Source organism: Corynebacterium sp. c25Ua_89, from assembly GCF_047459735.1.
Classification (GTDB): domain Bacteria; phylum Actinomycetota; class Actinomycetes; order Mycobacteriales; family Mycobacteriaceae; genus Corynebacterium; species Corynebacterium simulans.
In genome coordinates this window covers 1-57,238 of record NZ_JASBOD010000005.1, presented here as the reverse complement: position 1 = coordinate 57,238, position 57,238 = coordinate 1, and the positions used below count along the sequence as shown (strand labels likewise).

The 57,238-nt window shown below is 58.5% G+C and carries 52 protein-coding genes and 1 pseudogene (1 of these 53 cut by a window edge); 30 read left to right on the top strand and 23 right to left on the bottom strand.

All coding sequences use genetic code 11. The features are described from left to right. The 6 genes from cas5e to QKB66_RS08580 all read right to left on the bottom strand — a co-directional run. Positions 1-14, bottom strand: the 5' portion of a protein-coding gene (cas5e, locus tag QKB66_RS08605; protein WP_414253118.1) for a type I-E CRISPR-associated protein Cas5/CasD. 691 nt of this gene lie to the left of the window's left edge; the window shows 14 of its 705 coding nt (coding positions 1-14); its start codon is at positions 12-14; its stop codon lies beyond the left edge, outside the window. Next, positions 7-1,071: a type I-E CRISPR-associated protein Cas7/Cse4/CasC gene (gene cas7e / locus QKB66_RS08600; RefSeq protein ID WP_414253117.1), complete on the bottom strand. Its 1,065-nt coding sequence runs from the start codon at positions 1,069-1,071 to the stop codon at positions 7-9. The genes cas5e and cas7e overlap by 8 nt, the downstream gene beginning before the upstream one ends. 27 nt (positions 1,072-1,098) lie before the next feature. Continuing rightward, positions 1,099-1,710: a type I-E CRISPR-associated protein Cse2/CasB gene (locus QKB66_RS08595; protein ID WP_086890521.1), complete on the bottom strand. Its 612-nt coding sequence runs from the start codon at positions 1,708-1,710 to the stop codon at positions 1,099-1,101. 15 nt (positions 1,711-1,725) lie between these two features. Further along, the gene (locus QKB66_RS08590) at positions 1,726-3,315 is read right to left on the bottom strand and encodes a type I-E CRISPR-associated protein Cse1/CasA (RefSeq protein ID WP_414253116.1); all 1,590 of its coding nucleotides are present in this window, start codon (positions 3,313-3,315) and stop codon (positions 1,726-1,728) included. Between the two features lie 488 nt (positions 3,316-3,803). Continuing rightward, on the bottom strand, positions 3,804-5,372 hold the full coding sequence (locus tag QKB66_RS08585) for an alkaline phosphatase (RefSeq protein WP_414253115.1): 1,569 nt from the start codon (positions 5,370-5,372) through the stop codon (positions 3,804-3,806). A 250-nt stretch (positions 5,373-5,622) separates the two neighbouring features. Then, on the bottom strand, positions 5,623-6,231 hold the full coding sequence (locus QKB66_RS08580; protein WP_339018902.1) for a CueP family metal-binding protein: 609 nt from the start codon (positions 6,229-6,231) through the stop codon (positions 5,623-5,625). A gap of 115 nt (positions 6,232-6,346) precedes the next feature. Here QKB66_RS08580 and QKB66_RS08575 point away from each other — a divergent pair, with 115 nt between their 5' ends. From QKB66_RS08575 to leuS, 8 genes and pseudogenes are all read left to right on the top strand, one after another. Next, on the top strand, positions 6,347-6,727 hold the full coding sequence (locus tag QKB66_RS08575; protein WP_096336375.1) for a zinc ribbon domain-containing protein YjdM: 381 nt from the start codon (positions 6,347-6,349) through the stop codon (positions 6,725-6,727). Positions 6,728-6,817: 90 nt separating this feature from the next. After that, complete coding sequence (locus tag QKB66_RS08570; RefSeq protein WP_414253114.1) at positions 6,818-8,392, top strand: type I restriction-modification system subunit M; 1,575 nt, start codon at positions 6,818-6,820, stop codon at positions 8,390-8,392. Between the two features lies 1 nt (position 8,393). Further along, positions 8,394-9,497 carry a restriction endonuclease subunit S gene (locus QKB66_RS08565; protein WP_414253113.1) on the top strand — a complete coding sequence of 368 codons (1,104 nt, stop codon included), beginning with the start codon at positions 8,394-8,396 and terminating at the stop codon, positions 9,495-9,497. 36 nt (positions 9,498-9,533) lie between these two features. After that, positions 9,534-10,438 (top strand): annotated as a pseudogene (locus QKB66_RS08560) (restriction endonuclease). A gap of 53 nt (positions 10,439-10,491) precedes the next feature. Further along, entirely contained in the window at positions 10,492-11,019 is a 528-nt protein-coding gene (locus QKB66_RS08555; RefSeq protein ID WP_414253112.1) for an excisionase family DNA-binding protein, read from the top strand. Continuing rightward, positions 11,012-11,584 carry a putative toxin-antitoxin system toxin component, PIN family gene (locus QKB66_RS08550; protein WP_414253111.1) on the top strand — a complete coding sequence of 191 codons (573 nt, stop codon included), beginning with the start codon at positions 11,012-11,014 and terminating at the stop codon, positions 11,582-11,584. The genes QKB66_RS08555 and QKB66_RS08550 overlap by 8 nt, the downstream gene beginning before the upstream one ends. Positions 11,585-11,735: 151 nt before the next feature. Beyond that, positions 11,736-15,452 (top strand): DEAD/DEAH box helicase family protein, encoded by a 3,717-nt coding sequence (locus QKB66_RS08545; RefSeq protein WP_414253110.1) that lies wholly within the window; start codon positions 11,736-11,738, stop codon positions 15,450-15,452. 83 nt (positions 15,453-15,535) lie between these two features. Further along, positions 15,536-18,391 carry a leucine--tRNA ligase gene (gene leuS, locus QKB66_RS08540; RefSeq protein ID WP_414253109.1) on the top strand — a complete coding sequence of 952 codons (2,856 nt, stop codon included), beginning with the start codon at positions 15,536-15,538 and terminating at the stop codon, positions 18,389-18,391. 11 nt (positions 18,392-18,402) lie between these two features. On the opposite strand, the gene QKB66_RS08535 is transcribed toward leuS, so the two are convergent. Then, positions 18,403-18,552 carry a hypothetical protein gene (locus QKB66_RS08535; protein WP_414253108.1) on the bottom strand — a complete coding sequence of 50 codons (150 nt, stop codon included), beginning with the start codon at positions 18,550-18,552 and terminating at the stop codon, positions 18,403-18,405. A 55-nt stretch (positions 18,553-18,607) separates the two neighbouring features. Here QKB66_RS08535 and QKB66_RS08530 point away from each other — a divergent pair, with 55 nt between their 5' ends. After that, positions 18,608-20,428 (top strand): hypothetical protein, encoded by a 1,821-nt coding sequence (locus tag QKB66_RS08530; protein WP_311518180.1) that lies wholly within the window; start codon positions 18,608-18,610, stop codon positions 20,426-20,428. Here QKB66_RS08530 and QKB66_RS08525 read toward each other — a convergent pair. The 3 genes from QKB66_RS08525 to QKB66_RS08515 form a co-directional block, all read right to left on the bottom strand. Beyond that, positions 20,425-21,030, bottom strand: coding sequence for a hypothetical protein (locus tag QKB66_RS08525; protein ID WP_311518181.1), 606 nt, complete (start codon positions 21,028-21,030; stop codon positions 20,425-20,427). The two genes, QKB66_RS08530 and QKB66_RS08525, sit on opposite strands and share 4 nt — an antisense overlap. A gap of 264 nt (positions 21,031-21,294) precedes the next feature. After that, positions 21,295-22,167 carry a hypothetical protein gene (locus QKB66_RS08520; RefSeq protein WP_414253107.1) on the bottom strand — a complete coding sequence of 291 codons (873 nt, stop codon included), beginning with the start codon at positions 22,165-22,167 and terminating at the stop codon, positions 21,295-21,297. Between the two features lie 59 nt (positions 22,168-22,226). Beyond that, entirely contained in the window at positions 22,227-23,195 is a 969-nt protein-coding gene (locus QKB66_RS08515) for an acryloyl-CoA reductase (protein WP_414253106.1), read from the bottom strand. Between the two features lie 87 nt (positions 23,196-23,282). Between QKB66_RS08515 and QKB66_RS08510 the strand changes: the two genes are divergently transcribed. Next, entirely contained in the window at positions 23,283-23,870 is a 588-nt protein-coding gene (locus QKB66_RS08510; protein ID WP_248092801.1) for a VanZ family protein, read from the top strand. A gap of 7 nt (positions 23,871-23,877) precedes the next feature. Here QKB66_RS08510 and QKB66_RS08505 read toward each other — a convergent pair whose 3' ends face one another. From QKB66_RS08505 to QKB66_RS08495, 3 genes are read right to left on the bottom strand one after another with little or no spacing between them, the layout of a single operon-like run. Further along, positions 23,878-24,876 (bottom strand): NAD(P)-binding domain-containing protein, encoded by a 999-nt coding sequence (locus QKB66_RS08505; RefSeq protein ID WP_414253105.1) that lies wholly within the window; start codon positions 24,874-24,876, stop codon positions 23,878-23,880. Next, positions 24,877-25,494, bottom strand: coding sequence for a response regulator (locus QKB66_RS08500; protein WP_049146724.1), 618 nt, complete (start codon positions 25,492-25,494; stop codon positions 24,877-24,879). Next, entirely contained in the window at positions 25,487-26,641 is a 1,155-nt protein-coding gene (locus QKB66_RS08495) for a sensor histidine kinase (RefSeq protein WP_246817166.1), read from the bottom strand. Before QKB66_RS08495 ends, QKB66_RS08500 begins: the two co-directional genes overlap by 8 nt. Before the next feature lie 121 nt (positions 26,642-26,762). Between QKB66_RS08495 and QKB66_RS08490 the strand changes: the two genes are divergently transcribed. From QKB66_RS08490 to QKB66_RS08480, 3 genes are read left to right on the top strand one after another with little or no spacing between them, the layout of a single operon-like run. Further along, a complete protein-coding gene (locus tag QKB66_RS08490) occupies positions 26,763-27,758 on the top strand; it encodes an ABC transporter permease (RefSeq protein WP_414253104.1) in 996 nt (331 codons plus the stop codon). Further along, positions 27,758-28,372, top strand: coding sequence for an ABC transporter ATP-binding protein (locus tag QKB66_RS08485; RefSeq protein ID WP_414253103.1), 615 nt, complete (start codon positions 27,758-27,760; stop codon positions 28,370-28,372). Before QKB66_RS08490 ends, QKB66_RS08485 begins: the two co-directional genes overlap by 1 nt. Positions 28,373-28,415: 43 nt before the next feature. After that, a complete protein-coding gene (locus tag QKB66_RS08480) occupies positions 28,416-29,216 on the top strand; it encodes a TIGR02206 family membrane protein (RefSeq protein ID WP_414253102.1) in 801 nt (266 codons plus the stop codon). On the opposite strand, the gene QKB66_RS08475 is transcribed toward QKB66_RS08480, so the two are convergent. Further along, complete coding sequence (locus tag QKB66_RS08475; protein ID WP_248092797.1) at positions 29,213-30,853, bottom strand: bifunctional ADP-dependent NAD(P)H-hydrate dehydratase/NAD(P)H-hydrate epimerase; 1,641 nt, start codon at positions 30,851-30,853, stop codon at positions 29,213-29,215. The genes QKB66_RS08480 and QKB66_RS08475 overlap by 4 nt on opposite strands. 21 nt (positions 30,854-30,874) lie before the next feature. Continuing rightward, positions 30,875-31,693 carry an Fpg/Nei family DNA glycosylase gene (locus QKB66_RS08470; protein ID WP_248092796.1) on the bottom strand — a complete coding sequence of 273 codons (819 nt, stop codon included), beginning with the start codon at positions 31,691-31,693 and terminating at the stop codon, positions 30,875-30,877. Between the two features lie 741 nt (positions 31,694-32,434). Between QKB66_RS08470 and QKB66_RS08465 the strand changes: the two genes are divergently transcribed. Both QKB66_RS08465 and QKB66_RS08460 read left to right on the top strand, forming a co-directional pair. Further along, positions 32,435-33,931: a DUF1846 domain-containing protein gene (locus QKB66_RS08465; RefSeq protein ID WP_070455814.1), complete on the top strand. Its 1,497-nt coding sequence runs from the start codon at positions 32,435-32,437 to the stop codon at positions 33,929-33,931. 58 nt (positions 33,932-33,989) lie between these two features. Continuing rightward, the gene (locus QKB66_RS08460) at positions 33,990-34,928 is read left to right on the top strand and encodes a rhodanese-related sulfurtransferase (RefSeq protein WP_096336357.1); all 939 of its coding nucleotides are present in this window, start codon (positions 33,990-33,992) and stop codon (positions 34,926-34,928) included. A 281-nt stretch (positions 34,929-35,209) separates the two neighbouring features. Here QKB66_RS08460 and QKB66_RS08455 read toward each other — a convergent pair whose 3' ends face one another. From QKB66_RS08455 to QKB66_RS08445, 3 genes are all read right to left on the bottom strand, one after another. Continuing rightward, entirely contained in the window at positions 35,210-35,686 is a 477-nt protein-coding gene (locus QKB66_RS08455; protein WP_414253101.1) for a hypothetical protein, read from the bottom strand. A gap of 24 nt (positions 35,687-35,710) precedes the next feature. Then, entirely contained in the window at positions 35,711-36,694 is a 984-nt protein-coding gene (locus tag QKB66_RS08450; RefSeq protein ID WP_414253100.1) for a universal stress protein, read from the bottom strand. Positions 36,695-36,849: 155 nt separating this feature from the next. Further along, positions 36,850-37,323: a MarR family winged helix-turn-helix transcriptional regulator gene (locus QKB66_RS08445; protein WP_070455818.1), complete on the bottom strand. Its 474-nt coding sequence runs from the start codon at positions 37,321-37,323 to the stop codon at positions 36,850-36,852. 183 nt (positions 37,324-37,506) lie between these two features. Between QKB66_RS08445 and QKB66_RS08440 the strand changes: the two genes are divergently transcribed. From QKB66_RS08440 to dnaB, 8 genes are all read left to right on the top strand, one after another. Further along, a complete protein-coding gene (locus tag QKB66_RS08440; protein ID WP_248092791.1) occupies positions 37,507-37,872 on the top strand; it encodes a DUF5318 family protein in 366 nt (121 codons plus the stop codon). 78 nt (positions 37,873-37,950) lie between these two features. Continuing rightward, a complete protein-coding gene (locus tag QKB66_RS08435; protein WP_414253099.1) occupies positions 37,951-40,203 on the top strand; it encodes a transglycosylase domain-containing protein in 2,253 nt (750 codons plus the stop codon). Between the two features lie 183 nt (positions 40,204-40,386). Next, positions 40,387-41,667, top strand: a complete 1,281-nt coding sequence (locus QKB66_RS08430; protein ID WP_399530867.1) for a glycosyltransferase family 87 protein — start codon at positions 40,387-40,389, stop codon at positions 41,665-41,667. Continuing rightward, the gene (locus tag QKB66_RS08425) at positions 41,667-41,855 is read left to right on the top strand and encodes a hypothetical protein (protein WP_248092788.1); all 189 of its coding nucleotides are present in this window, start codon (positions 41,667-41,669) and stop codon (positions 41,853-41,855) included. Before QKB66_RS08430 ends, QKB66_RS08425 begins: the two co-directional genes overlap by 1 nt. A gap of 200 nt (positions 41,856-42,055) precedes the next feature. Further along, on the top strand, positions 42,056-42,346 hold the full coding sequence (rpsF, locus tag QKB66_RS08420) for a 30S ribosomal protein S6 (RefSeq protein ID WP_179294269.1): 291 nt from the start codon (positions 42,056-42,058) through the stop codon (positions 42,344-42,346). Between the two features lie 55 nt (positions 42,347-42,401). Then, entirely contained in the window at positions 42,402-42,965 is a 564-nt protein-coding gene (locus tag QKB66_RS08415; protein WP_248092787.1) for a single-stranded DNA-binding protein, read from the top strand. 48 nt (positions 42,966-43,013) lie between these two features. Continuing rightward, positions 43,014-43,466, top strand: coding sequence for a 50S ribosomal protein L9 (rplI, locus tag QKB66_RS08410; RefSeq protein WP_062036695.1), 453 nt, complete (start codon positions 43,014-43,016; stop codon positions 43,464-43,466). 569 nt (positions 43,467-44,035) lie between these two features. Continuing rightward, positions 44,036-45,475, top strand: coding sequence for a replicative DNA helicase (dnaB, locus tag QKB66_RS08405; protein WP_248092786.1), 1,440 nt, complete (start codon positions 44,036-44,038; stop codon positions 45,473-45,475). A gap of 196 nt (positions 45,476-45,671) precedes the next feature. Here the strand turns inward: dnaB and QKB66_RS08400 are convergent, their stop codons facing one another. The 4 genes from QKB66_RS08400 to QKB66_RS08385 are packed head-to-tail and all read right to left on the bottom strand — an operon-like array spanning position 45,672 to position 50,146. Continuing rightward, complete coding sequence (locus QKB66_RS08400) at positions 45,672-46,250, bottom strand: VanZ family protein (protein WP_248092785.1); 579 nt, start codon at positions 46,248-46,250, stop codon at positions 45,672-45,674. Between the two features lie 2 nt (positions 46,251-46,252). Next, entirely contained in the window at positions 46,253-47,590 is a 1,338-nt protein-coding gene (locus QKB66_RS08395; RefSeq protein WP_248092784.1) for an MFS transporter, read from the bottom strand. A 45-nt stretch (positions 47,591-47,635) separates the two neighbouring features. Continuing rightward, complete coding sequence (locus QKB66_RS08390; RefSeq protein WP_414253098.1) at positions 47,636-49,900, bottom strand: heavy metal translocating P-type ATPase; 2,265 nt, start codon at positions 49,898-49,900, stop codon at positions 47,636-47,638. 42 nt (positions 49,901-49,942) lie between these two features. Beyond that, on the bottom strand, positions 49,943-50,146 hold the full coding sequence (locus QKB66_RS08385; protein WP_248092782.1) for a heavy-metal-associated domain-containing protein: 204 nt from the start codon (positions 50,144-50,146) through the stop codon (positions 49,943-49,945). Between the two features lie 129 nt (positions 50,147-50,275). On the opposite strand from QKB66_RS08385, the gene trxA reads away from it, so the two are divergent. Both trxA and QKB66_RS08375 read left to right on the top strand, forming a co-directional pair. After that, the gene (gene trxA, locus QKB66_RS08380; protein ID WP_414253097.1) at positions 50,276-50,650 is read left to right on the top strand and encodes a thioredoxin; all 375 of its coding nucleotides are present in this window, start codon (positions 50,276-50,278) and stop codon (positions 50,648-50,650) included. A gap of 147 nt (positions 50,651-50,797) precedes the next feature. Continuing rightward, positions 50,798-51,541, top strand: coding sequence for a PspA/IM30 family protein (locus QKB66_RS08375; RefSeq protein WP_414253096.1), 744 nt, complete (start codon positions 50,798-50,800; stop codon positions 51,539-51,541). 109 nt (positions 51,542-51,650) lie between these two features. Here QKB66_RS08375 and QKB66_RS08370 read toward each other — a convergent pair whose 3' ends face one another. Continuing rightward, on the bottom strand, positions 51,651-52,829 hold the full coding sequence (locus tag QKB66_RS08370; protein ID WP_414253095.1) for an NYN domain-containing protein: 1,179 nt from the start codon (positions 52,827-52,829) through the stop codon (positions 51,651-51,653). A gap of 214 nt (positions 52,830-53,043) precedes the next feature. Between QKB66_RS08370 and QKB66_RS08365 the strand changes: the two genes are divergently transcribed. The 5 genes from QKB66_RS08365 to QKB66_RS08345 are packed head-to-tail and all read left to right on the top strand — an operon-like array spanning position 53,044 to position 57,043. Continuing rightward, positions 53,044-53,418, top strand: a complete 375-nt coding sequence (locus tag QKB66_RS08365) for a GntR family transcriptional regulator (RefSeq protein ID WP_414253094.1) — start codon at positions 53,044-53,046, stop codon at positions 53,416-53,418. Beyond that, entirely contained in the window at positions 53,415-54,284 is an 870-nt protein-coding gene (locus QKB66_RS08360) for an ATP-binding cassette domain-containing protein (protein WP_414253093.1), read from the top strand. Before QKB66_RS08365 ends, QKB66_RS08360 begins: the two co-directional genes overlap by 4 nt. Beyond that, complete coding sequence (locus QKB66_RS08355; RefSeq protein ID WP_414253092.1) at positions 54,277-55,215, top strand: hypothetical protein; 939 nt, start codon at positions 54,277-54,279, stop codon at positions 55,213-55,215. Before QKB66_RS08360 ends, QKB66_RS08355 begins: the two co-directional genes overlap by 8 nt. Continuing rightward, on the top strand, positions 55,212-56,048 hold the full coding sequence (locus QKB66_RS08350; RefSeq protein WP_414253091.1) for an AAA family ATPase: 837 nt from the start codon (positions 55,212-55,214) through the stop codon (positions 56,046-56,048). The genes QKB66_RS08355 and QKB66_RS08350 overlap by 4 nt, the downstream gene beginning before the upstream one ends. After that, a complete protein-coding gene (locus QKB66_RS08345; protein ID WP_414253090.1) occupies positions 56,045-57,043 on the top strand; it encodes a hypothetical protein in 999 nt (332 codons plus the stop codon). Before QKB66_RS08350 ends, QKB66_RS08345 begins: the two co-directional genes overlap by 4 nt. Positions 57,044-57,238: the final 195 nt, after the last annotated feature.

Below are 57,238 nucleotides of genomic sequence, written 5' to 3'. Positions count from 1 at the left end.
GTGGAACTAGGCATCGAGAATCCACTCCACAACCTGGGTAATGAAGTCATCGAGAGAGACGGGCGAGAGGTGTCCTAGTTTGCCGTCAAGATCCTTGTGCGTGCCGGACAGTACTTCAACAGGGCCAAAGTTGGCAGGGTCAAAGAAACGAGCTTGTTGGTACTGTTCCGCCAAAGCTTCAATTGAAGGAATGAGAAAACCACCATCGCCCTGTGGAGTAACTGGCTGTTCAAAGTCATATGCGACGCGGGAACGCTGTTCTTCCGCGAAGACAACAGCTGGGAGCGTGTAAGGTGCGGTACTGTTTTCTTTACCTCGTGGTTGGCCGTAGACGATAGCACGAAGTAGTTCGCTGAGGTTTTGCGCAGCGTCTTCAGAGTCAAACCCGGTCCAGCTTTCTTTTAGCTGCACTTTGTCAATCGTTACGGTCCGATAGAAGATGCCGCTGGTGTATTGGCTAACTCCTAGGAACGTCGCTCCGGAGTCATTGTTACGCTCACGGATGTCATCGACCGTGGAGAAATAATCGGTGTCGATAGTAGCGGCGTGGGTAGTAATTGCCGGAGAAACACTGATTGCGGCTTCGGTGTTGCTGGTTGGGGCGTTGGCGAACATACGGCCAAATGCGGCGATTGCCAGGGAGCCCGTCTTAGTGCCGTTAATGAAGCCTGAGTCCTCAGACTCTTGGTTACCAGCAATCTTTGTTGCTGCTGTGAGGAGTTCCTCACCAGACAACCATGTCGAACGGTCAGATTCTCCCTCAGAAGCCGTTGCTTTGGTCAACGTGCCAATAATCTTCTTGGCTTCCTTTAGTGCAGCTTTCTGATCCAGTTCTGGGTTTAGCTCTACAGCTTTTGTGACAATCTCATCTGCCAACTTGCCAGATCGGATGGAAATGTTGCCGGAAGCATCTTCGTAGCGCAGGCGGACGCCGCGCTTGATGGACTGCGAGGAGTGCAGGGCACGGAGAACTCCACCATGCATCGTGCGCTTTGGAACGCCGGTGTCATCGCGATTGAGGTTGGAGAATGGAATGCTGGACAGAATATTGATAGTGAGGTGACGCGACATGAGAAAAATCCTTTCTAAGGTTGTGGTTTAGGAAGAAGCGGAGGTGGAAAAACCGGAGTAGTAGTTCTGGAGCACGCTGCGGCGAACGCGTTGTGAGCTTTCTGTGAAGCCATTGCCCCATCGGAAGAAAATCCGGAAAAGGTCATACACAGGTAGCGGAGGCGTGTCCTTCGTGTTCCCTGCTAGTGCGGCGATACGACGAATAGTAGTGATAGCTTCATCCACGTTTTGCGTATGTAATGAGACGAGCCTGCTGGCTACAGCATCCGGATGGCGAGGATCTAGCGTTTCTTGTTCTGGAGCCAATTTGCGAGAGATGAGGTTGCACCATTGTCCGAGTGATCGGAAACCCGTTTCTTGGGAATCAATGTGCGGTACCGCATCGAATTCCGCAACCAGAGCTGCGAGGCGAAGCGCTACTGTGCGGGTGGTGGGGCTGGCATCGGCAGGCAAAAGAGGAAGAATGAATGGATAGGCGTAGTGCTCCGTAGACTGCGAATTACCGCGGCGAAGGAAAGCACGGGTGCGGCGCCATTCACTGCCGGAATGGGAAGTGGGTTTGTCGTGGTAATTACGCACAGATTGAGTCAGCCAGGTCAAAAGTGGCTGCCATTCTGGCGTAGATTGTGTGTGATTCATCCTTTTCCTTAAGAATTAGGTGGTGGGGTCGTCGGGGTCCTCGGCAACAAAATCCTTGATGTGCCGTCTTACCCAGTACTCGACCCCGGCTCGAACGTGGGCAATCCGTGCGGGCTCTTGACCAAAATATGGTTGTGTGACTGAATCAAAAGCGGCCATGGAAGCGGTGTGTAGCCCGGTACGCAGCTCCGGGGAAGCGATGAACTCGTTCTTGGCTGAACGGCACTCTTTGAGCAGCAAAGAGAAATTGTGGGACATATTGCGCCAAAAGGCTTCGCTTACATCTCCGCGGCTGGATTCCAAAAAATCCAAAACTAGCGGTACTTTGCCGCCTGCACGCTCGTTAGCGTTTTCTCGGCGGAATGGGCGGATTACGGTGCTATGAAGCTTGTCGATGCAGTTTGCACCAAGTCTGATATCAGCTTGCACACCAGGATTGGTGTCGTGGGCCCACTCCTCATCACGAGGGAAGAATATGTCGGAAGCCCGAATATTGGGGCTAGAAGCGGTACCCTCCATGCGGTGCCGGATGAACACTAGGCGTGCTTCAGCTGTTGGAGGAAGTATGTGGGATGAGCTGGCCTTTTCAAACTCCGCAGTTTTATTTTGTGCAGCCCAGTTGATGGCCAAAGCAGTAGCATCTTTACCCAGATCTAGACGCTGAAGTTTTAGCTCTTTGCCATTATTGATGTACAGGTAGAACGGGTCTTTTTGATTGCGCAGCGTCCACCAATCTTTTTGCTGATCTTTGCTGCCCATCTCGGTAAGGAACCATTCAGGCGGTACACCGCCGGTGCGGACACCAACAAGCTCTGATGCTTCCCAGGCGGTAGCAGGGGAATTAGAAGTCCACGTGGCCGACCATAGCGGGTGAACTATCCCGTCGTGGCGCGAGTACGCGCAGGTGCGGTCAGCCCATGCGGGAAGGCCTGTGCCCTTGACCCATGACTGTGGAATTGCCATGAGCAAGGTTTCTAGTAATGATTGCCCATGCCACAGCACTTCTGTTGCCGAATTCTCAGTACCAACAAAACGCATCGCCGGGGAACCAGAAACGCATTTGTCACCGCAGTACGCATTGTTGCCTGCTACGGATAGGTGATGATAAGTCACGAGCCACATCACTGCATCTTCTAGAGATAACCGTTCCTGGCTAGCGGTGAGAAGGTTGGCAAAGTCTTCCGACTCATTGGGTGGCATAGCCGGTGACAGTTTCTTGACTGGATGAGTCCCGGGGCCAACATAAGTTGCTTTGTCCTTGGGGTTGGACGTGTTAACTGCCGGTCGTTGCATGAATGGGAATTGCGCGTCGTGCAAGTAAGCACCAGCGCTGAGCTCTTCGAGAGCCTTATCAACGGCCGCTTCAGATAGGCCGAGATTGAGTAATTCGTTAGGGTTTTTGACCTCATGCCGTAGTACTACTGCAGTAATGCCTGCCAAAAGTCGAACCTGAGAGCTGAAATGAAAACCGGGTTGTGAAGAATTGATATCGAAATCGTGTTTGTGGGCCCTAAGGAGCGCATCACGTACGCTTAGCCGGCCTTGTGATGTCGGCAGAAATTCGACATTTGTCAGGCAATTGATGTTTGGACTCTCTGATGTCATCGAGACCTTCTTTCTTCAGTGTGAGCCTAAAATTCACTTTAGTGCGCAGATCATTTGGGCATAGGAAAATTTCCCAGAGTTTTTATCCCATTCAATTAAATAGTTGATGTTTCTATCGAATTGGTGAAAGCGTCTAGCGCGGTGCGCTAGACGGAGTGTCTTTAGTGAATGTGCTGGGAATAGGAGCCATACTGGTGACGATAGTCTTTGGCCTGGACACGTCTAGCTGACTTTCGGAAAATTGTTCGAACGTTGAGGTGAGCGCCGATAGTAGAATTGTCTGTTGAAAATTCAGCGATGTCGTGTGCTTTTGAAACTGCTTGGGCACTTAAGAGCTTTCCTTCCGTCCTGTCTTCTGACTGCGTCCTTTTAGCGGTGAAAACGTCCAAAGCCCTCGTCATCCCCTAGAAAGTGACGGTGTTTCCGTCTGTGGGGAGACGAGGGCTGGTGCTTGCCCGCGGCCTAGTGGCGGGGCGTCGGCTAGCGCATTAGGCGAACTGCTTGATGAGGTCCTGCAGAGCCTTGAAGTCGAACTTGACCAGGCCAAGGGCCTGAGCGGCAGCGGTGATGATGCCGAAGATCAGGGCCATCACGCCGGCGCCAGCCAGGCCAGCGCCTGCAGAAGAGGAGCCGTTGGAGGAACCGTCGCTAGATGGCTTGTTATCGGTGTCGCCGGGGTTGTCGGTGTCGTCTTCAGCGGTGTTGAACCACCACTCGTCCAGGGCCAGCTTGGCCACGGTGGTGTTGTCGATGTACTCGCCGCGGACTGGGTCGGTGCCAGAAACCTTAGCCTGGATGTCTTCGGAGCCAGCGCCCTTGAAGAAGAACGGTACTACCTGGTTGGTGTGGTTGGTGGAGTACCACTCGTGGGTCGGAGCGCTGCCCTTGGTGCCGGTCTGTGGCTTCCAAGCGTCGGTTTCATCCTCGCCGGAGAGGTAACCAGTCTCGTGGTCAGCGGTGACAATCAGCAGGGTTTCCTCCCAGGAGGAGTTCTTCTCAACCCAGGCGATGGCGGCGTCGATAGCCGCGTTGAAGTCCTGGACCTCTTCGATGTCGCGGCCGGTCTGGTTAGCGTGGCCGGACCAGTCGATGGCGCCGCCTTCAATCATGAGGGAGAAGCCGTCCTCGTCCTGGCCCAAGGCGTTGAGTGCGCCGTTGGTCATGGTCGGCAGATCAACCACGTCGTTCTTCGGGTCGGTGCCTGGCTCCTTCGCTTCAGCATCGCCGGAGCGGTTCTGCTGCAGGGTGGTAGCAACTGGTGCCAGGCCGAAGTACTTCTTACCCTCTTCTACGTTGCCAGCAGCCAGGGACTCAAAGCCGGCGGTGTTATCGGTGAACTCCCAGCCCTTCGAGCCGTCGCGAAGCGCAGCGAGGTTCTCCTTGGAGATGTAGGAGTAGTCCTCAGAACCTGCCGCACGCTGTTGCGCGTCATCGTTGTACTCAGGGTGGCCCGCACCCATGATGACGGAGAGATCGGAGTTGATCATGGAATCGCCGATCTCCAGGTAGTTGTTGCGGTTCTTGTTGTGCGCCGCGAACGCCGCTGGGGTGGCGTGGTCAAACGGTACGGAAGTGACGACACCAGCAGACTTGCCCTCGCGGATGGCGCGCTCGGAGAGGTTTTCCATCTCGTGGCCGTAGGAAGAGACGCCCAGGGTGCCATTATCAACCTTGGAGCCGGTGGCCATTGCGGTGCCGGCCGCAGCAGAGTCGGTAGGGCCTTGCTTGATGTACTCGTGGTCAGACCATGCCTTGGCTGGGTCGTAGGAGCCACCGTGCGGGAAGGTGGTCATGGACAGACGGTTGAAGTCCTCGAATGCCTGGACAGACTCGCCTTCGAGCTCCTTCGCAGTGTCCGGGCCGAATGCGCCTTCAACCAGGTACTTGGACTGGCCGGACTCGTAGAGGTTGGTGGAGGCGATGTGGTTGTAGCCCATGCCATCACCAATCATGTAGATGACATTCTTCGGGCCAGAGGTTGCGGCCTGCGCGGGAGCGACGACACCAGCGGTGGCAAGGGGAAGCGATGGTGACAGCCGCGCAGGTGCGCAGCGCACGAGAAGAAATACGCATTAGTGAGCTTTCTAAAGTGAAAAGAGCGTGCAAGAAAAGAGACGGACTGGGGCCATTGTTCGCATGGCCGGAATCCACTCTGGGACCGTAATAAGCGCAAGTGTCGGTTCGGGGAAGGAGAAAATTAAATCAAAGGATACTTTATGTGGCGGTGAACGATCCTGAGGAAAGTGGATCGTCGACAAGCGGTGCGTCCCTCACATGTAACGCACCGCTCAGCGTGGCCACGGTTGGCTAGGTCATCTGCAGTGTGGTCACGCAGGTAGCGCCCTCCTCGGTGGTGTCCAGGGGTACCTCTCCGGCCTTGCCGTCTTTCTCGACGGTGATGGTGCCCTTTTTGTTGGCGGGCAGCCAGTATCCAATGAAGCCGTTGTCAAAGGTCGTAGTGTCTTCGTTGACCAGCTCTTTTCCGCCGTCATCGGTGATGCTGACGTGGATGTCTTCCTTGCTGAGCTCGCCGGTGCAGGTGGTCAGGGAGTGGTTGAAGCAATCATGAGTCTGGGTCATGTATGGCGCGATGGAGACGTAGAACTTGTCCCTCGGCAGGGGCAGGGATGCTTGGCCCTGCTCAGCGGTGAGGACCAGCTCGTTCGGCAATACGGAGGCGTGAAGATTGCTATTGCGCTCCCCCTTGGGCATGTGGTCTAGCTTGTCGATGATCTCCGGGCCATCCAATCCTTCGAGGTCGAACTCGGCGAGGATCTCCTCGGCAGGCACCTGTTCGATGTCGGCGCTGGAGGCGGCGCTCTTCGAAGCTTCGCTCGGGACGGGGCTTTCCGTGGAGCAGGCGGACAGGGTGATGGCTGCGGCGCACACAGCCGCAAGAGAAATGAGGCGCTTCATAAGTCTTCCGAATGGGTCCGAATATGTTTACTCAAGCCTATACCCCACTGGGGTATCCATCAATAGAATGAGAGAAGGATCATCTTTTCGTGCTACGCAGGCTAAACTCTCCCCTATGTCTGATACTTCGGCCGCAACTTTGCCGCCCTGCCCCGAATGCTCCTCCGAGTACACCTACGAAATGCCGCCGCTGATTGTCTGCCCGGAGTGCGCGCACGAGTTCTCCGCCGATGCTCCTGGTGGCCCAGCAGCAGACGAGTCCATGACGGTCATCGTGGATTCGGTGGGCAATGCGCTTGCCGACGGCGACACGGTCACCATCACCAAGACCCTTAAGGTCAAGGGTGCGCAACAGCCGCTAAAAGCTGGCACCAAGGTGCGCGGCATCCGCTTGAACTTCGACGCCGGCACCGGCCAGGAAGATCACAACATTGATTGCCGGATTGATGGTTTCGGCGCGATGAAGCTCAAGCCTGCGGTGGTGAAGAAGGTTTAGTATTAAAACCTGCGTGGGGCAGAGTAGGAGGTACTCCCTACCGCGAGCTAATAGCCAGCACGGATCCCCACGACAGTTACGCTTAATTACATGATTACCGGCGCCCTCAAAAACAACGTTGACCGCATCTGGGACACCTTCTGGTCCGGCGGCATTTCCAACCCAGTCTCCGTTATCGAGCAGTTCACCTACCTGCTCTTTATCAAGGACCTCGACGAGCGCCAGGTCCAAATTGATAAGCGCCGGAAGCTGGGGGATCCCACCGCGACGGAAGACATCTTTGACGCCAGCCAACAGGATCTGCGGTGGCGCAACCTCATTGAGGACCGCGATATTGCCCGCCGCAAGGCCACCATCATCAACAAGGTCTTCCCCTTCATCAAAGCGATGGGCGGCAAGGGCTTCCAGGAGCACATGGCCAACGCCTCCTTCGACATCGAATCTGAGGCCACGCTCTCACGCGTCATGGAACTCATTGACCAGCTGCGCTTTCAGAACAAAGACATGAAGGGCGACTTGTACGAGTACATGCTGGACAAGCTGTCCACCTCCGGCACGAACGGCCAGTTCCGCACGCCTAGTCACATCATCGAGCTCCTCGTCGCGCTCATGGAGCCGACGCCACAGCAGCGCGTCATCGACCCGGCCTGTGGCACTGCCGGGTTCCTGGTGGCCGCCAATGATTGGATTGTCCACCATCACCGCGAGGATCTCTACAACAAGGACACCCGCACAACGTTCATCAAAGAGGGCTTGACGGGTTTCGACTTTGACAAAACCATGGTGCGCATCGCGGCGATGAACATGTTCATGCATGGTTTTGAAGAACCCAACATCTCCCACCACGACTCCCTGCAGAAGCTGCCTACGAAGTACGATGAGGCCTTCGATCTCGTCCTGGCCAACCCACCTTTCGCGGGCAGCCTGGATAAGGATGCCATCGATCCCAAGCTCAAGTCGGTGACGACGGCTAAGAAAACGGAGATCCTCTTTGTCCACCGTTTCCTGCAGCTGCTCAAGCCGGGCGGCCGCGCCGCAGTGATTGTCCCTGAAGGCGTTCTCTTCGGCTCCACCAAGGCCCACAAGGCTCTTCGCAAAACCTTGGTTGAGGATCAGCGCCTGGACGCCGTCATCAAACTTCCCTCCGGCGTATTCAAGCCCTACTCGGGCGTCTCCACCGCTGTCTTGTGTTTTACCCGCACGGATTCCGGCGGCACTGACGAGGTGTGGTTCTATGACGTCACCGCGGATGGTTACTCCTTGGATGACAAGCGCACTCCGCTTCTCGATGCCCCTCTGCTCGGCCCCTCCCCTGCCTCCCACATTCAGGACCTTAGCGATCCTGCGCTTGCCGAAGACCCCACTCCCGTCACCCTCACCGACGAGCAGCTGAAGCTCAACAACCTTCCGGACGTTGTTGCCCGCTGGCATTCCCGCACCACCGACGAGCGTGAGCGCGCCCGCACCGACTACTCCTTCACCGTGCCGAAAGACGAGATCGCCCAAGCCGACTACGACCTCTCCATGAACCGCTACAAGGAGATCGTCCTCGAAGCACAAGAAACCCGCGACCCCATGGACATCATCGCCGAAATCGAAGCCCTCGACCGTGACATCACGCAAGGCCTTGCCAACTTGAAGGCCATGCTCAGCGAGGGGAAATAACATGGCGAGCACTGCGAAGCATGACTGGCCGATGGTGCCGCTATTGGAAACGGCCGACGATGTGACAAGGGGGCATAAAAAGGTTCCGAAATCTGCCTATGAAGAGGTTGGTTCAACACCCATTGTCGATCAATCGATGGACTTCATTTGTGGATATACCGATGAAGTCCCGACCTTGGTATCTCCGCCCTATATCGTGTTCGGTGACCATACGCGGGAATTGAAGTACATAGACTTCCCGTTTGTTCCAGGGGCCGACGGCGTTAAAGTACTGAAACCTGCTGAGGGAATCGCCCCAAAGTTTCTCTACTTTTACTTGAAGGCCCATCCTGTTCAAGAACTCGGATATTCACGGCATTTCAAACTGTTGAAAGAGTTGGCAGTTCCTCTCCCTCCTCTCGATGAGCAGCGCCGTATCGCGGCGATTTTGGATGAGGCGAGGGGGCAGAGGGACAAGTACGCGGGTGCAGGAACGCTCTTGGGCACGATGACTTCGAATTGGTTGTCGTTGCGCTCGCAGAGCATTCCAAGAATGAAGCTTTCGGAATTGGGTACCTTTCGAGGCGGAATGACTCCTTCTAAGAAGAATTCTGAATACTGGGGAGGTGACGTCCCCTGGTTTACAACCAAGGACCTGAAGTTTGCGGAAGTTTACGAATCTGAAGATCGGATAACCCATCGCGCGCTCGACGAGACTTCGGCATCGCTAATTGGAGAGCCATCCATTGCTTTTTCTCTAAGAGGAATGTCTCTTGCACACCGCCTCCCAATGAGTTGCATTCCTGGTGAGGTGACAGTCAATCAAGATTTGAAGGCATTTGTGCCTAACCAAAGTAAGGATCGTGACGTCCTCTTTTATCTGGTTAAGCTCAGGGAAAAGGAACTACTTTCCAAGGTTTCATCTTCTGCTCATGGGACCAAGAAACTGGATTTTCGGCACTTGAATGAACTTGAGGTTCCTGATCCTAGTGGTGAATTTGGTTCCGAAGTACGACGGGTGTTGGAACAAATTAGAGACATGCAGGAGCAGATTCGCAGAAGGCAAGAGACTTCGATGACTCTCTTCCAAGCTCTATCCACTCGCGCATTCCAAGGGGAGCTCTAATGGCTATCGAAAGATGGGAAGCCTACTTGGGTATCGGTGTTGGAAGCTCTTAACGCAAATGGAGCTGAGCTCCGACGTAGGGAGCTCATCGAGATAGCTGCGTCCTATGCGGGCATTACTGACGAAGAGAGGCTTGAGACCATAGCTTCCGGGCAGTCGCGCTTTGAAAACCGTGTTGGATGGGCGTTGACGTTCCTTAAGAAGGCGAATGCCATTACCTCGCCTGCGCGGGCACGCTTTCAAATTACAGACTTTGGTCGTGATCTGTTGGCACGTTATCCGGAAGGGATGACGGAGAAACAGCTGTTGGGAGAGATTGCGGGCACGGAAGCGGCACTTACGTGGCGGGGCCGGAATCGGGGAAGTAAGGCTGGGGACGAGGTGGACGCCGATAAGCACAGCGCCCTTCCAGAATCCGAGAGCGAGCTGGATCCGGTAGAGCAGGTGGAAACCGGTGTGTCTCGCAACGATGAGTTTGTGGCTGGTGAGCTGCTTACTCGGTTGCATGAGAATGAGCCGGCGTTCTTTGAACAGGCGGTATTGGACCTGCTCATGGCCATGGGATATGGAGGTACGCAGGGCAAGGCCACACGGACTCAGCTATCCAATGATGGTGGCATCGACGGGATTATTGACCAGGATGCGCTGGGGCTGTCCCGTATTTACGTGCAGGCGAAGCGGTATGGGCTGGACAAGAGCATTGGTCGTCCGGATATTCAGGGATTCGTGGGTGCGTTGCAGGGGGCACAGGCGGACCGTGGGTGTTTCTGACTACGGCGAAGTTCTCTGCGGCTGCGCAGGAGTATGCGGATGCGGTGGCATCACGTGTTGTCCTGATTGATGGAGACAGGCTGGCGGAACTGATGATCCGCTATGGCGTGGGCGTGCAGGTCAAGAGGACCGTGACGCTGGTTGAGGTGGACGAGGATTACTTTGAGTAGTCAGGGGCTGTGTTCGCCCTTTCGAATTTTTCGAATTGCTCTATGATGGGCTCATGAATGAAGTACGGAATCGCCCCCGCACGACTCTCCCACCGCAAGATCTAGAAGCCATGCTCGACGTGAGCAGGTTCCTAGAGCAACTGGAGGGGCCTGCTGCGTTGGTAGGGCCCGACGGACAAGCAGTAGCGCTGCCTGAGGAAGCATTTAGCGTGTTGGCAGAGGTTGTCCATGCGATGCGGCAAGGAAAAGGCATTACCGTTGCGCCTGTAGACCAGCTGCTCACAACCCAGGAAGCAGCAGATTTCCTGGGCATCAGTAGGCCGACACTGGTGAAAAAGCTCGAGGACGGGTCGATAGCGTTCGAGCGTCCCTCAGGAGGCAGGCATAGGCGAGTTCGGCTCGTTGACTTACTGCAGTACCGGGATGAGCAGCGGACGAAACGTCGTAAAACACTGCGAGAGATAGCGTCTGAGGCCCAAACTGCAGGGGCCTATGACGTAAATGCCGCAGACGCAGCTGACATTGCGCAGATCCTTAAGGACGTTCGCAAGGAAGTGGCAGAGAAGGAGCGGCGTGGCTAAACTCTCGGCGCTTTTGGATGCGTGCACGCTGGTGCCGGTATCGCTAGCAGACACCTTCCTATCGTTGGCGGAAGCTGGGCTTTATCGCCCACTATGGAGCGACCGCATTCTGGAGGAAGTGAGCCTTGCGGTGAGAAGAATTCATCCGGAACTTCCTCCAGAGGCCGTCGAGAGGCGAATGGCCGAGATGCAAGACTTCTTTGATGACGCCAATGTCACCGACTGGGAAGTACTCGAAAGCGTAGTTTCCTTGCCAGATCCTGATGACGCGCATGTCCTGGCAGCTGCCATCCAAGGTCGGGCGGATGTCATTGTCACGTTCAACGTCAAAGACTTTCCGCGGGATGAGCTCCAGCGATTTGGCATTGATGTGCAGACACCGGATGAATTCCTGCTCAACCAACTAGATCTCGATCCAGATGAAGTCTTAGATTGCCTTGTCCGACAAGCTCATGCCTTGCGTTATCCACCCGTACAACTAAAGGAACTTCTAGGCAGTCTCGAGCGATTGAATCTCCCAGGGTTCACGTCTGAGGCTCGAAGGCATTTGTGGCGAGTGCGATAAGTGAAGCCCGATGATGGCTTTCCCGGTGTGGTGAAAGTGTTATTTTGGCATTGATGAGGCGGGATTAACCTTTAAGCTAGACGTGATGTCGGCCCGTGTTGTCAGCACCCTGTGATGTTGAAGCTCTACCTAATAAAGTCGGAACACCAAAATGAATGCTCCTACCCCACCCCGTGATTTCCGCGGAGCCGCTTCAGGCGGACCAGTCCGCAGCACTAACTTCAGCTTTGTGCGCTACGTCTGGCCCACGGCGTATGAGGAGTGCCTGAAGGTAGAGCGGTTCGTGGACGCGGATCCGGTGATTTCCTGCTTCTATGCGCGCAAGGTGTTAGAGCGAGTAGTCAACCACATCTGGGCATTCCGGAGCTTGGGCGATACTCAGTACCTCAGCTTGGCGGAGATGACCAGGGACCGTGGTTTCCTTCAGTGCGTGAAGAACGAGACCATGCTGCGCAAGATGACCATCTTGCGCAAAAGCGGCAACGACGCCGCGCATGCCGATGACATGGAGGGCAAGCAAGCGCCGGCCACCCCGCAGAAGGCGCGGGCAGTAGTAGCGCATTTGTATGACCTCATGGCGTGGGCGGTGCGGTACCACTCGGCTAACCCGAAGGCTGCGCCGGGTCCGCAGGCGGCTTTTGATACTAACCTGCTGGGCCAGGCCACAGCTGATTCCTCAGGCATCCACGTTGCTGGGCGCTCCCAAGCGCAGACCGCCGCGTACCTCAAGAAGCTGGCGCAGCAGGATGAGGAGCTAAAGAAGAACCGGCTGCTGCTCGATGAGGCGCAGGAAGCTGCCCGTGAGGCGGAGGAGAAGCGTCTTCGTGAGGCGGCCCAGTTTGAGCTCAAGCGTCGGAGTGCGGAGGTTCGTGCGAAGGCGGATCTCGCCGATGCGCAGGAACAAGCCGAAGCAGAGCGTGCGGCTGCACAGAATGTTGAAGAGAAGCTTGCTGCCAAAATTGAGGCGCTTGAGGCGAAGCTAGCCGAGCAGGAAGCGGCCGCAGCCGAGCGCGCCGGGGCGGGAGCACCGTCGGCTGCGCCTTTGGCGATCGGTGAGGCCGAGACTCGCCGACAGCTCATTGACCCGATGCTGGAAGTGGCCGGTTTTAGTGGTGACTCCGTCACCCGGGAGCTTGAGCTACACGGCATGCCTAACACGTCCGGTGTCGGTTATGCGGACTATGTCCTGTGGGATGATGACCGCACACCGTTGGCCGTCATCGAGGCGAAGAAGTCCATGGAGTCCATGAGCGTGGGCTCCCACCAGGTGAAGCTGTACGCGGACTGCATCGAGCGCGAATACGGAATACGGCCTGTCATGTTGTGCACCAACGGCTATCACATTGACCTGATCGATGATGCCGCTAACCTTCCTGGATCCGGTGTGGGCTATCCCGCCCGCGAGGTCGAGGGCTTCCCCACCGCGCAGCAATTGCGCCGCATGATTGGGCGGCGCACCACGCGCGCTCTGTTGAGCGAGACACCGGTTGATACGGAGATTGCGGGTGGTGGCGCCCGAACGTATCAGCTTGAGGCCATCCGTGCGGTGACGGAGACGTTGGAGGCGCGGAGGCGTCGTCAAGCATTGCTGGTCATGGCAACAGGAACTGGTAAGACGCGTGTGGCCGTGGCCACTGCCAAGCTGTTGCGTCAGGCCGGCTGGGTAGGCAAGGTGCTGTTCTTGGCAGACCGCACTGCCTTGGTCAATCAGGCACACAAAGCCTTTGTGAGCATGTACGCCGAGTCCACGCCCGTGAACCTCATCAAGAATCCTGAGCAGGTGGGTGATGTGTATGTGACCACCTACAACACCATGATGAACCTGATTGGGGATGACGGCGACACGCCAGCAAAGTTCGAGCCTTTCGACTTTGACCTCATCATCGTGGACGAGGCTCACCGCTCCGTGTACAACCGCTTCAAACGGATCTTGGAATACTTCGATGCCTACGTAGTGGGGCTGACGGCGACGCCGAAGAGCGAGATTGACCATGACACCTATGCACTCTTTGAGATGGAGGATAAGACCCCGTCCTTCGAGTACAGCCTCGATGAAGCCGTGGCAGACGGAAACCTTGTCCCCTTCAAGACGGCTCGGCAGGACTCGCTCTTCCTGCGGCGGGGCATGGCTTATGACGAGCTTTCCCCCGAGGAGCAGCTGGCGTGGGACACGTCCGATTGGGGTACCGACGAGGACGGCGGGCGCTTGGATCCGCCTGGTCAGGTTTCTTCGGCGGAGATTAACCGCTACCTGTTCAACAAGGACACCATACGCAAGGTCCTGAAAACCGTGGTGGAGAACGGGATCCGCGTGGGCGGCGACCAACTGGGCAAGACCATCATCTTCGCCCGGACTCAACGTCACGCGGAGCTCATCAAGCAAGTCTTTGACGCTACGTTCCCGGAGTATTCGCGTACTGGAGCCTCCGTGATTACCACGCACACGAAGTATGCGCAGTCGGCATTGGACGACTTCGCAGATCCGGACGGGGACGTCAACATCGCGATTTCGGTGGACATGCTTGACACCGGCGTGGACGTGCCCGAGGTGGTCAATCTTGTGTTCTTCAAACCTGTCTACTCCCCCACCAAGTTCTGGCAGATGGTGGGCCGAGGGACGCGACTGCGCCCGGACCTCTTCGGCCCGGGGATGGACAAGACGCACTTCCTCATCTTCGACTTCTGCGGCAACGTGGACGAGTTCTACAAGGGTGAAGCCCGCGAATCGGCCACGGGCCGCCCACGGTCGCTGTCAGAGAAACTCTTTGATGCCCGCGTGGGATTGCTCGCGCAGCTGGACAAGCACGCTAAGGCCCCAGAGATGCGCGCCGGGCTTGCGGACTCCCTCCACGCCTCGGCGGCGTCTGTGCCGCTAGGCCACATCATGGTCCGGCCCGGTGACAAGGAAACCCTCGTGCGCTACCGCGAGCGCTCCGCTTGGAACGATGTGGATGAGGAGAAAGCTGAGCAGCTGAGCCGCCATCTCGGGCACCTGCCGCTGAACACGATGAAGGAGCCCGAGACAGCAAAGCGCTTTGACCTTGTGATCCTGAAGCTCCAAGTGGGCTTGCTCGATCACAGCCCCGAGTTTGCGGCACTGCGCCAACGAGTGGAGAGGATGGCCAATGACCTCATGGCCGTAAGCTCCACCATCCCCATGGTGGCCGAGCGGCGGTCCTTCCTCGAGCGCGCGCTGGATCCGGAGTGGTGGACCAACGTTACGGTGGAGGACCTCGAGACCATCCGCATCGGCATGCGTTCGCTCATTCAGTTCGTTCCCAAGGGAAAGCGCAATGCCGTGACCCTCGACATCCAGGATGAGATGGGTGAGCTCACGATCGATGATGAGATGCCGTCTCAGTTGCCCGGCACCGGTTCCTACCCCTCCCAGCTGGAACAACAGCTGCGTGAAGTGCTGCAGGAACACGCCAACGACTTGGCGATGATCAAGTTGCGCAGTGCACGCACGCTAAACGCAGAGGATGTTGCTGCGTTGGAGGCGGTGGTGGCACAGGCCGGCAGGGGAAGCGCGGGCTCCACGGAAAGCATTGATATGCTGCGCGAACGCATGGGTGGGGACAGCATTCCTGCCTTCATCCGCCGCTTGGTGGGCCTTGATGAGGCGGCAGTCCGGGAACAGTTTGCAGACCTTCTCAGTAATACGTCTTTCAATGCTGCCCAAATACGCTTTATCAAGATGCTGGTAGATGTGCTGGTTCACAACGGTGGCGTGGCCTACGAGGAAATCTTCCAGCCGCCCTTTGATGAAGAGGGCTCTGTCGTCGACATCTTTCACAACAAGACCGACGTTATCGTGGATTTACGCAAGCGCCTTGAACGGATTGAAGCGACGGCACAGGCCACCTAGGTACTACTGTGCTTCGGAACCGAAATGCGGTCTAGCTGGGTCTAACTGGGGAGATGTCCGTGCGGTGACTACACTGTCTAACCATGACTAACCCGAGCGATAACACCACCCACCGCTACACGCCGGAGCTCGCGGCCCAGATCGAGTCGACCTGGCAGCAGTACTGGAAAGACAATGGCACGTTTAACGCGCCGAACCCCGTCGGCGACCTAGCCACGGAGGGCGAGGGCGCCCTTCCGAAGGAAAAGCTCAACATCCAGGACATGTTCCCGTACCCATCTGGTGCGGGCCTGCACGTGGGCCACCCGCTGGGCTATATCGCTACCGATACCTATGCTCGCTACAACCGCATGCTGGGCAAGAACGTCCTGCACACCCTGGGTTATGACGCCTTTGGCTTGCCGGCCGAGCAGTACGCCATCCAGACGGGTACCCACCCGCGCACCACCACGATGGCCAACATCGAGAACATGCGCCGCCAGCTGGGCCTGCTGGGCCTGGGCCACGATCCGCGCCGCTCGGTCGCTTCCACTGACCCGGAGTTCTACAAGTGGACTCAGTGGATCTTCCTGCAGATTTACAACTCCTGGTTCGACGAGGAGCAGCAGAAGGCGCGCCCAATGTCTGAGCTCGTCAAGGAGTTCGAGGTAGGAAAGCGCAAGACCAAGGATGGCCGTTACTACTCCGATCTGACTGCAGCCGAACAGGTCGCAGCCCTGGACGAGTTCCGTTTGGTCTACCTGTCTAACTCCACCGTCAACTGGTGCCCTGGCCTGGGTACCGTGCTGGCAAACGAGGAGGTCACGGCAGAGGGTAAGTCCGAACGCGGCAACTTCCCGGTCTTCCGCAAGAACCTGTCCCAGTGGATGATGCGCATTACCGCTTACTCTGATCGCCTGCTGGACGATCTGGAGCTTCTGGATTGGCCGGAGAAGGTCAAGTCCATGCAGCGCAATTGGATTGGTCGCTCCCGCGGCGCCGAGGTGGACTTCACCGCTGAGGGCCACAAGATCACCGTCTTCACCACTCGCCCTGACACCCTGTTCGGCGCTGAGTACGTGGTGCTGGCTCCAGAGCACGAGCTTGTCGACGCCCTGCTCTCCCCCGTCCCGTATGACGACGACGTCGACAGCCGCTGGACCTTTGGTCACGATGATCCGAAGGAGGCCGTGGAGGCCTACCGTGAGTCCATCGCCGCAAAGTCTGACCTAGAGCGCCAGGAGAACAAGGAAAAGACCGGCGTCTTCTTGGGCACCTATGCTGTTAACCCGGTCAACGGCAAGCAGGTTCCGATCTTTATTGCTGACTATGTTCTGACCGGCTACGGTACCGGCGCCATCATGGCGGTGCCGGCGCACGATACGCGTGACTACGAGTTCGCCACCGAATTTGGCCTGCCAATTACGGAGGTTGTCTCTGGTGGTGACATCAGCAAGGAAGCGTTTACTGAGTCCGGCAAGGCCGTTAACTCCGCTAACGAATCCATCGACCTGAACGGCAAGTCCAAACAAGAAGCAATCGCGGCCATCATCCCGTGGCTGGAGGAGCAGGGCATCGGCCGCGAAAAGATCCAGTACAAGCTACGCGACTGGCTGTTTGCACGCCAGCGTTACTGGGGCGAGCCCTTCCCCATCGTCTATGACGCTGAAGGCCAGGCTCACCCGCTGCCAGAGTCCATGCTGCCGGTCGAACTGCCGGAGGTAGAAGACTACAAGCCGGTCTCCTTCGACCCAGACGATTCCGATTCCTCCCCGCAGCCGCCGCTGGCCAAGGCCCGCGAATGGGTTGAGGTGGAACTCGACCTCGGCCAGGGCACTCAGACGTATTATCGAGACACCAACGTCATGCCGCAGTGGGCAGGTTCTTCCTGGTACCAGCTGCGCTACATCGATCCGCAGAATTCGGAAGAATTCTGCAGCTTGGAGAACGAGCGTTACTGGACCGGCCCTCGTCCTGAGGAGCACGGCGCTGGCGATCCAGGCGGCGTTGACCTCTACGTTGGCGGCGTCGAGCACGCGGTGTTGCACCTGCTCTACGCCCGTTTCTGGCACAAGGTCCTCTTCGACCTCGGCCACGTTTCCTCCAAGGAGCCGTACCGCCGCCTGTTCAACCAGGGCTACATCCAGGCCTATGCCTACACCGATTCCCGTGGCGTTTACGTCCCGGCTGCCGAGGTGGAGGAAAAGGACGGCAAGTTCTACTACAACGGTGAAGAGGTCAACCAGGAGTACGGCAAGATGGGCAAGTCCCTGAAGAATGCCGTGGCTCCGGATGACATCTGCCGCGACTACGGTGCTGATACCCTGCGCGTTTATGAGATGTCCATGGGTCCGCTGGATACCTCCCGCCCGTGGGCAACCAAGGACGTCGTCGGTTCCCAGCGCTTCCTGCAGCGTCTGTGGCGTCTGGCTGTAGACGAGACGACCGGAGAGCTTGCTACTAGCGACGCCGAGCTCACCGAGGATGATCTCAAGGCCCTGCACCGCTCCATCGCCGGTGTGCGTGATGATTACGAGAACCTGCGTCTGAACACTGTGGTGGCTAAGCTCATTGAGTACGTCAACTACCTGACGCGCACCTACGGCAACTCCGCCGAAGGCGCTCCGCGTGCTGCGGTCGAGCCGATTGCGCAGTTGGTCTCCCCGATTGCTCCGCACATCGCGGAGGAGCTGTGGAAGCGCTTCGGCCACACCGAGACCATCACCTACTCCTCCTTCCCCACCTTCGAGGAGAAGTACCTGGTAGATGACGAGATTGAGATTCCAGTCCAGATCAACGGCAAGGTCAAGGCTCGCGTCAACGTGCCTGCCGACGCCGACGAGGACACCGTGGTTTCCGCCGCACTTGCCGACGCCCGCATCGTCGAGCTGACCGAGGGCAAGAACGTGGTCAAGAAGATCTACGTCCCTGGCCGCATGGTCAACCTGGTGGTTAAGTAAGCGCTAAATCATCACAAACCGAGGGCCTGCGCCACGTCTAGGAGCAGGCCCTCTCCCCTATCTGTGCTGCTTGCCGAGGCCACTCCAGCTTCGGGGCCATGCCGCAGGGCATGTTCGCGCCATTGGGTGATATCCCAGCCGATGAAAGGTTTCAAAGGCATAACGAAATACTAGGTGCGCTAGTAGACACGAGGGTTTCGCGGTAAATCATAAAGCATGAATCCAAACCAAGAGCTGCTCAGGGACGCTTTGCGCCGGCTCGACATTGCCGAGCAAGCACTTAGCGACGCCCGTGCCCGCCTCCGCGATTTCGAACGTCAGACGGCCGGCGTGCCCGAGGTGCAGCCAATTTCCACCCCACCCCAGCAGGCCCCTGCGCCACCTCCAGTGCAGCAGCAAGCGCAACCGTCGGCGCAGCCCCAGCCCCAGCCGCACGCGGCACCGCCTCCCTACCCGTGGCAGGCACCGCGGCCGCGTGCTCCGCGGGACCGCGAGAAGACGCTCATCAGTGCGGTTGCTATCGGTGGCACCGTCATTACCCTGGCGGGCGTGGCCTTCCTTGTGGGACTTGCCATTCAGGCGGGACTGCTGGGGCCAGTGGGCCGCGTCGTTCTGGCCTATATCGTTGCTGCTGCGCTGCTCGGCGCGGGCTGGTGGTTCCGCAACAAAGCCGCCCCGGCGGGTGTTACTGCCTTGGTGGCCACTTCCCTATTTGCGGCGCTGGCCACGACGTTCCTGGTGGTCACGTGGCTCGGGTGGTGGCCGGTGTGGCTGGGCGCGGTGCTCATGGCGCTCATTTACGGCGGGTTCGTGGGCTACGCCCATTGTTTCCGCCAGGGCTCATTCACACAAGAGTGGTTGGCCGCAGGCGCAGGCATCGCCGCACTCTCCTACTCCAGCGCAGTGGCACCCGCACACGTCGGCGGTGCCATGCTCGTTGTCGTGATCCCGTTGGTTACCGCCACCTACAGCATCTTGTGTCGCAGTGAGCGCATGGCCGAGGTGCTGCGGGCTATCGCCGGCATCGGGCTTGCCGTGGTCATGACGGAAGTCGCCGCCCGCAGCACCCTCTTCAGTCTGCCCTCGTTGTGGATCGCCATCGTGTGCAGCCTGCTCGCCATCGCGGCTGTGGCCATAGTGGTCTACTTCCCCACCGCCAAGGCGGAATTTGGCTTTGCGTTTTTGGGGCTGCTCGCCCCGGGCTTCTTGCTGGTCACTGCCCTCATCCGCGCGGACACCATCCTCGCCGAGTGGATGGCCGTTGCTGCCCTGTCTGTCATCGTGGGGATCGCCTGGCTTGGCAACTCCGTCATCAGGGATTGCGCACTTGGTGCTATCCCTGTGGTCTATGCCCTGGTCATGCTGGACACCATGGCGGGCTGGACTGGCACAGCCCCCACAGGGACCATGGCTGTAGTCCTGACGTTTGTCCTAAGCGGGCTCTTCTTCGCAGCATTCGTGCTGGTCTTCCAAGCGATGCGCAATGCTTTCGTCCTGGCCGCCTGGTTCCTGGGTTCGCTCATAGTGCTCTCCCCGCTTCTCGGCGGTGTGCTCTTTGATCCGCCTGCCCTCGCTGGCGTGGAGCCACTTGCCGAGAGCATCGTCCTCACCGTGGCCCTCATCGCGGGCTACCTGTTGCGCCAGCGTATCCCCCACTACGAGAGCCGCGGAGTCGCAGCCGCACTGCTACTCTTTGTGCTCCTGCTCAGTCTTCTTGCCGCGGTAGGCACAATCGCCTCGGCAGCTGCCATCGTGGCGGGAGCCGCGGGCCTCAAGACTGCCTACCTGGCTTCGCACGCTCTGGTTTCTGTGGCATGGATGGTCCTTGCTGCCCGCCTGCTTCTTGCCGCGGACCAGCGCTTTACCGCCATCGGCGTGCTGCTTGCCATTGTGGCGGTGGCCAAGCTGACCTTCTTCGATCTCGCGGCCACAAGCGGTATCTTCCGCGCGCTCGCATTCCTGCTCAGCGGCATTATCTTGCTTACCATCGCGGTGCGTCGGCGCGGCGTCGACAAGCCGCGCCGCGAACAGGCCTAGGCCTCGTCCCAGAAAGGAGTAGCGCAGACCGCCACGGCGTCGATTGCTGCGTGCGCGGGCGGTTCCTCCTCGAAGACCACCGCAAACCCGGCCACTTGGCCCACCCAGAATTCATTTTCGGTGAGCTCATGCACGTGCTTCGCGACGTCTTTTACCTCACCCGTCACCCGCACCCGCGGGGTCAGCATGCTGGGCTTGTAATTGCTGTAGAAGCGTTCCGTGTCGGGGGCCTCGAAGTCCTCGATAGCGTGGTGACCTGCGGGTTCCACGTGCGTGGCCAAGAGTGCGGGGTACAGCGTGCCCTGCAAAGCCTCGCCACCGGCAGGGTTGCCGGCGGGGAGGGAAAAGGGGGCGTCGACAAGCGCAGCGAAGCGCTTACCCGCAGTTTCTACCACCCCGATGAAAGGCGTGGCCCTGTAGATGGTGCCCTCCTGGGCCGGGCCGCGGTAGGTGACCACGGCGGTCTGCTCATCCTCGTAGGTCATCGCAGTGATGCAGATGCCTGAAGGATCGCGGTGATAGAGGACCTCGTCAAACGCGGGGTCCTCATGGGAGCGCGCGACCTCGTGGAGCTCGTCGACGGTTTCCAAAAAGATGTCCATGGTCAGCCAGTTTAGCGGCGAACAAGGCCGCCTTCTTAGTGCTGCGCGTAGATGGTGTCGGCCTTCTCCACCAGGGTCAGGACGTCGTAGTTGGCCAGGACTGGGCCCGGAGCAGGCTCGACGAAGAGGCCCGCTTGCCCAGGAAACCAGGAGGTAGCCGTGGGCTACTTCGTTATTTTCGGCATCTCGCTTATCGGTGTTCTCATGGTTCCGAAGAGAATCCAGGACCGTGACCCGCACGTTTAGAAGTATCTGGCTCCTAAACTAGGCGCATAAGTGTGAAGAGCCCGCCTGGGCGGCCAAGGCGCAGAACTGTAGCTGGGCGTTGGCCACTGCATCTTCTGCACCGCGGATGGCTTGGCGGGCTGGGTCATGGAACTGCACCGGCACGAAGTTAAGGATTTGCTGCTCCAGCGGGGAAGGCTGGCGGCCCGAATTGCGGATGCCGTCAGCGGTGATGCGAACGGCACCCAAGATGTCGCCGGTGAGCTGGGAGGCTGCGCCATAAGTATTCGCGGCGATGCTAAAGCCATTGCCAAAGGAGGCGGTGGCATGGACGTTGCGGTTATCGTCCCAGCCGAACTTCGTGCCCACAACACCCGGCACGCGTGAGGTGCCAAAGTCTTGCTTATAGCCGTCAGCGGCAACGGGGGAAGCGGTGCGCATGCCATTGATAATTGGCGTGGCTAGTGGGTCGCCCACAATCGCGGAGGTAAAGCGCGCAAGGTCCTCAGTAGAGGTAGTGGTGTTGCCCCAGAATCCTGGGTAGTGGGTCTCACGCAGGCCAAACTGGCCGATGACCTCAGGGATTGCCTGCGGGTAGCGGCGGTCCAAGTCTGTGGCCGTGCCGTCCTCGCTGAAACGAATCATGTTTTCCACGCGGGCTTTGTCCGCCGGAGCGCCGTGCTGCAGCACCCAATAGGCCAAGTAGAGCTTGACCAAGGAAAGCGCTGGGCGAGATTCGTGGGAATTAGCAGTAGAGACCACTGTGCCATTGCTGTAGCGCAGCGTGACCTGAGTACGCCCGGGCACAGCGTTAGGGTCGATGGTGATGCCAGCCTGAGCAACGGGGGTGACGAGGCCGGCAGCGAGGGTGCCAACCAGCGCGGCAGCAGAGAAAGAGAGACGGGAACGCATAGGAAAATAGTAACAGCGCTGGGAAAATTAATCGTTCCCAGCGCTGCTAAATAGTTTGTCTAGATTTCTACGATCGTGCGGCCATGGTGGGTGCCGGCGAGTAGCTCCTTGGCGGCGTCTGCGACATCGTCGAGCGCAACGGTGCTGGAAATAGAATGCAGCATCTCAAGATCGAGGTGCTCGTCCAGCAGCTTCCAGGCGTCCTCGCGGACCTTGAGCGGTGCGTCGACGGAGTTGCCGCCTGCCAGGACGATGCCGCGCAGGATGAATGGCAGTACCGAAGCCGGGAGGTCAGGACCAGCGGCCATGCCGGTTGCTGCTACGACGCCGCCCCACTTGATCTGCGCCAAGACGTTGGCCAGGACGGTGGAGCCAGCGGTGTCTACCGCGCCGTCGTACAGCGCCTTCTGCAGCGGACGGCCGGTCTCCGAGAGCTCGGAACGATCAATGATGTGGTCTGCGCCCAGGGCCTGCAAGTACTCGCTTTCGCTATCAACGCGGCCGGTAACGGCGGTGACCTCGAAGCCCAGGGACTTTAGCAATTGGACGGCGATGGAGCCCACGCCGCCCGTGGCGCCAGTGACCAGCACATGGCCCTCGCGCGTGCCGTGGGTGAGCAGCTGGTTGACGCAGATGGCGGCGGTGTAGCCCGCGGTGCCGATTGCTGCGGCGTCGGCAGCGGTGAAGCGCTCCGGAACCACGAGGGTGGCGTTGGCATTCACGCGCTGCTTAGTGGTGTAGCCGCCGTGGCGGAATTCTCCCAAGCCGTCGCCGAAAGCGGCCACCAGGGCGCCCTCAGGTAGACGTTCATCGTTTGACTCCGCAACGGTGCCCACGACGTCGATGCCCGGCACCAGCGGGTTGATGCGCATGACGCCCTTGTTACCGTCGAGTGCCATTGCATCCTTGTAGTTCAACGAAGAATGGGAAACGTTAACCAGTACGTCGCCCTCGGCCAGAATCGGCTCATCCTCGAAAGCGTGAGAGATGGAACCGTCTTCGTTTCGCGTGACTTTGAGTGTGCTCATGCCCACGATGGTACGCCCATTATGAATCAGTGTTTTGCCAGCGAAGTACACGGCAAAAGTACAGCTTTTGTTGTTAGATTCTCGGACATGCTCGTTACCGAACAAACCACTCATTCGCGCAGCCGTATTCCGGCGGCCCCGCGCCGCCACCAAACGCTGCGCCGTGACTCACTTCTAGTCACGGCGCTCGTGCTGCTCGTTGTTGGTGTGGCGACGTTGGGTAAATCCTTCATTGAGATCCCCGGCGTGGTCAATGCCTCCGCGCATGCGGTGCGAAGCTTAGATCTGCAAATGTTCAACGGTTTTGATCATCCGACCATCTGGTACGGGCCTTGGACCAACACCATCGGCAATTTCTTGTTGTTTATGCCACTCGGCGCAAGCCTTATCGTGATGGGCCAGAATCTGCGCCGCGTGCGCTTTGGCCTCGGCGGAACCATCCTGGCCGGCTTGGCGCTGAGTCTGAGCATCGAAACCCTCCAGTACCTCTTCGCCCTCGGCTTCAGCGACGTCGATGACCTTGTGTTCAATACCTTGGGCACCGCCGTGGGCGCATTCTTTTTGGCCCGGATAAGCAAAGAGCTGCAGTCCAAAGTCCTCCACCGTATGGGATTCATTGCAGCCACCGCGCTGACCGTTTTGGGCTGTGCGATTGCCACAGGGATCATCGCTTAAGCAGCGCTCAATCAATCTGGCCTTTAACAAAAGAAGCAACGTCTGCCGCCGCTTGCTTGGCAAAGGGGGACACACCCGTGATGGTGGCTGAGCCCGGGCCAGTCCAGGTGCCGTATCCCACGAGGAAGAGCCCCGGCACGGAGGGCTGGCGGTCCACTAGGAGGCGGGAGATGGGGCGAAGTGCGGGCCGGAAGCCGGTGGCCCAAATCAGGTGATCTGCGTCGATGGCGTCGAGGGAATCCGGCATCGGGGTGGCGTGCAGGAGCCCTTCATCACGGGCTTTGAGCACCGACGGGACCATGACGATATCGCCCAGGTTCGTATCCGCGCCGGGGTCGGGCTCGCCGCGATTGATGGCGTTGAGGCGCTCGCGGTTGCGCCGGAAGAGCACGCGTCCGTCGACGTCGTCAGGCATCCAGCGCGGCTCGCCCCTCGTTAGCCAGGTCGTGGAAATGCCTTCAAGCAGCAGATCTGCCGCGATCTGTGCGCCGGAATTGGCCGCGCCCACCACTGCCACGCGGGAGCCGCTGAACTCCGCAACGCCGGGATAGATGGCCGAATGCCATTGTGTCCCCGCGAACTTACCGGGGTAGTACGGGATGAAGGGCGCACGCCAGGTACCAGTGGCCGCCACCACGGTGCGGGCCATCAAGCGTTCCGTGCTCGAGTAGACGTGGAAGAACTCGCCATCGTGCTCCACGGACTCAACCATGAAGGGGCGTCGCACCGGCAGCTCGTAGCGCTCTTCGTAGCGAGTTAGATAATCCACCACGTGGCTCGCCGGCGGGAAACCTTCATAAAAAGGCATGGGCCAGCCCGGTAGGTTGGAGGCGCTCGTGGTGCTAAATAAAGTCAGCGAGGGCCAGGTGTGCAGCCATGCACCACCGGGGCGTGATTCCGCATCCAAGATGGCGAAGTTCAAGCCCTTTCTGCGCAGGTAATAGCCCGTGGCCAGCCCTGCTTGGCCGCCACCTAAAACGAGGCAATCATAAACCTGCGCGGACACTTAAATGAGCTTCCTTTCTCGGGCCACGGTGACAGCCGCTGTGCGGGTATCCACGCCCAGCTTCTGATAGATGTGAATCAAGTGCGTCTTCACTGTAGCTTCCGAGATGAACAGGCGCTGGGCAAGCTCCTTATTCGATTTGCCCGTGGCCAGGGCTTCTAGGATCTCCAGCTCGCGGCCGGAAAGTGCCACCTCGGGGCGGGTGATGCGCTCGGCCAAAAGTGCTGCCACCTCGGGCGCTAGGGTGCGTTTGCCGGCGGCCGTGGCCAGGACGGCGTCGTGAAGCGCCTGCTCCGGCGCATCCTTTAGGAGATAGCCCAGGGCGCCTGCCTCCACGGCGGAAACGATGTCGGATTGGGTGTCATAGGTGGTGAGGATGAGCACCGGCGGGCCGCCAGCCTGGGCGAGCTGGGAAGTGGCCGCAATGCCATCGGTGCCGGGCATCTGGATATCGCAAATGACCACGTCAACATGTGGAGCATCGGGAGCTGCAAGCTTGGCGACGTCCGCCCCATCCGCGCCTTCTAACACCACATCGATGTCGGGGAAAGCGTTCAAAATGGCCCGCAGGCCGGCGCGCACCACGGGATGATCATCGATGAGCATGACGTTAAGCATCCTGGTCCTCCACTTTTTGCGGCATACGGATAGCAAGGGCGGTTCCCTGGCCCGGGGAAGATTCCACCGTGAGCGTACCGCCGTGGCTTTCCACGCGCTGGCGCAGGCCCCGCAGCCCGAAGCCACCCTGCGAAGGCGAAGCAGGGTCCATGCCTTCTCCGTCGTCGACGATGTCGAGCGTGGTCTCGCCTTCAAAACAGCCTAAAGTGACCACCGCGCGCCGGGCGCCAGAATGCTTGAGCATGTTGTTGAGCCCCTCTTGCGCCGCACGCAGCAGGTCCTGGCGGTGAGCTTCGGGCACCGTGCTTTCTCCCGAAACAACCAGGTCGATGACGGTATCTTTACCCAGCGCCGCGGCTTGCGCGGCAGCCGAATCTACTACCTGCTGGAGGGCCTCTTCCAAGGAGGCGGCGGGAGATGCTAGCTCGCTGACGAAGCGGCGGGCCTCGCTTAAGTTCTCGCTGGCCACCTTTTCAATCAGCGCCAGTGTCTCTGGGGAAGGATCTTTTTGAGCCGCGCGCGAGAGCAGAACGATGGAGGAAAGGCCTTGGGCCACGGTGTCGTGGATTTCCCGGGAGAGCCGTTCGCGCTCTTCCAGGCGGCCTGCTTGGTGCTCGCTCGCGGCAAGTTCGGCCTGGGTGGCGCGCAGCTGCCGGGCAACCTCAGCATGGTGCGCCGCCTCAGACTGCACCATGCGCCCGGCATGGAAGGAGCCGATGGCAAAGGCCGTGCCGATGAAGGGGCCGATGGCCGCCGCGATGGTCCATTCCGCCGGATGCTGCCAGGCGGGCAGGAAGGCCGCCAGTGCCCATAACAATCCGCTGCAGGCGATGCCCGGCCAGCGGGGAAGCGAGCTTAGAAAAGCAAAGACCAGCGGGAATTCCAGCCACATGAAGTCCTGGGCATGCACCATGAGCCCGCACCACAGCACGCACAGGCCCACCAGCCACAGGGCGCGGGGGAGTACGCGCCGCAGTGCGTAGACCACGGCCAATGCGACTGCCAGACCAAGAGCGCGGGCATCGAGGCGCCCGTCGATCCCGGCGCGCAGCAGGCCGAATAGCAACAAAAACGCGAACATCACGTGTAGCCCGGCGCGCCAGGGGCTAAGGCGCTTATGGAAGGTCTGCGGGGAGCGCTGTTTCACGTCATTCACAGCCTTTTACCCTAACCCGCAGGTGGGACACGGGGAATCAACCAGTTGGTTGACTCGAAGTTCAACTAGCGGCCCGATTACTAATCCGCGCGCGGTAGCGATGCTTGAAACTATGTTTCTTGGACTTAGAGAATTGCGCGCAGCCCGCGGGCGCTTTGCGCTGATTGGGTTGGTAGTCGCGCTCATTACCTTGCTTTTGGTCATGCTCTCTGGACTCACGGAGGGCCTTAGCAAACAAAACACCTCGGCTTTGGAGGCCTTGGGGCATGAGTATGAGCAGGCGAGCTTTAGCACCCAGAAGCCAACTTTTACGGAGTCAGAGATTTACGCGGACCACGTGGTGCCTGGCAGCGCGCCTTTGGGTACCGCGCAGACCAAGGTGGAGGGCTTCGGCGGCGTGGCCGTGCTGGGCCTGCCGGCGGGCGAGCCAATTCCGGGTACCAAGCAGCAGGTGCCGGCCACAGGAGTGGTGGCCTCGCAAGCGATTACGCAGGGAAATTCCGTGGTGATTGGGGATGAGACCTATGCCGTTCGCGGCACCGTGCCGGATCTGTACTATTCCCACTTGCCGGTGCTGTGGGTTTCCACGCAGACCTGGGCGCAGTTGAGCCACGCGCCTTCCGACGTCGTGGGTACCGCCCTCCTGCACGCGAACAGCATTGCCACCGGGCTTCCCACGTCCGTCAGCATGCGCGAGGCCTTAAGCGGCCTGCCCGCCTACACCTCGGAGCGCGGCTCGCTTTTGACCATGCAGGGCTTCCTGTATGCAATCTCGGCGCTCGTGATGGTGGCTTTCTTGAGCATCTGGACCATGCAACGCACCCGCGATCTTTCGATTCTGCGTGCGCTGGGGGCGCGGACGCGCTACCTGCTTGGCGACGCCCTGGCACAATCCGCACTCATCCTCGCCCTCGGAGTTGGTGTGGGCGCCGCAGTGGGCTGGGGCCTGGGCGCGCTCGCGCAATCGACGGTGCCTTTTGTGCTCTCGGCGCGCACGATTGCTGCCCCGGCCGCTGGCATGTGGGTACTCGGCATGCTGGGCGCGGTCCTGGCCACCCGCCGAATCAGCAAAATCAACCCTTTGGATGCGTTGGGAGGACAAGGCTAATGCTGGAAATTAAAAATGTGACGGTCACTTTCCCTGATGGCCGCGATCGCGTTGTGGCGCTGGATGACGTCAGCCTGGCCATCAAGCCGGGCCAGCTCATGGCCGTCGTCGGCGAATCCGGCTCCGGCAAGTCCACCTTGCTCTCCGTGGCCGCGGGGCTAATCGAGCCTGATAGTGGTCGCGTGCGGGTAAGCGGTGAGCGCGGCATCATCTTCCAACAATCCAACTTGGTCAGCTCGCTCAATGCCCTAGATCAACTGCTCATTGTGGACCACATGGCAGGCCGAAAACCTCGCCGTGAAAAGGCGCGGGAGCTGCTTGAGTATGTAGGCCTGCCTGGGATGGAGGCTCGCCGCATCACCCAGCTTTCTGGTGGTCAGCGCCAGCGCATCAATATCGCGCGTGCCTTGATGGCCGACCCCGAGGTGCTGCTCGCGGATGAGCCGACAGCGGCGCTGGATTCTGCGCTCTCGCGCGACGTCGCCAAGCTGCTGCGTGACATCACCGATGAACAACAGACCGCAACGATGTTTGTAACCCATGACCGCAGCCTGCTGGATTTTGCGGACAATGTGGTCACTGTCAAGGACGGAAAATTGGTGTCCGGTAACTAAAGTCCTGCAAGCGGGCGCAAACGGAGTATTCTGTTTTCCCGTTATGCCGAAAAAGAATCCGCGGGTGCGCGTCACGCCCACCACCTATCCCCGCATGGCGCAATGGACCGGAGTGCATTACACGATGCTTTCTGTGACCATTGCCGCATGCGGTGTATTCATCGTGGCTGCACGACGCATCCGGGGCACTACCAAGGAGACCTTCTATCGGCAGATGACTGGCTGGGTGATGCTGGTGCTCGGTACGGCATGGACCATCGTCTCCCTGGACCCTTCGCAATTCGACATCCGTGAATCTCTGCCGCTGCACCTGTGCGATATTCTGCGCCTAGTGTTGGCGCTCGGTCTGATTACGGGCAATGAGCATGCGCTGACGCTGACCTATTACTGGGGCATCATCTTGAACCCGCAGGCGATTATCACCCCAGATGTTATTTATTACTTCGATCCGCGCTGGCTGCGTTTTGCCACCTACTGGTTCTTCCACATCACCGCACTGGCCATTCCGTTGGCGTTGACCTTCGGCTTGGGCTACCGCCCGACGTGGAAGGGTTACCGCTTTGCGGTGGGAGTAACCCCGGTGTGGATGGCCAGCGTCATGGCGGTCAATGCCCGGACAGATGGTAACTATGGTTTCTTAAACCACGCGCCGGGCAGCCCCTCCATCATCAACCTGCTGGGGTCGTGGCCGTGGTACATCCTCGCCGAGATCGGCGCCGTGGCAAGTGCCTGGGCTGCGATGACGTGGCCGTGGGAGACCCGTAGGCTGCGCCGCGGCACGGTGGCTGCCGGTGCCAAAGGGCTGTTGCGCCGCTCCGTACGCGCCGTGGCAAATAGGCTTTAGCGAGCCATACGCAAAAGCTTGGCGATGGCCCGCGGGATCGCCGCGGCAATCTGCGAAGCCGAGCAGATGGCATAGCCCTCCGGCGTTTGCGCCGCGATGGCTGCCGCATGGGCATGGATAGCCCCGGCATGCAGGACCTCGGTGATTAGCGCTTCCTGCAGATCGAAGTCAGCCTTCTTCTCCTCCTGCAGCTGCTCATCGAGATGCATCTGCGCCAGCACTGCGCCGAGGATGCCGGATAACACGTCTCCGGAACCAGGCGTTGCGGAATAAGAGTGGCCGGCGTTGAAGGCATAGATCGGCTGGCCCGGCGCAGTAACGCGAGTGAGTCTGCCCTTGAGCAAGAGGATGCAGCCTAGCTCGCGGGAAAGAGCCTCCATGGCTACCGCGTAGCCATGAGCCGGGTCTAGGGCTTTGCCGAAGGTTGCTTCATAAAGGCGCGCGAATTCTCCCTCGTGGGGCGTGAGTACGGCAAGGGGATGGCCGCGCAGGAGCTCGCGAAGATGTTCATGGGTGGCGAGCAACGTGATGGCATCGGCGTCTATCACCAAAGGCAGCGGCTGGCGCAGCAGTGCTTCCAGCTCTGCCTGCGCTGCGGCATCGGTGCCACGGCCGGGGCCTACGACGTAGCACTGGGTGCGTCCTGCCGATTCGAGGTCGCGGTGGAGCACTACTTCTGGCAGGCAAGCAATGATGTGGCCTGCGATGGCAGGGTCTGCGATGCAGCGCACCATGGCCGGGCTGGTGCGCACTGCCGCGGTGGCTGCCAAGATGCCAGCTCCGGGATAGGTATCGCTGCCTGCGGCAATGGTGACCACGCCGCCGGAATACTTATCGGAGGAAATCCCTGGGGTGGGGTCAACGATTGGTCCGGTACATCCAACCGGGCGTGGGTGCGTGGCGATGCCGTGGGCGGTCTCGATGTTGCCGGGGCGCCACGCATATGCGGATTCCAGGGTGGGCTCGTTGGCGATGTGCCCGGCCGGTTGCGCGAGCGATTCGAGCATCGCGCTAAACGACGTCGCGCCGGGCAGCGTTAAGTCCGCCAGCACTACTTGGCCGCATTCGGCCGCAAGCACATGACCCATGCGTGCCCAACCGAAAGTTACGGTGACGTCAGCATGCACTGCGCCTTTGCGGGCGGCTACGCCGGTGTCCGCATTAATGCCAGTGGGCATATCGACTGCGAGCACCGGAATGCCTGCTGCCTGCTCGTAGACCTCCAGCGCCTGGCCGCTGAGCCCGCGTCCGGAGCCGAGGCCAGCCACGGCGTCGATAAGCAAGCCCGTGTCATCGGGCAGGGAAGCGGTGGAATTAGGAGTGGACCCACTTTTTAGAACTTCGCCGCCGGCTTCCTCGAACGCCGCACGGGCTGCTGCGTGGCAGGTCTCGGGTACGAGGGCTGTGACGGCGTGTCCCTGCTGGGCGAGAAGAGCGCCGGCGAAAAGGCCGTCGCCGCCGTTGCCCCCGCTGCCTGCCAGAATCATCACGCAGCCTGGGTGCGCGGCGAGCATCACCGCGGCGGCATCGGCCACCGCGTGGGCGGCCAATTGCATGAGCTGGTCTGGATAGCTCTGCTGGGCAAGCAGGCGCTCCTCGGCAGCGCGGACGGCGTCGACGTGAAAGGCATATCGCATGCCGCCCAAAATACCCCCTGCTTAGGCTGGAGCGTTCTGGCAGGTAGGGCACCAGAACAGGTTCCTGCCTTCGAGCTTCTTTTCTGCGATGGGCTCGCCGCAGATATAACAAGGCATGCCGGCGCGGCGATAGACATAAACCTCGCCGCCATGGTCATCCTTGCGTGGCGCGCGACCCATGGCCTCAGGCGTGTGCTCCGGGCGGACCGTGTCGATGCGGGCGGTGGGCACGCCAGCGCGCATGAGTTCTACCAGGTCCTCCCAGATGACATCGAATTCATGGCGGTCCAGTTCATTGCCGGCAATAAAAGGCGAGATGTTCTGGCGGAATAAAACCTCGGCGCGGTAGATGTTGCCGACTCCGGCGAAGAGATGCTGATCCATCAGCAAGGAGCCGATGCTGCGGCTCGACCTGTGCACCCGCGGCCAAAGGTCGGCCGGTGATGCGTCCTCGCGGATGGGGTCCTGGCCAATCTTGGCGAGCGCGACGTCGTATTCAGCATCCGTGATGAGCCGGCACCACTGCGGCCCGCGCAGGTTGGCAGCTAGGTCATCGCTTTCGATGCGCAGGCGAATCTGGCCCCAGACATCGTCCAAAGGCTCAAAGCGCAAGCTGCCGATCAACCCGAGGTGAATATAGATGATGTGCTCTGGCGCATCGGCGGAAAAGTGCATAAAGAGATGTTTGCCGCGCGCTTCGGCGAAATCGAGCTGCGTCCCATCGAGCATGGCTGCTTCCGCCGCAAAACGGCCTTGCGGACTCGTGACGCGCAGCGGCCCACCCCGGAATTCACGGTTGAGGCGCTGTGCAAGGTGATGGATGATGTGGCCTTCGGGCATGGGGATAAGTCTATTGCATGTGCTGCGAAGAAAGCTTAAGGATAAAACGGACATTTTTCCGTTTAGAATGTGGGATTGAAGTGCGAAGACGAGACTCAATCGTTGATTTCCTGCTTTAAAGGTCTAGTTTAAATAGGTGAAAGTTAAGATAATAAACATTTATCTATTTTGTTTCTTAGGCTATAGCGCGACCATATTTGATAAAGATTGGCCCAAATATATAGTGACCCGTTCCACATTTATTTATCTCCCGGGTTAATTGGACTAGAAAGTGCCAGCGTACGGCGCTATATTTTTATAAAGCTAGGATTGGTTAATGAATTTCTTTATCAGATTTTTGTCCGATTGGCTTTGAAAACGTTGACTTTGAAACCGCCGTTGATATGCTTCGCATGGATGTATCTACTGGTGAGTGATAGATCCAACCGCTGCGCATGTAGGGGTGTGCGGCGGCTATAGCCAGGTGGGTGGGACTGCCTGGCTATAGAGGGTGGGGGTTTGTTCCGCACCCTTAGAGAGACAGGTAACGCCTGGGCCCATCCTTTCCAGGGTCCAGGCGTTACTCGTATGTTTTAGGCGGCGTCGTCAGTGCGGTTTCTTGCAGTGTGGTTTCTTGCGGTGCGGATTCGCGCAGTGTGGTGCCGTGGCAGGGCGTATGAGTAAACCCAGTTCTTTCGAGTAAAATCCAATCCAAAAGATCCAGCCCGGTTGCGGGGATTGTCTATGGCGGAAGGCCTTTAAATGACGCGTTTGCTTGGTTTTGACCGTGAGAAGTACATCGAGATGCAGTCGGAGCACATTCATGCACGGCGCGGAGAAATCGGTGGCAAACTCTACTTGGAGATGGGCGGCAAGCTCTTTGATGACATGCACGCCTCCCGCGTGCTGCCGGGCTTTACTCCAGACAACAAGATCGCCATGCTTGAGCGCATCAAAGACGATGTCGAGATTCTCATCTGCATCAACGCCAAGGACATTGAGCGCCAGAAGATGCGCGCTGACCTCGGAATCCTCTACGAAGATGACGTCTTGCGCTTGGTCGACGTCTTCCGCGGACGTGGCTTCCTGGTTAACAACATCGTCATGACCCAACTGGAAGATGGCAACAGCCAAGCTGAGGCCTTTATTGACCGCCTGGAGCGCCTTGGCCTGAGCGTTGCACGCCACCGCGTTATCCCGGGTTATCCTTCCAACACAGACCTCATCGTTTCTGAGGAAGGCCTTGGCCGGAACGAGTATGCGGAAACCACGCGTGACCTGGTTGTCGTCACTGCGCCGGGGCCAGGCTCAGGCAAGCTGGCGACCGCACTATCGCAGGTCTACCACGAACACCAGCGCGGTGTGCAGGCTGGATACGCCAAGTTTGAGACCTTCCCTATCTGGAACCTGCCGCTCGATCACCCAGTGAACCTGGCATATGAGGCAGCCACGGTCGATCTCAATGACGCAAACGTCATCGACCACTTCCATTTAAGCGCCTACGGCGAGTCCACGGTGAACTACAACCGCGATGTCGAGGCCTTCCCGCTGCTTAAGACCCTCCTGGAGAAGCTGACCGGCAACACCCCGTACCAGTCCCCAACGGATATGGGCGTCAACATGGCTGGCTTCTGCATCACCGATGACGAAGTCTGCCGTGAGGCCTCCAAGCAGGAGATTATTCGTCGCTACTTCAAGGCCTTGGTGGAAGAAGCACGCCTCGGCTTGGATTCCACGCAGTCCGAGCGCGCGGCCGTCGTCATGGCGAAGGCCGGCATCAAGTCTGATGACCGCCCAGTAGTAGCGCCGGCGCGCAAGCGTGCCGCCGAAACTGACGAGCCGGCCTCTGCGCTGCAGCTTGCCGACGGCACCATCATCACCGGCCGCACTTCTGCGCTGCTGGGCTGCTCCGCTGCGATGCTGCTCAATGCGCTTAAGCATCTCGCCGGCATCGACGATGAGATCCACCTGCTGAGCCCAGAGGCCATCGAACCGATCCAGAAGCTCAAGACCGAGTATCTGGGTTCGCGTAACCCGCGCCTGCACACCGACGAGGTGCTCATCGCTCTTTCCGCCTCCGCTGCGAAAGACGAGAACGCTCGCCGCGCAATGGCGGAACTAAAGCAGCTGGCAGGTTGTGACGTTCACACCACCACCATCTTGGGCTCGGTGGATGAGGGAATCTTCCGCAATTTGGGAGTGCTCGTGACTTCCGATCCGGTTTTTGCACGTAAGCAGGCGCTTTACCAGAAGCGCTAAACCCAAAGATTTCCGGGAAATTTAGGAAAAGCAACAGCTCACGCCTACAATCGATGGCGTGAGCCTCAGCAAAATTCTCCTTTATTACTGCTTTACCCCGATCAGCGATCCCACTGCCATCATGTTGTGGCAGCGCAACCTGTGCGAAAAGCTTGGGCTAAAGGGCCGCATCCTCATCTCCGAGCACGGAATTAACGGCACCGTCGGTGGTGACATGGATGCTTGTAAGCGCTATGTCCGTGAGACCCGCGAGTACCCGGGCTTTAAAAAGATGGAATTCAAGTGGTCCGAGGGTAGTGCCGATGATTTCCCACGCCTGTCCGTGAAGGTTCGCGACGAAATCGTGGCATTCGGCGCGCCCGGTGAGCTGAAGGTGGATGAGAACGGCGTCGTCGGCGGCGGCGTGCACCTGAAGCCAGAGCAGGTCAACGAGCTGGTTAAAGAGCGCGGCGACGAAGTCGTCTTCTTCGATGGCCGCAATGCCATGGAAGCTGAGATCGGCAAGTTCAAAAACGCCGTCGTCCCAGATGTTAAGACCACCCATGATTTCATCCAGGAAATCGAGTCCGGCAAGTATGACTGGATGAAGGATAAGCCAGTCGTTTCCTATTGCACCGGCGGTATTCGTTGCGAGATTCTTTCTTCCCTGATGAAGAATCGTGGTTTCAAAGAGGTCTATCAGATAGACGGCGGCATCGTCCGCTATGGCGAGAAATTCGGCAACGACGGTCTTTGGGAAGGCTCCCTCTACGTCTTTGACAAGCGCATGCATCACGAATTTGGGCAGGGCCTGCAAGATCCAGGTTTTATCCAGCTTGGCCACTGCGTGCATTGCGGCAATGCCACCAACACCTTCCATAACTGCATCAACGAGGACACCTGCCGCAAGCAGGTGCTCATCTGTGATGATTGCATCCAGAGCGTTAAAACCCAGCACTGTGGGCGTCCAGATTGCGCGGAAGTAGCCGCGGCTGCGGCGCAAGGTGCAGCTCAGTAACCAGCGAGCACGAATTTGCGGTTAAGGTCTTGGCTGAATCCGAGCCTGAACCAGAGCCTAACCCGAAGCCGAATCCAAAACCACAGCCAACGCATGGCTCTTCGATGCCTAAGTCTTGTGGGCCGGTACTCGCTGCCGCAGCTAGCAGGTCTAGCTGGTGGTGCGGCCGTCGCGCTGCTGTTGGGCCTGGTCATCGCAGGATGTGCGGGTAGCGGCTTCGGCTCTAGCTCGGCGTCTTAGGCGCAAGGAAAACCGAGATTCACGGATTCACGGGGGAACGGTTAGCCCAGCGGAACCAACAAGATTTGAATGTCGGTGATGCACCACAGCATGAAGTTGCAGGCCATTACCCAGAAAATTGCCATCCAGGAGCGCCAGCGCAGATAGCGTTTGAGCTTGCGCACCATGATGACGGCGGTGCCCACCATTCCCAGGAACGGGATGATGACGGTGGTCAGTGCAAAGAAGCGGCGCTGGCCTTCGGTGCACAGCCAGGTGGCAAGCTGGGCGTCGCAAAGCGCCCCGCCCTGGGAGCGGGTAATTAGGGCCACCGCAAATGCGTAGAGGCCGGAAAGTAGCAGCACAGCGACCATGAACCAGGTAGCCTGCCGGGAAGAGCGGCGGTTGGCCGCAGCTACCGCTAGGGGATCTGGCTCATCCGCGAGCTCATCGAAAGAGCTTGGCTCCGGGCGCCGCAGGTTGGCGTAGTCGGCATCAGTTGTCAGATCGTTTTCCGGATGCTCAGGCTGGAGATTCATAGGCCAAAGTCTAGTCGCCGTGGATTAGTCCGCAGTTTCGACTGAAGGTGCTGAGTCCGAAGGACGCACCAGAACTGGGACGCGCACATGCGGAAGCAGCTCGGTGGCCGTGGAGCCAATGAATACGCGTTCGAAGGGGCCCATCGGGGAAGAACCTAGGCACATCAAGTCGCCCTTCTTCCACTTCAGCGAGTCCACCGCGCCAGACCAGCCATGGCCGGTGCCGATTGCGGTAGTAATCGGTAGCTCTGGGAAGCGCTCTGCCACCACATCGTGTGCGCGGTCCAGCATGGACAAGGAATGCTCGTGCCAGCCTTTGGCTAGCTTGGAGGCGACGTCGACGTTGCCGCTGACCTGGGCGTCGAGAAGCCCGTCGGCAGAAAAGGCCACGATGCGCAGCGGAACGTTCCATGCATTCGCCAGGCGGGCGGCGCACAGCAAGGCGGGGTCCTCGGAGTCACCGCGCTCGGTGAAAGCGAAGTTGATGCGGGTCACGCCATGCTTGGAAAGCTTGATATCGCGCGGGGAAAGGCCCAACGGAATAGGGGAAAAGTGCAGCAGAGCGTCGGCAGTCGAGCCTGCGAAGAAACGGCCTTTTGGCGCGGATTGGTTAGCGCCAAGCAGGATTGCATCCGCGCCGAATTCTTCTGCCATCTCGGTCAGCAGCTGCGGGCGGGAGGGGCCGGCCAAAAGAACGGAAGGTTCTTCGTCCAGCTGGGAATCGGAGATACCCGCCGCCTCGAGTGCTTCCAGAACGCGTTCTTTGCACTTGGCCTGTTCCTTGGTGAACCACTTTTTAAATTTATTGCCGTGCTTCTTCAGCGCGGTGGTGGCCAGTGGGACGGAGAGCGTGGAAACGACCCTGATGCGAACGTTGGTGGAGCGGGCGAGCCACGCTGCAAAATCGATCGCTTCAGTGCCAGTGGAGGAAGGACTCCACGAAATTAGGATTCGCACAGGGTCTTTAGCGAGAGAAGCAAAAGACCTGTGTTGATGATTTTTATCCATTCAGCAATACATCCCGTGAACTGTCCGGGGGCGTAATTCTTAGCCCATTATTAGTCACGGGAGGGGCGAAAAAGAAATCCGGGCCTGGTCCGCATTACCCCTGGTCGCTTTGGTCTACATGCGGTTTCATGCCCGGTTTCTTTGCTAAGCGGGCTTTAGTTCATTGTCGGGCGATAGACGTCTGCCAACTTGGCAATCAGGGAACTCATCTGACGAGCCTCTTGCAAGTCTTTAGGTTCCATCCACTGCAGGATCTCCGCCAGGGCGGCGGCACGCTGACGGGAGACGATGTTCAGTTCAGATTCACCTAGTTGGGTCAGTGCCACGAGGACGCCGCGGCGGTCTTTGTCATCTCGGTGGCGCTCCACAAAGCCGTGGCGCTCCAATTGGTATAGGGCATTGGACGCGGTGGGCATGCGGATGAGTTCTGCCTGTGCGATGGTGCTCACGCGGGATGGGCCGCGCAGGCGCAGCTGGTTCATGATGGAGACCTGGGAGGTGGTCAGGGAGGAACCTTCGGTGGTGCGCTGGAAGATGAGCATCAGCTTGTTTAGCGCGGGCTGAATGCTGCGGGCTACGTCAAGGGCGTCTTCGTAGGTGGAGGGGGACTCAGCAGCTTGTTCACTCATGGAAAGTAATAGTAGCGCCCGTACACTCGCAACGGTAGTTAGGCTACGAAAAATTTAGCTTTTGAGTTGAAAAATACTTTTCGCTCATTCGCACGCGGGAACAGGTGGCGTGGTTAAGCTGTTGTCTAATTAGGTGTCTGGTCAACTTCAGGCCTGGATCTAGGAAAGGAGGATAGGACCACTGTGGCGGTTTCTTTCAAACACGTGATCTCCCACGAGTGGGAGCGTGCGCAGCTCCTGCGCAAATATCGAGCGGGCCTTATAGAAAAGGACGCGCTTTGCGACGCCGACTTTCTCCTCCGCGCAGCAGCCAAGCATCATGGCATCGACATGGTGCGCAAATGTCCTCTTTGCGGGGAGGCGATGCGCCTTACTAAATGGGTCTATGGCGAGGCGCTAGGGCGGCGTGCCGGTAGCGCGCGCAGCGATGAGGAAATCGCAGAATTCGTCGCCGAAGGCCTCGAATTTACGGTTCATAAAGTCGAAGTTTGTACGGCGTGCCGGTGGAATCACCTATTGGCGGCGGCGACGGCCTATGATGAAGGTTAGTTTTTGGCTCGGCCGTTGTGGCCGGTAAGCTGCATTTATTTAAGAAAATCTGCCCATGATTGACGAGGACACGAAGCAGTGACCGAAAAGGAATCCGCCCGACAGGAAGCTGGGCGTCATACTAAAAAATCTACGAACCAGCGCAAACGGCGTCGCTGGCCCTGGATTGTTTTGATCGTTGCCTTGGTGCTCGTGGCTGTGCCCGCAGCTCTCTTTGGCTACGCCTACTCCCAGTACACGGTCCCGGATCCAAAGGACCTTCAGGCCAACCAGGTTTCGACCATTGTTGCTGGTGACGGAAACACCCAGCTCGCTAAGTTGGTGCCGCCGGAAGGCAACCGCACGCAGGTCAAGCTGGAAGAAGTCCCTGACTACGTAGAAGATTCCGTGCTTTCGGCCGAGGACCGCGAGTTCTGGACCAACTCGGGCTTTTCCTTTACCGGCTTGGGCCGCGCAGTCTTGGGAAAGCTTACCGGTGACTCCACCGCGGGTGGTGGCTCCACCATTACCCAGCAGTATGTGAAAAACACTCTGGTGGGTGACGAGTACTCCTACGTCCGTAAGATTCGTGAGCTCATCTACTCCATCAAGATGACCAACGAATGGTCTAAGGAAGACATCCTGCAGGCCTACCTGAATACGGTCTACTTCGGACGTAATGCTTATGGCATCCAGGCTGCTTCGAACGCCTACTTCAACAAGGACGCAAAGGATCTCACCGTGGAAGAGGGCGCCATGTTGGCCGGCCTTATCCAGTCTCCTTCCGTTCTTGATCCGCGCGTTGATGAGGAAAGCTCCAAGGCGCGTTGGAACTATGTTCTCGATGGTTTGGTCGAGATGGGCGATCTCAACGCCACCGAGCGTAAGGGAATGCAGTTCCCGCAGACTCGTGATCCTTCCGAGTACTCCGCATACACCGAGGCGCCGGGCGCTTTTGGCCACATCAAGAATCAGGTCATCGCCGAACTCGAGCGCGTCGGCATCACTGAGGATCAGGTGGCAACCGGTGGTCTGAAGATCACCACCACCATCGATATGAACGTGCAGAACGCCTCCACCGATGCGGTGGATGGTCAGCTGGCTTCCCTGCAGGAAGACGCACGTGCTGCTGCCGTCACCATTGACCCGGCAACCGGCGGTATCCGCGGCTACTTCGGCGGCAACGAGGCAACTGGTTGGGACTACGCAAATGCGGGTCTGCAGACCGGCTCCACCTTCAAGATCTTTACTCTTGCGGCAGCACTGCAGCAGGGCATTGGCTTGGATACCTATTACTCCTCGGCTCCTTATCAGCTGCCTGGTTCCCAGGTGGTTACCAATGATGATGGTAGCTGCGGCAGCTGCTCCATCGCTGAGGCGATGAAGAAATCCTACAATACCTCCTTCCTCCGCCTGCAGGACGATCTGGAAAACCGTACGCAGGACACCGCAGACATGGCGCATGCCCTGGGCATTGCAAAGTCGCTGCCGGGCATCGATAAGACCCTGAGTGAGAATGGCGGGACTCCGTACGAGGGCATTGTCCTGGGCCAGTACCAGTCCCGTCCGCTGGATATGGCTAGTGCAATGGCCACTTTGACCAACGGTGGCGTTTGGCACCAGCCTCACTTCGTTCAGAAGGTGGAGACCACCGGCGGTGAGGTTCTCTACGAGTTCGACGACAAGGGCGGCGAGCGCCGTATTTCCGCGAACGTTGCCAATAATGTCTTGAAGGCAATGCTCCCGATCGCAGGTTGGTCCAACGGTGCTCTGGCCGGCGGCCGTGAGTCCGCTTCCAAGACCGGTACCACCCAGCTGGGCGATACCGGCAACAATAAGGACGCTTGGATGGTCGGCTCCACCCCGCAGCTAGCAACCGCCGTGTGGGTTGGTACTGCTGACAACACCTCTGCCATCTTCAACTCCTATGGCGGAATCATGTACGGCTCCCACTCCCCGACTCAGATTTGGAAGCAGATTCTGGATACCTCGCTGGCTAACGCTGAGTACAAGTCCTTCCCGCAGGCTTACCCCGTCCGTTTCGGTAGTGGTAGCTGGGGTTCGGGTTACACCGGCTCCTACGACTCTTCCTATAACTCTGGCGCCGCTGGCGGCTACAGCAACACCGCTCCGGAACAGGACGCTCAGGCACCTGCTCCGGCACCAGAGGATCAGGGCCAGCAGCCGGCGCCTTCGCCGAAACAGCAGGAAGGCCAGCCGGGTCAGGGACAGGGACCTGGCCAGGGGCAACCGGGTCGACCGGCACAGCCTATTCAGCCGCCAGAGGACGTCCCGTCAATTGAGGACATCATCAACGGTCAAGGTGATTTGGCCGATCTGCTTAACCAATAGGAGACATACGTGTCCAGTACATCTAATCGGCGATTAAGCGCACCGACATTGAAACGCGGGGTAAGGAATCTTCCATATACTCAGCATTTGGTGCCTCTCTCCTCTGAGCCTTTTGCATCAGGGATTGTCGAATTGTTTGGAGGTCCTCGGGGGCGCTTTGCTAAGCACAGCGGCAACAATTGGATGACTCCTTTGCGCGCGATTATCTCCGTAGCGTGGATATTTTTGGCATTCGGCTTCCTTAGTAAGGCCACCTGCGCAGGCAGCCGCACTGCAGCAGATGGACTCATCTCCCTGAACTGGGATGGCAATCGCCATTTCACCTCTTTTTGCTACAACGACATCATCCCGTTGTACGGGGGACGTGGACTTGACCAAGGCGGTTTTCCCTATGCCTTTTCGTGGCAGGAGGGCGACCTCACTCGCTATATGGAGTACCCGGTCTTGGCCGGCATGTTCCAGGGGTTCATGGGTTGGCTCTCGCGTACTACCTATCCGGTTGGCGAATGGTTCGGCATTGCTGATTCCGGTTGGTACTTCGGTCTTACCGCTCTGGTGATGTCCTGTATCTGGATTAGCACCGTCTACATGGTCTTCCGCCTAACCGGAAACCGCGCGTGGGATACCATTCTCATGGCGGCCAGCCCGTTGGTTGTCATCCATGGATTTACCAACTGGGACATCCCCTCGATTGCCTTCATGGTGGGCGCGCTTTTTGCCGTAACTCGCGGCAAGAACTGGCTTGCCGGAATCCTGATTGGCTGCGGTACTGCATTCAAACTGTGGCCGCTGTTTATCTTGGGTGCATTCCTTGTACTGGCAGCGCGCAACAAAAAGTGGGCACCATTCGGTGCGATGCTCGGCGGCACTGTAATTTCCTGGCTTGTGGTCAACGTCCCGGTGGCGTTGAAGTACCCCGAGGCTTGGCGCGAGTTCTTCCGGTTGAACGAGGAACGCGGAGCGGAGTGGACCACCATCTATGCGGTGCTCAATCGCATGGTGGGAATTGAATTTAGCCCGGAATTCCTCAACGCTTTCACCCTGCCGGCCTTCCTTATCGCGTGCGCAGTCATTGGCATCTTCGGCTTGCGGGTGGCGCGTACGCCACGCGTGGCTGAACTTATCTATTTGATCATCATGGCTTTCCTGTTGTTCAACAAGGTCTGGTCTCCGCAGTACTCTCTGTGGTTAGTGGTGCCGGCATTGCTGGCTTTACCACGTTGGCGACTGCTGATGAGCTGGATGCTTGTCGACGCCTTGGTGTGGCCTCTGCTCATGTGGCATATGCTGGGCGAGGAAAACAAAGGTATCGGGCATGGACTTCTCGACATCATGATCATTGCGCGTGACGGTTTCATTATCGTTATCGGAGTGCTCATTGTGCGCCAGATGCTGGCGAAGAACGTCGATAAAGTCCGCACAGCACACGAAGGACATGATCCACTCGTAGGTGAATTTGCCTAATGGGAATAACAATCCTGGGCATAATTTCTATCGCCCTCGGCTTCGGCTGCGTGATGGCTGCCTACTACCTCTATCAGCGCAGCGACGACCGGCGTTGGCCCATCCTGCTCGGCCTGCTGGCGCTTCTATTCTTGACGGTGATTCCAGCCGGCAGTGCAATCTTCTTCGCCACCACCATGCGGAGCTAGGTGCGAGCCACGCGCACGGTCGTTCGTGTGCTTGGTTACAGACTGTAAATCCTCAGCGGAAATATCCCGTTGAGGATTTCTTTTTGGCCGGTCAATGCGCTATTGTGGTGGGGTTGCTTGACGCAACGTACCCTCCTGCCATATCCGCAAAGGTGATATGGCCGAAAACAATTACTAGACCATAGGAGGTGATGAGGTCCGTGCGTCACTACGAAGTCATGATTATTCTGGATCCTAACCAGGATGAGCGCACCGTATCCCCGTCCCTAGACAAGTTCCTGGAAGTTGTCCGCAAGGACGGCGGCAAGGTTGAAAACGTTGATGTATGGGGCAAGCGTCGTCTTGCTTACGCCATCAACAAGAAGGAAGAGGGCATCTACGCCGTCGTTACCCTTGAGTGCGAGTCCGCATCGGTACTCGAGCTTGACCGCCGCCTGAACCTGAACGACACCATCTTGCGTACCAAGGTTCTGCGCACCGACAGCAAATAACGGATACTGGTTTCAGAGTTTTAAGAATCCACGTAACCGATAAGGAGAACAGACCATGGCACAAGGAGAAACCCCAATCACCGTTGTTGGCAACATAGTTGCTGACCCGGAGCTTCGCTTCACCCCAGCGGGTGCAGCTGTAGCAAACTTCCGCGTTGCTTCCACCCCTCGTCGCTTCAATTCGCAGACGAATCAGTGGGAGGATGGCGAAGCCATGTTCCTGACTTGCAACGTGTGGCGCCAAGCCGCAGAAAACGTTGCAGAGACTCTGACCAAGGGCATGCGAGTCATTGTTAATGGCCGCCTCCGCCAGCGTTCTTACCAGAACCGCGAGGGCGAAAACCGCACTGTCTTTGAGGTTGAGGTCGACGAAGTTGGCCCATCCCTGCGCTACGCTTCCGCTCAGGTCACCCGCAAGTCCGCCAATGGCGGCAATGGTGGTGGCAACTACGGTGGCCAGCAGCAGAACCAGGACGGTAACAACTTTGGCGGCGGCAACCAGGGCGGCTTTGGTGGAAACCAGGGCGCTCCGCAGCAGTCAGCTCCCTCGAATGATCCGTGGAATTCTGCACCACAAGCCGGCAGCTTCGGCGGTGCAGACGCTGAACCCCCGTTCTAAACACTGTCAAACGCAATTATTAACTAACTCAATTGAAAGGCAGGGATCATGAAGCTGATCCTCACCGCTGCCGTTGAGAACCTCGGCGCCCCAGGCGAAATTGTTGAGGTCAAGAACGGCTACGGACGTAACTACCTGCTTCCTCGCGGCCTGGCTATCGTTGCCACCCGCGGTGCTGAGAAGCAGATCGAGGGCATCAAGCGCGCCCAGGAAGCTCGCGCAATCCGCGACCTGGATCACGCACGCGAGGTCCGCAACCAGCTCGAGCAGCTCTCCGGCGTTCAGGTTGCAATGAAGACTTCTGAAAACGGCAAGCTTTTCGGCTCCGTTTCTGCAGACGACATCGTTTCCGCTATTGAGGCCGCTGGCGGCCCGAAGCTGGACAAGCGCATCGTCGTTCTGCCAAAGGGCTTGGTCAAGAAGACCGGCAACTACCAGGTCGAGCTCAAGCTGCACGCTGATGTTCTCGGCAAGGTGAACTTCTCGGTCGTCGCTGCCTAAAACTGATTTAAGGCGCACGACGGTTTCCATGCCCGAAGCATGGAAACCACAATGACAACAGCAACGCAGTTGGTCCTTGGGGCCTGCCATGTGAGGTGGCAAGCCCCAGGGGCCTTTTGCGCGTTTTAGGCACGATTTCACCCGCCTGTGGATAACTGTGGATAACTTTCCAAATCTGTGGATAACTTTTGTCAAGTGGAGGCTGTTTTTACCGCTCGTTAACCTGCGGGTTAAAGCGTTAATGCGCAGGTAGATGCGGTTGTCCACTGGTTTTGTGTACATTTTCACATTGGCAAAAACACTTCCTGAGCTGCGCTTATAGTAATCGCAGGTCAGTGGCTTGAGGAAGTTATCCACAGGGTCTAACAGCAGTTTTGGGACAAAAGTGCGCACTCACCTGGGAATTGCACAAGTGCCTGTGGAAAACTTTCGTTTTATACCCAAGCGAAGCGCGTGGAGGGGCGAAAATTATATGTCTATCCGCTGCATTAGACTTAAAGCTTGAAAGAGTAGCCGAGGGGAGATATGCCGCCTAGCGGCCGATAAAAATATCGTGGGATGGATTGTCTATGACTAATGCAAGCTTTGATGACTCTGACTTCGTACCACCAGAGGCGCCCGATGTGCCGGAGGTAGAAGACCGTCCCTATCGCAGCAGGCGCAAGGATGACGTTAAGCGCTATGGCGAGTTCCGCCAGCCGCCTTCAGATAGGGAAGCAGAGCAAGGCGTCTTGGGCGCTATGCTCCTTAGCCCGAATACGGTTATGGAAGTCATTGAGGAGCTCGAACCAGATGACTTCTATTACCCAGCGCATGCGTTGATTTACCAGGCTATGGTCGATCTTTATGCCGCCGGCACTGACATTGACGCGGTCATCGTTGCTTCCCGTCTAGACCGCTATAACAATCTGGAGCGCGTGGGTGGTGCGCCCTATTTGCACACCCTTTTGGCCACCGTTCCTACTGCAGCGAATGCTCGCTACTATGCGGAAATCGTTGCGGAAAAGGCAGTTCTGCGCAAGCTTGTTGACGCAGGTACGCGCGTTGTTCAGCTGGGTTTTGAAGGCGCCGAAGATGCAGAAATCGAGTCTGTCTTGGATCGTGCCCAGCAAGAAGTGTTTGCGGTGGCGCAGAAGAAGACAACCGAGGATTATCAAGTTCTTGGAAAGCTTATCGATCCAACCATTGACGAGCTCGCGATGCTGCAGCAAAACGGTGGCTTGGAGGCTGGCGTACCAACTGGCTTCATTGACTTGGACAAGCTAACCAATGGTCTGCGTGCTGGCCAGATGATCATTGTCGCGGCGCGTCCTGGTGTTGGTAAGTCGACGCTGGCCATGGACTTCATGCGTTCGGCTTCGTTGCAGCATGGCAAGACTTCCGTAATCTTCTCCCTCGAGATGTCTGCCTCTGAGATCGTGATGCGTTTGCTCTCGGCTGAGGCGGAGGTAAAGCTATCCGATATGCGCGGTGGCCGTGTTTCCACTGAAGACTGGGCCAAGATCGACCAGACGCTCAACCGCATCCAAGACGCGGCACTGTTCATCGATGATTCTCCGAACCTCACTATGATGGAGATTCGCTCCAAGGCCCGCCGCCTAAAGCAACAACATGGTTTGGACCTCATCGTGCTTGACTATATGCAGCTGATGTCTTCCGGCAAGAAGGTTGAATCCCGTCAGCAAGAGGTCTCGGAATTCTCCCGTCAGCTCAAGCTTTTGGCCAAGGAGCTCGAGGTGCCGCTGATTGCCATTTCCCAGCTGAACCGTGGCCCAGAGTCCCGCACTGACAAGAAGCCGCAGCTTGCTGACCTCCGTGAGTCGGGCTCGCTGGAGCAGGACGCCGATATGGTTATGCTGCTTTACCGCCCAGACTCCCAAGACCGGGATGACCCACGAGCCGGCGAGGCTGACATCATCCTGGCTAAGCACCGCGGTGGTCCTATCGATACAATCCAGGTTGCGCACCAGCTGCACTACTCCAAGTTCGTCAACATGGCGCATGGCTAATAACCTGCCACACCCGCGACAACATGGATACTTGGTGACGCCCAAGAAGCTTCTACCTGCGAAAAGATCCCCTTAGTGGTCTTCTTCCTTGGTGGTGAATGCCAAGAAAAGTCTACTGCGCGCTCTGCGGCACCCGTGGTCAACGACCTAGCCCGCAGCGTGGTGCTCCTCGATGACGCGGAGCATTATTCGTGGTCTAAGCCGGAAGGGTCGCAGTGGAAAGCTGCGCGGAAAGCGATTCTTCAGCAGATCCATACAGAGACAAATCCTTGACCTTTGCAGGATCGCCTAGGCGCGGGCCGAGTACTACGAGCACGATAAATACCGCGGTCGTGGCGATGGCCAACCATTGCCAGAAGGCGTGCAATCTTTTTCCGAGCTGTTGCGCGAGCCAGGCGCCGAAGAATGCACCCAGGGTGTTGAAGAAGAGATCATCGATGTCGGTGCGACCTAGCGAAAAGACGTATTGGATGGTCTCGACTAGGCCAGAGAAGACAAAACCCCAGATCGTTGCCTTGAGTTTCGAGCCCACCTGCACGTAGAGCAGTACTCCAAGTGGGACGAAGAATGCGAAGTTACCGCCGTATTCAAACGCAGGCTTGAACCAGCTGCCGGAGAACAGATCATCCAGCGGCATCAGACGCAGCTCCCTGGCGCGTTGATTATCCGGATTCCAGAGATAACCGATCTGGAAGAAGGCTTTCAGAGTGGTCAGTGACAAAATGACCGCGCAATATCCACCCAGAGCAACGGCAGCGCGCAAGCGTGCATTCATCTCTATACCAGTGCCTTTCCCCGTTGTTCTGGAAGTAAGAATGCGGCAATTGTTGCCACAGCGAATGCGGCGGCGAAGATGGCAAAAAGCCAGGGCGTACCGCCGTGCGAGACTACCACTGGCACCATCAATGGAGCGAGAATGGAAGCCAGCCGACCGAAGCCCGCGGCGGCACCCGTTCCCGCGCCGCGGAGGTGGGTGGGATAGAGCTCTGGGCCGATGGCGTAAAGCGCGCCCCAGGCTCCCAAGTTGAAGAAGGACAACAGGCAACCTGCCACGAGAATCAAGGTCGTGGTGGATGCAAAACCATACATTCCTGCTGCACAGGCGGAACCGATTAGGAACGCGGCGAGCGTTGGGCGTCGGCCCCAGGATTCAATAAGCCAGGCTGCAGCGGCGTAGCCGGGCAGCTGGGCAAGCGTGATGATTAACGTGAAGCTGAAGGATTTAACCAGGCTGAACCCATCGGCTACGAGGAGCGAAGGAATCCAGATGAACGCGCCGTAGTAGCTCAAGTTCACACAAAACCAGATGCTCCAGAACGCGGCGGTCCGTCGGCGCAGTGATACCGACCAAATGCTAGTCGAGGCGATGTCTTCCTCCCCGTAGGTCGGTGGGGTAACTGCAGAGGAATGAGGTTTGCCCTCGGATCTGGCCGCTGCTTCGAAGGAGGCCACTGCCTCTTCTGCCTCCGCGTGCCGGCCTTTGGATTCCAAGAAACGCACCGACTCTGGCAGGCGGAGGCGTACGAAGAGAGCGTAGATGGCAGGTGCCATTCCCAGCGCCAAGGCCCAGCGCCAGCCGCTAGGCGACGCCCCGACTACAAAGGTGCCAATGAGCGCTGCGAGCACCCAGCCCACTGCCCAGAAAGCCTCAAGTATGACCACCATGCGTCCACGCACTTTAAGCGGGGAGAACTCGGAAATGAGCGTTGATGCCACCGGCAGTTCTGCGCCTAAACCGAGGCCGACGATAAAGCGCAGGACAAGGAGCATCGTCAATCCGGTCGAGAGGGCTGATGCGCCGGTGGCCAAACCGTAGACCAGCAGGGTTAGCGCGAATACTTGGCGGCGCCCAATCTTATCGGCAAGCAATCCTCCAAAGGTCGCGCCGAGTGCCATGCCCACGAAGCCGATTGAAGCCAGCCAGGAGGATTCGGTAGGGCTAATGCCCCAGTGGGTTGCCAAAGCTGCCATGACGAAAGAGATGAGTCCAACATCCATGGCATCGAGTGCCCAGCCGATCCCTGAGCCGGCTAACAGCTTCTTGTGTTTCTTAGTAACAGGCAGGCGGTCGAGACGCTCCGCGCGTGAAATGTGGCCTTGGTTTATTGTCCGCATACAAGGGCACTATAGCTTGGTCCAGCTCTGTGTGCTGGGAAAATGCTAGGAAGATTGGAAGTTGCGCAGACGCAGTGAGTTGCTGACAACGAACACGGAGCTAAAGGCCATAGCGATGCCGGCGAAAAGCGGGTTGAGTAGGCCCAAGGCGGCTACCGGGATGAGCAGTACGTTGTAGGCGAAAGCCCAGAAGAGGTTGCCCTTGATGATGCGCAGCGTGCGGCGCGAGAGCCGGATGGCGTCGGCTGCAGAGCGCAGATCGCTGTTCATCAAGGTGATATCGGATGCTTCAATCGCCACGTCGGTGCCAGCCCCCATGGCTAGGCCGAGGTCTGCCTGGGCAAGGGCTGCTGCGTCGTTGACGCCGTCACCCACCATGGCAACGGTCTTTCCCTCCTCCTGCAGGTGCCTGATTACCGCCACCTTGTCGGACGGCAGCACGCCTGCGGTCACGTCCGCGTTGGCGATGCCCACGGCCTTGGCGACGGCGCGCGCTGCTCCTTCGTTGTCACCGGTTAGAAGATGTGGGGCAAGGCCGAGTTCGCGGAGCTTGGCGACGGCCGCGGCAGACGTCGGCTTCACCGTATCGCGAACATCGATGATTCCAGCGAGCGTATCGTCCACGTAGACGGCGACCGGGGTTGCGCCCTCGGCCTCCGCGGCCTGGAAGGTGGCGGCGAGCTCGCCGCGTGCTGCTTGCTCACCCTTTATGCGTCCGACGCGCACGCGGTGTCCGTCTATTGTGCCCTCGACGCCTTGGCCTGCCACGGAATGGAAATCGCTTGCGGGCTCAATGCGGCCTGCCTGCGGCAGATCTTGGGCTGCTGAAACGATGGCCTTGGCAATCGGATGCTCAGAACCTGCTTCCACCGCGGCGGCGAGCAGGAGAAGCCTGCCTTCTGCTGTAGAGCCTCCCATTTGCTGCGCGAGATGTACATGTGCGACGGTCATTTTTCCCTCGGTGACGGTGCCGGTCTTGTCCATGACGATGGTGTCTACCTTCTTGGTGGACTCGAGGACCTCAGGGCCTTTGATGAGAAGCCCCAGCTGCGCGCCGCGGCCAGTGCCCACCAAAATGGCAGTCGGAGTTGCAAGGCCCATTGCGCAGGGGCAGGCGATGATAAGTACAGCGACCGCAGCGATGAAGGCTGGTGCGACGCCGCCCCCAAAGACCAAGTGCGCGAGCAGCGTTAGGACGGCAATGGTGATGACCACGGGCACGAAGACCTGCGCAATCTTGTCCACCAGGCGCTGGACTGGGGCCTTGGAAGCCTGGGCGTCGGTGACCAGCTTGGCCATTTGTGCGAGTGTGGTATCCGCGCCGACCTTGGTGGCGCGGACTTCTAAGCGGCCGGCGGAGTTCAACGTGGCGCCGGTAACGCGGTCACCCGCCTTGACTTCCACGGGCATCGACTCGCCTGTCAGCATGGACTCGTCCACGGCGGAGGCGCCGGCTTCCACGACGCCATCGGTGGCGATCTTCTCGCCAGGACGAACGACGAATACGTCTCCTACCTGGAGCTGTGCGATGGACACGCGTTTTTCCGCGCCGTCGACAAGCAGCGTAGCGTCTTTGGCGCCCATCCCCAGAAGCGTGCGCAGCGCCTCCGAGGATTGGCCCTTGGCTTTGACCTCAAACCAACGGCCCAATAGCAAGAATGTGATGACCATGCCCACCGATTCCAGATAGATGTGATCCATCTGTGCGTGGTTGGACATCAGCTCCATGTGCATCTTCATCCCAGGCTGGCCGGCGGTGCCGAAGAACATGGCATACAGCGACCAAAAATAGGCCGCGGTGGTTCCCATGGAAATCAGCGTGTCCATGGTGAAGGAGCCGTGACGCAGATTTACCCACGTCGCCTTGTGGAAAGGTGCGCCGCCGAAGATATAGACGATGGTCGCCAGAATTGCGGCCGCCCATTGCCAGTTGTCGAACTGCAGGCTGGGCAGCATGGAAACCAGCATTATCGGCGTGGAAAGCGCGGCTGAGATGAGGGTGCGGCGCAGTAGATCACGGGACTCCTGGGTGCGCGCTGCCGCGGCGGGATCTGCGTCATCCTCGGGGCCTTCCGCATCGGAAGAATCATCGCCCATAGTGAAAGCGTCGTAGCCGGCGCCGCGAACTACCTCAATGAGGGATTCGGGGTTTGCAGTGGCCGGGTCGTACTCAATGGCGGCGGTCTCGGTGGCGAAGTTGACGTTGGCCGTTACTCCGTCGACCTTGTTGAGCTTGCGCTGCACGCGCGACGAGCACGAGGTGCACGTCATGCCGGAAACGCCAAGATCTAGGTGGGCGAGATTAGTCATGGTTTTAAGAGGGAAGAGTGAATCAGGAAGGGGAAGAGTGAATTAGGCCTTGAGCTTGTAGCCTGCCTCTGCAACGGCGGCGACAACCTGCTCGTCGGTGAAGCCCTCGCCCTCGACGGTGACGGCGCCGGTGGTGTGGTCTGCGCTAACGGCGCTGACGCCGGCGATTTCGCCGACCTCTTCACGTACCGACATTTCGCAGTGTCCGCAGGTCATGCCCTCTACGGTGTAGTTCTTTACGCTCATTGTCTTTCCTTTCTTTGGGTACAACCTGACCGTATACCCCCAGGGGGTATATTGCAATAGTGCGCTAAGGAATAACACTCAGTCATGTACCGTTGATAGGAAAGACCCCGAAAAACAGGAGAGATTTATATGGCAACCATCGACGTAACCGAAGAGACCTTTGAGCAGACCGTGTCCGGTGAGGGCATTACTCTCGTAGACGCTTGGGCTGATTGGTGCGGCCCGTGCAAGCGCTTCGCGCCGGTATTCGAGAAGGCTTCCGAGGAGCACCCAGACGCAACCTTCGCCAAGCTCGACACCGAGGCAAACCAGGGCCTTTCCGCAGCGCTGCAGATCCAGTCCATTCCTACCCTGATGATCTTCCGTGACGGGATCCTGGTCTTCCGTGAGGCGGGTGCATTGCCACCAGCAGCCCTCGAGGATGTGATCAAGCAGGTTAAGGGGCTTGACATGGAGGACGTCCGTCGTCAGGTTGAAGAGCAGAACGCACAAAGCGAGAGCTAGGAAGGCAGCGGGTTCGGCGCATAGCGCTTCATCCCCCACCTTCAAGCTCTTTTCTCGGACGTTTTCTAGCTAGTCCGGCTAAACTCGCTAGAAAACGTCCTTTTTATTGGGACCTTCCCTTATTTCCACACGCAAGGAGTTAGTTCAATGGCGAATCCATTCAGCAAAGGCTGGAAGTACGTAATGGCCTCTTTCGATCAGAAGATCGATGAGAACGCCGACCCCAAGGTGCAAATTCAGCAGGCTGTGGACGCCGCCAAGGAACAACACCGCAAGATCTCCGAGCATGCGGCGGAAATCATCGGTCACAAGAACCAGCTCGAGCTGCAGATCAACCGCCTGCTCAAGCAGCAGGAGGATTACCAAAACCAGACGCGCCGCGCCCTCGAGCTAGCAGATAAGGCGGATGACCCACAGGCTGCTTCCGAGTACAACCAGGCTGCCGAGGTCGTAGCCTCTCAGCTGGTTGCTGTGGAACATGAGCTGGAGAACGTAAAGACTCAACACGCCGCTGCCATTCAGGCTGCAGAGCAGGCTAAGGCTCAGCAGCAGCAGTCCGAGGCACGCCTGAAGGAGCAGCTGGCACAGGTCGACGAGCTCATGGCGCAGGCTGATCAGGCCGCGATGCAGGAGCAAAACTCCAAGGTCGCGCAGTCCATGGACGAACTGCAGGCGGATGACTCCGTGCCTACGCTAGATTCTGTGCGCGCAAAGATTGAAAAGCGCTATACCGATGCACTGGGTGCGCAAGAGCTGCACCAGGCTTCCGGTGGCAGCCGTATTCAGGAAATCACCGCGGCCGGCAATGACATGAAGGCAACCTCCCGTCTGGAGGAGATCCGTGCCGAGATGGCTAAGCAGAAAGAGCTGGGTTCCGGTGAGCAGAAGTAGCCACTAAGGCTTTTAAGGCAGAAATAGAAAAAAGAGGCGGCCACCTCCTTCTTTCCTCAACGCTGAGGGAGCTGAAGGGGGTGGCCGCCTCCTTTTTTAGGTGAGGAGGTTAGCTTTCCTCGCGGCGGATGGCGATGAGGACGCCACGAATGCCGGAGTGGAAGCCATCGCGCAGATTGACGCGTTGGGATTCGCTCAGCGTGTACTCGTGCAGAGTTTCACAGGCAAACTGCAGCAGCGGGCGGTCGATCTCCGGCGGCAGGCCGCCGCCCGAGAGTAGGTGTGCTTGGTCGCGTTGCTCGGCGTTGGCGGCATTCTCGAACCACCAGGAGGCGTATTGCTGGCCGACGTCGAATGGCGACTGGAAGCCGGCAGAGGTCCAGACCTCCTCGGGTAGCGGCACGTACTTGGAACGCAGCTTGCGGCGCGGTGCCATCATGGACGGCTTCGGTGCAGCTGGCTTCGGAGTCTCGGCTGCGCTTTGCGTTTCGTCGGTGGAATCTGTAGACGGGGTCTGCGGTGCCTGCGTGTTCGCGGCCGCAGGCTTGGTCTCGGCAGTTTCACCCGAGCCCGTTGTGGTGGCCGTCTGTGGCGCGAGGTCGGCAGGGGAGGGGCTGGGCTTCGGTGCTGAGGTAAACGCTGCTTCTGCCTCGGAAGGCTCGCACTCGTCCTCTACTTGAGGCACCTGCGGCAGCTCTTCGTCGCTGTTGTGAGGCTCGCGGATGGTGGGCGGCAGTGGGCCTTCCAGAACCTGCAGCTCCATTGCATCGGCGAAATCTTCGCGCGGATCGAGGATGGTCGTGGTGTCACAAGCGTGGCGCAGTGCGGAGGACATGGAGTCCCAGCCAAAGCCGTAGAGGTGCACGCGCACGCCCGCGTTTACGGCTTCTTGTACGCCCGGGATCATGTCGGCGTCACCGGAAACCAAAACAAAGTCGGTGACTTGCTGCTTCATTGCAGCGAGAATCATGTCGGCAACGAGGCGGGTATCGACTGCCTTTTGGGTGCGGCGCTCGCCCCACTCGATGAGCTGGCCGGTGCGAAGCTGCACGCCATCACAGGTGCGCAGTGCGCGCTGGTAGCGGTGTGGGCCAGTGTCTGGGATTCCGTCGTACCAGTACTGGCGGTGAATGCGGTTTCCGAGCTGGTTCTCCACCATGGAACCGAGATTATTTACGACCTCTGGGAGGTCAATTTCTAGTTGCGCGCGAGCTCCGGTTTCCCATGAGTTATAAAAGCTCGCAAGCAGGTAAGACGTGTCAACGAAGACAAGTGTTCGTTCAAGCATGGCTCCTAAGTTCCGTTCCTAATAGTTCTAAATAAATTTGCTTTGGTTTCCAGTGTGCCCCATTAGTCACTAAACGTCGATGCCTTGGGGGGAATTGGCAGGTCAGACGGTCTAGAAAAGTTTTGCTCTTGCGTAAACCTAAAATCGGAGGTACTTGTTTAGTTAGTTAGTTGAGTGACTAACCAGTTGAGCAAGCGAGGAGGTGCAGGCGTACATGGATAACTCGACGCAGCCGTTGTTCAGACAGATCGCCGCGCTAATTGAGGACTCCATCGTGGAAGGTGGCCTGGAAGAAGGAGCGCAGGCGCCTTCGACGAATGAGCTAGCCGCCTTCCACAACATCAATCCCGCCACGGCACGAAAGGGGATTACTTTGTTGACCGAACTCGGAATTCTAGAAAAACGCCGCGGCATCGGCATGTTCGTGGCGGCCGGCGCTACCGAGAAAATCCGCCAGCGGCGCCGCAATGACTTCGCCGCCGAATACGTCGCCCCCCTCGTCGATGAGGCCGTCCGCCTTGGGTATACGCGCGAGCAATTACAAGAACTTGTCCACCGTGTCGCAGAAAGCAGAGGACTCTACTCATGACCGCACACACCGCGAACGCCGCAAACGCTGCAATCACTGCAAACACCGTTGTAACCGCGCAGGGTGTTTCCAAGTCTTTCTCCCGCAAGACCGTCCTGGACGGCGTCAATATTCAACTAGAGGAAGGCCGCATCTACGGGCTTGTTGGCCGCAACGGCACAGGCAAGTCCACTCTGCTTTCGCTGCTGGCCGGGCAGGCGCGTTACAAGGGAAAAATTGAGGTCTTCGGACAAGCGCCTTTCGATAACGCCGAGGTGATGGATCAGGTGGTCTTCGCTGGCGTGGACACCGCCTACCCGCGTTCCTGGAAGTTTGGCGCGATTGTGAAGGTTGCAGCCCAGCGCTACCCCCACTGGCAGCAGGAGGTGGCGGAGAATCTCATCGAGGTCTTCAACCTCGATCTGAGCACGCGCCATGGCTCGGCTTCCCGCGGCCAGCGTTCCATGCTGGCCATTGTCATTGCTCTCGCGGCGCGTGCACCGTTAACTCTGCTGGATGAGCCTTACCTGGGTCTCGATGCCTATAACCATGAGGCCTTCTATCGTGAGCTCCTCGCTGAGCTGGAGGCCCATCCGCGCACGGTGGTGTTGGCGACCCACGATCTGCACGCGACTTCGCAAGTGGTCGACAGCTACCTAGTGCTGCGCGACGGCGTTGTCCGTACTTTTGATGCCGCTCTGCTTGACGACGCCCTCGTTGAAGTCGCCGTTACCGGGTCCCTACCCGCAGAGCTGAAAGAGGCGGCGCTCGCTAAGGAGACCGTGGGTGGCAATACCCGCGTCATCGTGGAGCGCGGCGTCGCCCAAGGCAAGCCGGTCAACTTGGAAGACGCAGTGAAGCTCGCGATGGGAGGGCTCGATGTTTAAACCCATGTGTAGCCTGTTTTGGCACCACATCACCGACTATTGGTGGCGCTGTCTCGCCGCGGTGGTACTGATTGTAATTTTTGCCTCGGCGCGGTTCTGGACAGACTTCCCCCTAGTTTCGCAGGTTATGTTCTCGTGCTTGGGTCTCAATTTGGCCTTTGCACTCTTGGTCCCTTTTCAGGCATTCAAGGCCTTTGGCTACCGGCGCGCAGATTTCCTGCGTGTGAATATTCCCCTCGCGGTGCTCGTGGTCGCAGCCATTGCTGTGTTCGATATTGGTGTTATCCCACTGTCGCAAGCGCTGGGAATCACCGGGCTAATCGCACTTTTCGTCGTTTGGTATCTATACACGCAAATCCGTGATAAAGATCGTGAGCGCAAGCGCACCGCCGTTAAAGATTCGAAGGGCGCGCGGTGGAAAGTCACGCTGTCCACTGCCGTCATCGTTGGCGGCCTGCTCTTCGCTTGGCAGAAGTTGCTCCCCGGCGTATTCCCTTCAGTGCGGGATCCATTTATTTGGGCAATTCCCATCCTTTTTGGTGCCGTCGGTAGCAGCTGGCTCTTTGGCGACTCCCTTTACATGTGGCAGGCATTCGGGCGCACGCGCCGCTCCTGGCGTCGCCACAACCTAGGCACGGGCTTGCTCGGGCTGGTGTGCGTGCTTGCACTAAGTGGGCTGCTTGCCCCCGCGGATCTCTTCGTGAATGTGGGACTTTATGTCCTGTTCTTTGTGTTGTGCAATGCGACTTTGTGGTTGGTCCTCGTTGGATCGATGGTTGGACCGGGCCTTCTCGGGATTATTCAAGGCTTAGAAATATCGCAGCCTACCGGCGCGATCGTATGTGTAGGCTGCATCGTCCTTGCTTTGCCCGTTCATTACTTTTACCCGCTGTACGCAAATACCCAACGTATCCCGGAGTGGTCGAAATGATTAAAGCCGAAAACCTAGCTATGCAAAATGCTCCGGCGCTGTCTTTCGCGCTTGAAGATAACCTGACCCACGGCTTGGTGGGCCCCAATGGAGTGGGCAAGACGACGCTGCTGCGCATGATCGCAGGCCAGCTCAAGTCGGAGGGGTTGAAAGTCTTTGGGGAGCGTCCCTTTGACAACCAGAAGATCATGGATCGCATCATCCTGATGGGCATCGATAACCCACTTTTCGATGGCTGGAACGTGGACAAGCTCTTCCGCATTGGCAAGGCGCGGTGGAAGACCTGGAACCAGGAGCGGGCTGAAGAACTCGCCGCGCAATTTGCGATCCCGAAGAAGAACTACTCCGGCTTGTCCCGCGGTCAGAAGTCCGCGATGGGCTTTATCTTCGCCGTAGCTTCCGGCTGCGAGTTGATGCTGCTGGATGAGCCTTACCTGGGCCTCGACGTCGATAAGCGTCAGCGCTTTCTTGAGGTCCTCCGGGAGGAACAGGGCAAACGCACGATTGTGGTGTCCACCCATCATCTCGATGAGATTGAGGGCTACCTCGACACGGTGCTTTTGCTTGGCGAAGCCCCCTTGGCTGGTCCCATTGAAAGCCTCGTCGACTGCATCGTGGCGGTGACGGGCCCTGCGGAACAAGTAGATAGGGCGTTGGGGCGCCTGCAGTTGCCGGTGTTGGCCCGCCATTCCTCGGTCCACGCAGAGCGTGTGCTTATCGACGCCCGTCCCAACTTCGCCGAGTGCGTATTCGACCAGGCGGCAGAATTCGGGCTACGCGCGCAGGAAGTCACCCTGGAAGAGGCGGTGCTGGCGCTAGGAGGTGCACAATGAAACTCTTCTTCGGCACGCTCAATTGGAGCAGCTCGTTGGTCACGATATTCCTGCTGTCCGGCTTTTTCCTGCTTCGCGGAATTGAAGACCCGCTGATTACTACATTCGCCCTCGTCGCACTTTGGGCGGCGATTTTTGCGACTGAACCAGACAAGACTAAAGCACAGGCGCTGGGCCTTAGCACTGCGGTTATAACTCGCTATGGGCGAATCGTAGCGGTAATGCCAGCCCTAATTGCTGGTGTCATCAGCATTTATTTGCGATGGTGGTTCGCCCTCGTCATAACGGCGCTAATTCTCGCGTGGAAGCTGACCTGTTGGAAGGCCAAAGCCAAAACCATGACGGTCGAAGACCTCCTAGCGGATACTCCAGGCAATGATAGCTTTGGACACTTCCCAGCAAGCCTTGAAGGTCAGTTGGTCTACCGCCCGTTGGTTCGCGGTTGGTTCATCGGCTGGGTTGTCCTGGGTATCGCAGCGGTGGCGAACGCCTTCATCAGCAGCACATGGCCTGAGAACGGACCGAATATCGGAAACATGCTGATGACAATGGGCATCTTGGCGATGGCAACTGTTGTGCAACACCTAGATTCTTTGGCCAACTTCGTCACGCTTGGCGGCAGCCAAAGTACTTGGGCGCGACATGTCATCATCGCAAGCTTGGTCAGTCCGGCGGCGAGCCTCCTTGGCGTTGGGCTTAGCTGGCTGATTGTGGGTAAACCTATTTGGCTCATTGCAGCATTCGGCTTCCTGGTGCCCGCACTCGTTGTCTCAGTTGAATTGTGTTCGTGGAAGACCGTCTACATGCCGGTGCTGATTGCCGCTGCAACGGCAGCCATCTTCGTGTTGCGAATGAAGGAGATGCTCGACGGGGTGCCAATGATGCTCGCGGCGGCAGTTACGTACGCGCTATGGGCGGTGCTGCTGCCCGCCAACGTGCGCCGCGTGAATCCATACGCCTCAGGCCTTAAAAAATGGCTAGGTATAAAGACCTAAAAAGTTGGGTTTACCAGCGGATTTGTAAAGTTTCAAAGTGGTGTGTAACTTTATGTGAGTCAGCGCGACCGACAGCGCCCCACAGTCACCCAGTGACTGGCTGAAGCGGCGATAGGAAAACAGGCCCTGACAAAAACAAATTTTTTGCTCATAATGAGCCGTCACCATTCAAATGGTGCCTGTTCGTTGTGTGGC

Excerpts from the sequence above, each read along its gene's own strand:
- cas7e (WP_414253117.1), bottom strand. The coding sequence starts at position 1,071 with ATGTCGCGTCACCTCACTATCAATATTCTGTCCAGCATTCCATTCTCC.
- QKB66_RS08595 (WP_086890521.1), bottom strand. The coding sequence starts at position 1,710 with ATGAATCACACACAATCTACGCCAGAATGGCAGCCACTTTTGACCTGG.
- QKB66_RS08590 (WP_414253116.1), bottom strand. The coding sequence starts at position 3,315 with ATGACATCAGAGAGTCCAAACATCAATTGCCTGACAAATGTCGAATTT.
- QKB66_RS08580 (WP_339018902.1), bottom strand. The coding sequence starts at position 6,231 with ATGAAGCGCCTCATTTCTCTTGCGGCTGTGTGCGCCGCAGCCATCACC.
- QKB66_RS08575 (WP_096336375.1), top strand. The coding sequence starts at position 6,347 with ATGTCTGATACTTCGGCCGCAACTTTGCCGCCCTGCCCCGAATGCTCC.
- QKB66_RS08570 (WP_414253114.1), top strand. The coding sequence starts at position 6,818 with ATGATTACCGGCGCCCTCAAAAACAACGTTGACCGCATCTGGGACACC.
- QKB66_RS08565 (WP_414253113.1), top strand. The coding sequence starts at position 8,394 with ATGGCGAGCACTGCGAAGCATGACTGGCCGATGGTGCCGCTATTGGAA.
- QKB66_RS08555 (WP_414253112.1), top strand. The coding sequence starts at position 10,492 with ATGAATGAAGTACGGAATCGCCCCCGCACGACTCTCCCACCGCAAGAT.
- QKB66_RS08545 (WP_414253110.1), top strand. The coding sequence starts at position 11,736 with ATGAATGCTCCTACCCCACCCCGTGATTTCCGCGGAGCCGCTTCAGGC.
- leuS (WP_414253109.1), top strand. The coding sequence starts at position 15,536 with ATGACTAACCCGAGCGATAACACCACCCACCGCTACACGCCGGAGCTC.
- QKB66_RS08535 (WP_414253108.1), bottom strand. The coding sequence starts at position 18,552 with ATGCCTTTGAAACCTTTCATCGGCTGGGATATCACCCAATGGCGCGAA.
- QKB66_RS08530 (WP_311518180.1), top strand. The coding sequence starts at position 18,608 with ATGAATCCAAACCAAGAGCTGCTCAGGGACGCTTTGCGCCGGCTCGAC.
- QKB66_RS08525 (WP_311518181.1), bottom strand. The coding sequence starts at position 21,030 with ATGGACATCTTTTTGGAAACCGTCGACGAGCTCCACGAGGTCGCGCGC.
- QKB66_RS08520 (WP_414253107.1), bottom strand. The coding sequence starts at position 22,167 with ATGCGTTCCCGTCTCTCTTTCTCTGCTGCCGCGCTGGTTGGCACCCTC.
- QKB66_RS08515 (WP_414253106.1), bottom strand. The coding sequence starts at position 23,195 with ATGAGCACACTCAAAGTCACGCGAAACGAAGACGGTTCCATCTCTCAC.
- QKB66_RS08510 (WP_248092801.1), top strand. The coding sequence starts at position 23,283 with ATGCTCGTTACCGAACAAACCACTCATTCGCGCAGCCGTATTCCGGCG.
- QKB66_RS08500 (WP_049146724.1), bottom strand. The coding sequence starts at position 25,494 with ATGCTTAACGTCATGCTCATCGATGATCATCCCGTGGTGCGCGCCGGC.
- QKB66_RS08490 (WP_414253104.1), top strand. The coding sequence starts at position 26,763 with ATGTTTCTTGGACTTAGAGAATTGCGCGCAGCCCGCGGGCGCTTTGCG.
- QKB66_RS08485 (WP_414253103.1), top strand. The coding sequence starts at position 27,758 with ATGCTGGAAATTAAAAATGTGACGGTCACTTTCCCTGATGGCCGCGAT.
- QKB66_RS08480 (WP_414253102.1), top strand. The coding sequence starts at position 28,416 with ATGCCGAAAAAGAATCCGCGGGTGCGCGTCACGCCCACCACCTATCCC.
- QKB66_RS08475 (WP_248092797.1), bottom strand. The coding sequence starts at position 30,853 with ATGCGATATGCCTTTCACGTCGACGCCGTCCGCGCTGCCGAGGAGCGC.
- QKB66_RS08470 (WP_248092796.1), bottom strand. The coding sequence starts at position 31,693 with ATGCCCGAAGGCCACATCATCCATCACCTTGCACAGCGCCTCAACCGT.
- QKB66_RS08465 (WP_070455814.1), top strand. The coding sequence starts at position 32,435 with ATGACGCGTTTGCTTGGTTTTGACCGTGAGAAGTACATCGAGATGCAG.
- QKB66_RS08455 (WP_414253101.1), bottom strand. The coding sequence starts at position 35,686 with ATGAATCTCCAGCCTGAGCATCCGGAAAACGATCTGACAACTGATGCC.
- QKB66_RS08450 (WP_414253100.1), bottom strand. The coding sequence starts at position 36,694 with ATGGATAAAAATCATCAACACAGGTCTTTTGCTTCTCTCGCTAAAGAC.
- QKB66_RS08445 (WP_070455818.1), bottom strand. The coding sequence starts at position 37,323 with ATGAGTGAACAAGCTGCTGAGTCCCCCTCCACCTACGAAGACGCCCTT.
- QKB66_RS08430 (WP_399530867.1), top strand. The coding sequence starts at position 40,387 with ATGACTCCTTTGCGCGCGATTATCTCCGTAGCGTGGATATTTTTGGCA.
- QKB66_RS08425 (WP_248092788.1), top strand. The coding sequence starts at position 41,667 with ATGGGAATAACAATCCTGGGCATAATTTCTATCGCCCTCGGCTTCGGC.
- QKB66_RS08415 (WP_248092787.1), top strand. The coding sequence starts at position 42,402 with ATGGCACAAGGAGAAACCCCAATCACCGTTGTTGGCAACATAGTTGCT.
- rplI (WP_062036695.1), top strand. The coding sequence starts at position 43,014 with ATGAAGCTGATCCTCACCGCTGCCGTTGAGAACCTCGGCGCCCCAGGC.
- dnaB (WP_248092786.1), top strand. The coding sequence starts at position 44,036 with ATGACTAATGCAAGCTTTGATGACTCTGACTTCGTACCACCAGAGGCG.
- QKB66_RS08400 (WP_248092785.1), bottom strand. The coding sequence starts at position 46,250 with ATGAATGCACGCTTGCGCGCTGCCGTTGCTCTGGGTGGATATTGCGCG.
- QKB66_RS08395 (WP_248092784.1), bottom strand. The coding sequence starts at position 47,590 with ATGCGGACAATAAACCAAGGCCACATTTCACGCGCGGAGCGTCTCGAC.
- QKB66_RS08390 (WP_414253098.1), bottom strand. The coding sequence starts at position 49,900 with ATGACTAATCTCGCCCACCTAGATCTTGGCGTTTCCGGCATGACGTGC.
- QKB66_RS08385 (WP_248092782.1), bottom strand. The coding sequence starts at position 50,146 with ATGAGCGTAAAGAACTACACCGTAGAGGGCATGACCTGCGGACACTGC.
- trxA (WP_414253097.1), top strand. The coding sequence starts at position 50,276 with ATGGCAACCATCGACGTAACCGAAGAGACCTTTGAGCAGACCGTGTCC.
- QKB66_RS08375 (WP_414253096.1), top strand. The coding sequence starts at position 50,798 with ATGGCGAATCCATTCAGCAAAGGCTGGAAGTACGTAATGGCCTCTTTC.
- QKB66_RS08370 (WP_414253095.1), bottom strand. The coding sequence starts at position 52,829 with ATGCTTGAACGAACACTTGTCTTCGTTGACACGTCTTACCTGCTTGCG.
- QKB66_RS08365 (WP_414253094.1), top strand. The coding sequence starts at position 53,044 with ATGGATAACTCGACGCAGCCGTTGTTCAGACAGATCGCCGCGCTAATT.
- QKB66_RS08360 (WP_414253093.1), top strand. The coding sequence starts at position 53,415 with ATGACCGCACACACCGCGAACGCCGCAAACGCTGCAATCACTGCAAAC.
- QKB66_RS08355 (WP_414253092.1), top strand. The coding sequence starts at position 54,277 with ATGTTTAAACCCATGTGTAGCCTGTTTTGGCACCACATCACCGACTAT.
- QKB66_RS08350 (WP_414253091.1), top strand. The coding sequence starts at position 55,212 with ATGATTAAAGCCGAAAACCTAGCTATGCAAAATGCTCCGGCGCTGTCT.
- QKB66_RS08345 (WP_414253090.1), top strand. The coding sequence starts at position 56,045 with ATGAAACTCTTCTTCGGCACGCTCAATTGGAGCAGCTCGTTGGTCACG.